This window comes from Microbacterium sp. MYb45 (assembly GCF_002979655.1).
Classification (GTDB): domain Bacteria; phylum Actinomycetota; class Actinomycetes; order Actinomycetales; family Microbacteriaceae; genus Microbacterium.
The window spans coordinates 1-57671 of the sequence record NZ_PCPG01000013.1; the positions used below are offsets into that span (position 1 = coordinate 1).

The following is a 57671-nucleotide window of genomic DNA, read 5'->3' on the forward strand; positions in this document are numbered from 1 at the left end:
AGGACGGGGGCGAGGCGGTGGGTGTCGGTCACGATGAGAGCTCCTGGAACAGTTGACGCGAATAGGGATGGCGGGGGAGGTCGTAGAACACGTCGGTCGGCGCGTGCTCGACGATCTCGCCGGCGCGCATCACCGCCACGTGATGGGAGATGTACCGCACGGCAGCGAGGTCGTGCGAGATGAACAGCGCAGCGAAGCCGTGCTCGGCCTGCAGGTCCTGGATGAGGTTGAGGATCTGTGCCTGCACCGAGACGTCGAGCGCGCTGACCGCTTCGTCGAACACGATGAACGCCGGATGGGTCACGAGTGCCCGCGCGACGCTCACGCGCTGCAGCTGACCGCCGGACAGCTGGTGCGGTCGGCGGGCGGCGAAGGATGCGGGGAGTCCGACCCGGTCGAGCATGGCGAGGGCGCGTTGCTCGACCTCGGCGCTGCGACGCTCATGCACGAGGACGGGTTCGAGGACCGAGGAGAGCACCGTGGATCGGGGATCCAGCGCCCAGCGCGGATGCTGGAGGACGGCCTGCATCCGGCCGGCGCGGGACCGCAGGCTGCGCGCGAGCGGTGCGCCCTGGAAGCGCACGCTCCCGGAGTCGGGGCGTTGCAGGCCGAGCACCACGGTGCCCGTGGTCGTCTTCCCGGAGCCCGATTCGCCGACGAGGCCGAGGGTCTCTCCCGGCCCCACCGAGAAGGAGACGTGCGACATGGCCCTGACCTCACGGCGCCCTGCTCCGAAGCCGGAGGTGAAGGCGACGTTGACATCGTCGAGCTCGATGACGGGCGCGGGTGCGGGTACGGCGTCGGCGGCGCTCATGCGGAGACCTCTTCCTCGGGCAGCAGGCGCGCCCGGCGGTCGGCGTCGACGAGCTCGGCCGTACGGATGCACAGGCTGTGCCGTGGTGACACCGGTTCGGGGCGGATCACGTCGCACGCGTCGATGCGGTGTGCGCAGCGCGCGGCGAAGGCGCAGCCCTCGGACTCGCCGTGCAACACGGGCGGGGAGCCGGGGATGCTCGACAGGCGCTCGCCGCGTCGGGCCCGGGAAGGATCGGTGGCGGCCAGGGCGCGGGCGTAGGGGTGGACGGGGCTGCCGAGCACCGCCGCTGCGGGTCCGCGTTCCACCACGCGACCCGCATACATCACGGCCACCTCGTCACACCAGCGGGCGACGGCGGGGAGGTCGTGGCTCAGCCAGAGGATCGTCGTCCCCTGCTCTCGCGCCTGCGTGAACAGCAGCCGGATCACCTCCTCGCGCACCTGGCTGTCGAGGGCGGCGGTGGGCTCGTCGGCGATCAGCAGCTTCGGTCGACGGCACATGGCCATCGCGATCGCCACGCGCTGCGCCATCCCGCCGGAGATCTGGTGGGGGAAGAGCCGCGCCACTCGGGCGGGATCCGTGATGCGCATCGATTCCAGCAGCTCGATCTGGCGCGGCAGGGAGCCGTCGTCGCCGACGGATCGGAGCACGAGCTTCAGCTGCGCGCCGATCCGCATCGTCGGGTCGAGCGAGCCGATCGGGTCCTGTGCGATGTAGGCCAGGGTGTCGCGGCGATAGGTGCGCAGCGCCTCGTGCCCGAGTCCGAGCACATCGATCCCGTCGACCTCGAGTTCACCACGCACGATGTGCGCCGATCGGGGCTGCAGCCGGCCGATGACCGCGGCCAGGGTGGACTTGCCCGATCCGGACTCGCCGACGATCGCGACGGAGCTGCCGGCGGCGACGTCGAGATCGACGCCGTCGAGGGCGCGGACGGTCGTGGCTCCGGTGAACTCCAGAGCCAGGTCACTGATGCGTACAGCGGTCATCGGAGGGACCTCGTCTCTCGCGGTTCGAATCGGTCGCGGAGGCCGTCGCCGATGATGTTGATGCACAGGATGGAGACGACCAGCACGACGCCGGGGATGATGACGAGCTGCGGAGCCTGGGTCATGTAGAGCATGCCCTGCTGGATGAGCAGGCCGAGGGAGGCCTCCGGCACCTGCACGCCGAATCCGAGGAAGCTCAGCCCGCCCTCGACGAGGATCGCGACGGAGAGGGCGTAGCTCGCCTGCACCGCGATCGTGCCGGAGATGTTCGGCAGGAGTCGGCGGGCGAAGATCACCGGTGTGCGAACGCCGCTGATGCGCGCCGACACGATGAAATCCCGCTCGGCGACCGCGCGCGTCGCGATGCGGACCACCCGGGTCATGAGGGGGATCGTGATGACGACGATGCTGATGATCGCCGCCGGTCGTCCAGGGCCGAGGAGCGCCGAGACGAGGATGGCGAGCACGAGCGCGGGGAAGGCGTAGAGGACGTCGGCGACGCGCATGACCGCTTCGTTGACCGCTCCGCCGTAGTAGCCCGCGAGCATTCCGAGGAGGGTGCTCACCACCGCGGAGCAGAGCACCGCGACGATGGAGACCACGAGCGTCGTCGCGGTGCCCTGGAACAGCCGCGGTAGCAGGGAGCGGCCGAGGTTGTCGGTGCCGAGCGGGGCGAGGGCGGACGGGCCCTCGAGGCGGCCGGCCACGGTGGCATCCGTGGAGCCGGTCAGTCCGGTGAGCACCGCGAACACGGTGACGACGACGATGACGCCCAGCACGATGACGGCGGTGCGCAGGACCGCGTCGCTGCGGCGCCACGCGCCCCTGGACGCTTCTCCGGCGGCGCGGATGCGGTGCGTGGCCGTGGGGGCGATGGTCATCGGCGGCTCCCTCCGGTGAGGCGCAGGCGGGGATCCAGCGCGTTGGCGATGAGGTCGACGAGCAGGCTCGCGACGATGAAGACGATGGCGGCGAGCAGCACCGCGCTCTGCACGATCGCGTAGTCGCGTCTGCCGAGGGCGGTCTGCAGGTACGAGCCCATGCCCGGGATGTCGAACACGAACTCGACGATGACCGTTCCGCCGAGCAGGACGGCGACGAGCGCGCCCACGATCGTGAGGATCGGCGCTGCCGCGTTGCGCAGCACGTGGTGGCGGACGATGAAACTTGGCGTCTCGCCGCGTGCCACCGCCGCCTGCACGTGCGGTTCGACGAGAACGTTCATGACCGCATCCCGGGTGTTCCGTGCGACCACGGCCACGCAGCCCACGGCGAGCACGGTCACCGGGAGCACGAGCGCGCCGAAGAATCGCGCGGGGTCGACGGCGAACGGGGCGAACCGCCCGACCGAGACCCCGAGTCCCAGTGTCGACACGGCGAAGACGACGAGTCCGGCGAGCAGGAACTCCGGAATGCTGATGCCGAGTGCGCTGACGATGCGGCCGATCGCTCCGGCCGATCCCTCGGAGCGGAGCGCGGCGAAGAAGCCGAGGGGGATCCCCACGAGCAGAGTCACCACGATCGTCAGCAGCGCGATCGTCGCGGTGACGGGCAGGCGAGCGCCGAACTCCTCCGACACCGAGACATTCGACACGAACGAGTAGCCGAGGTCACCGGTGAAGACGCCGAAGAGCCACCGGAAGTACTGTGCGACCACCGGATCATCGAGCCCGGATGCGGCCACCGCCTGGGCCCGCTGCGCCTCGGTGGCGAGCGGACCCAGGACGAGGTCGATGTAGTCTCCCGGCATCAGACGGACCGACGCGAAGATCAGCACCGAGACGACGACCAGCGTCAGCAGTGCGGCGCCGATGCGCCGGAGGGACCACAGAGCGACGGCCATGTCAGTTGGCGCGGAACTCGGTGATGTAGCGGAGGAAGTCGCCGTAGCCCTCGTCGCTGCTGAGCGTCGGGGAGAGCGACTCGGTGTTCCACCCGATCGTGGAGGGGCGCAGGACCAGTGGAACCATCTCGCTCTGCTCGTCGGCGAGTGCGCACAGGTCCTGGAAGACGGCAGCGCGGTCCTCGCCCGGCGCGGTGGTGTACCCGTCGGAGATGAGGGTGTCGAGCTCGTCGCTCCCCTTCATGAAGACCGCCGAGAATCCGGCGACCTCGGGGTTCCACCAGGTCGTCACCATCGCCGGGTCCGCGTAGCCGGCGAACCAGCTGAGCGCGAGGTCGAAGTCGGCCGGGCTGCCGTACACCTGGTCGGAGTACGTGGCGTAGTCGACCTGCTGGATCTCGACCTTCACGCCGATCTCCGCGAGGTTCTGCTGCATCACCTGCGCGATCTGCGCGAGCACCGGCTCATCCGTGTACACGACGAGATCGAGTTCGAGTCCGCCGACCCCGTCGATCACGGCCTTCGCCGCGGCGACGTCGCGCTCTGCCGACGGCAGGTCCGCCGCCGTGCAGGAATCCGGCAGGCCGGCGGGGGTGACCCCGGTCGCCGCCGTCGCTCCGCCGAAGGCGAGCTCGTTGATCGCGTCACGGTCGATGGCGGTGTTGATCGCGAAGCGCACCTTCTGATCCTGCAGCGCCTCGTCTCCGGTCAGGGAGTTGATCATCAGGTAGTGGAAGTCGGTGTTCCGCTGCCCGACCACCGTGACGTCTGCGGCATTCGCGAGGAGCTCGGCGGAGTCGATGGAGTTCAGCACGGCGAAGTCGGCCGATCCGTCGCGGAGGGCTGCGGCACGGGTCGCCTCGTCGCCGACGATGTCGATCGTGAGGGTCGAGAAGCCCAGCGCATCGGCATCCGGGTGGTGGGTGTTCGGCTCGAACGTCCACTCCTCGTCCTGACGGTGCGCGGTCACGACGAGCGGCCCCGTTCCGACCATCTCGGTCGTGATGTCGATCTCGCCGGCCTCGATCTCGGCCATGGGCAGGATCGCGGCCGGAGTGTTGGCGAGTGCCGCGAGGAACGGGGCGTACGGGCTGGAGAGGGTGACCGTGACCTCGAGGTCTCCGGTCTCCTCGATCGAGGCGATCGGGCCGAGCTGGCCCGTCCACGTGGTCGGGGTGTCGACCAGGCGCTGCAGGCTTCCGACGACGTCCGCCGCGGTCATCGGACGGCCGTTCGAGAACACGGCGTCGTCGGCCAGTGTGAAGACGTACTCCGTGTCGCTCGGGGTCTCCCACGAGGTGGCGAGTTTCGGGGCGACGTCGAGGTTCTCGTCGATCGTGGTGAGCGTCTCGTATGAGAGACCTTCGAGCATCCAGGACCGCGCCGTGGCGGCCCCTTGCGGGTCGAGGCCGCTGGCTTCGGCGGTGTCGTAGTCGACCTGGACCACGAGGTCGCCGCCGGCGTCGAACCCCTCGTCGGCGACGGCGAGGAAGCCGGGCGCCACCTCGTCCTGGGTCGGTTCGGCGTCGGGGGATGCGCCGGCGGCGCATCCGGTGAGGGTGAGGATCGCGACGGTGGCGGCGGCCACTCCCGCTCGAGCTGCTGTGTGCATGTCGGTGTTTCCCTTCGGGATGTCGGACGACGCCGGGTCAGGCGTCGTGCGACGACGGGCGGACAGAGAGGTGATGCAGATGGTGCTCGGGTGGTGCATCGCCGACGCCGGCGTGATCGCAGGCGCATGCGCGGGGGGAGACCGGGACGTCGAGGGTCGGGTTCCGGTCGAAGAAGTCGTGGGGCTTCAGCGTGAACCCGCAGGAGTCGACCGGCATGATCGGCCAGTCCTCCGTGCGCGGGAAGTGGGTGAGGCCGAACGTGTGCCAGAGCACCAGGTCGGCGCCGTCGAGGGAGGCGTCGTCGGCGACGAAGGCGGGGAGGCCCTGCTCCGGCGCGGACTGGTTGACGACATCGCCGGCGGGGTAGCGCTCGTCCGGGTCGTAGGCCGTGACCCAGAGGTCGGCGGTCGCGAAGCGCGCACGCGAGGCGATGACCGACTCGGGCTGCGCGAGGAGCACGGGCTTGCTCTCGGGCGTCAGGACGTAGGAGGTGGGGCGGCCGAGTCGGTTGGTCGCCGTCGCGCTGCTCACCCGCCACGTCCGGTCGACCCGCGCGTCGGCTCGTCGTCGGCCGTCGAGCTCGCTGCGCAGACGCGTCTTCGTGAAGCCGATCGCGCTGCCGTGGAGGTTGTCGTCGTCGACGGGGAGGGCGCGCACGTCGACCTCGTCGATCACGGCGGGACCGTCGTCGACCGCCATGTCGAGTCGGGCGCAGAACAGGTGCTGGTGGTACGGGGCGGCGAGGCCGGGGGCGAGCTCGCTCGCGAACCTGCTGGTGCGCTCGTCGTAGGCGGCCGTGAACACCAGCCCGGTGGCCTTCGCCTCGAACTCGATCTTGCCGTCGAGGTAGAGGTACCAGTAGAAGCCGTAGTCGTAATTGCCCACCGTGACGAAGAACGAGATCACGAGTCGGCGCTGACGGCGGACGTCGCTCGATCCGGTGAACTGCTCGGTGTGCTTCCAGAGCACCCCGGCGTCCTCCTCGTGGATGCAGATCACGTTCGGCAGGACCTTCACGTCGCCGCGGGCATCGGCGATCGGGACGTCGAGGTAGGTGATGTCGCCCACGCAGTCGCAGCCGAGCTCCAGCGAGTTCGCGAGCCGGCCGAGCAGGTACTCGCCGGTGTCGAAGTAGTTCTGCCAGAATCGCACCGGCCCGGGGTCGCCGTATGGCACGAGCATCTCGGCGATCGACGCGCGGTGCACGATCGGCCGGACGCGTCCATCGTCTTCGAAGCCGATGCCGTGGAGGATCAGTCCCTCGCGCATGTCGTAGCCGATGCGCAGCGACCACTTCTCCCAGGAGATCACGTCCCCGTCGAAGGAGAAGCTCGGGCCCTCGGGTTGCGTGATGACGATGGGCTTCTGGGTGGTCCGCTCCGGACCGAAGGTGCCGGGCACGTGGTAGTCGCCGGTCTCCTGGGGGATGGGCATGACCCCCACATCGATGACGTCGACGACGGTGCGGCTCGCGACGTCCACATAGGCGACCAGTCCGTCGATGGGGTGTGCCCAAGGCATGGTCTGCGGGGTGGGCTGATGATGACCGAGCACGCGCGCGAGTCGCCGACCGCTCTCTCCTTCGATCGGGAAGCGGCCGGCCGAGAGCCCGGCCAACGCGACGGTGCTCGGGTCGTCGATGCCGCGGGCGGCGAGGGCGGTGGCCCAGCGCTCGTCGGCGCCGATCAGCTCGCGGATGATCGCGTGCTCCTCCTGGAGCAGCGGCACCTGGCCGTCGCGCTCCGGGTCGATGTCGACGTCCGCCGCGAGCTCGCCGGTGCCGATGTCGACCGAGATCGCGCGGGCGCGCCCGGTGTCGGTGTCGAGGAGCTGCACCCGGGCCCGGCGGGGGACGTGTCCTCCGGCCGCGACCTCGGCCCGGTTCGGCTCGTCGAGTCCGACGTACGCGATCCGGTGCGCCTCGTCCAGCGCGCCGTGGGCCCGCAGCGTCTCGGCGACGCGCTGCAGCTCGCCCGCCGAGAGCGTCGCGTACGGCGCACCGGACTCGTCGCCGAGTGAGCGCGAGCGCGAGGTGTGGTCGGACGGGGAACAGCTGCAGTTCATGGAGTCTCCATCGGATGTCGGTTCGGGAACGCCTGTGTGCCGGAACGTTCCGGCAAAAGTATGCGATGAACGTGTTACAGCGCAAGACCCGAACTGTTTCGAGTGGATTACGGCTCGCTGCGTGTGGTTAGACTCGGCCGCATGCAAGAGCCACGGCGCGCCCGATTGATCGACGTCGCACGGCGCGCAGGGGTCGGCAAGACCACCGCGTCCGATGCGCTGAGCGGCGGCGGTCGTGTCTCTCCGGCCACGCGCGAGGCGGTCCTGGCGGCGGCGGCCGAACTCGGCTATTCCGTGAACACGGCTGCCCGGCACCTCCGCGGCGGCAGCATCGGCACGATCGGGATCGTGCTTCCCGAGGTCGTCTCCCGCTCGTCGTACTACATGGCGTTCACGTTCGGCATCGTCACGAGCGCGGCCGCCCACGACATCGACGTGACCATCGTCAGCCCCTCCGTGTCGTCCGGACGATCGCGACCGATCCGCGCCGACGGGCTCATCATCGGAGACCCGCTGTCAGGGGATCCCGGTCTGCCCTCGCTCATGGGATCGGGGATCCCGGTGGTCACGCAGGAGCATCTGCCCGAAGACGTCGCGGGTACGCCGGCCGGCGTGGTCTGGTCCTCCCACGAAGCCGGGATGCTGCGGCTGTTCGATGAGATCGACGTCACCGGCGCGCGGCATCCCGCCCTGCTCGTCGCCCCGGATGCGACGGACTGGTCGCGTCAGCTCGTCTCGGGATATCGCGCGGGTTGTGCGGCGCGCGGCCTCGAACCGGTCATCGCTCCCGTGTCGTTCGAGGCGTCATGGCCCGCGGTACGTGCGGCTACCGAGCGCGTACTGCAGACGCACCCCGAGACCGACGTGATCATCTGCGGTCCGGACTCGAGTGCGATCGAGGTCGCTGCCGTCCTCGGCCGACAGGGGCGCACGATCGGCGAGGACATCACGGTCGTCTCCTGCGTGGACCACCCCTCGCTGCCGTTCCTGACCCCCTCGATCACCTCGATCGACCTTCGTCCGCGCGACTCGGGCGTCGCCTGTGCGGAGCTGCTCATCGATCTGCTCGAGGGGCGGGCCGAGCCCGGAACGGACGTGGAGTTCCCGATCGCGGTCGTCGCGCGGGACTCCACCGCGCATCCGCTGCGGGTGCGCGCATGACCGCGCCCCTCGACGGCATCGTCGTCGCAGACTTCTCCCGCGTGCTCGCCGGCCCGCTGGCGACCATGACGCTGGCCGACCTGGGTGCACGGGTGATCAAGGTCGAGCGACCGGAGACCGGTGATGACACGCGTGCGTGGGGACCCCCGTATGCCGAATCCGGCATGACCACGTACTTCGAGTCGGCGAACCGGGGCAAGGAGTCGGTCACGCTCGACCTCACCGACCCGGCCGATCGGGACAGAGCGCTCGAGCTCATCGCGCGTAGCGACGTGGTGATCGAGAACTTCCGGCCGGGGCTGTTCTCCCGGCTCGGCTTCGACTGGGAGAACCTCTCCGCAGCCCACCCCGGACTCATCTCCGTGTCGGTCAGCGGGTTCGGTCTCGGCGCGGGTGCGGAGCTCCCCGGCTACGACTTCGTGGCACAGGCGGTCGGCGGGCTCATGCACATCACGGGCGAGCCGGACGGCCAGGCGATGAAGGCCGGCGTCGCCCTCGTCGATGTGCTCACCGGCAAGGACGCGGTGATCGGCATCCTCGCCGCGCTGCGCCGCCGCGAGTTGACCGGACGCGGTTCGAGGGTCGAGGTGAACCTGCTCTCCAGCCTGCAGGCCGCGCTCGTCAACCAGGTGTCCGCCCATCTCGGAGCCGGCACGGAGCCGGGCAGGCTCGGGAACAGGCACCCGTCGATCGCCCCGTACGAGTCGCTGCGGTGCGCGGATGCGCCGATCGCGGTCGCGTGCGGGAACGACGCCCAGTTCGCGAAGATGGTCGCGGAACTCGGACGTCGGGAACTCGCCGCCGATGAGCGCTTCCGCCGTAACCCCGACCGGGTCGCGAACCGCGACGCACTGGTGGGCGAGCTGGAGGCGGCGCTGATCGGCGACACCGCGGCGGCCTGGGCGGAGCGTCTGAACCGCATCGGCGTCGCGGCCGGAGTGGTGAACAGCGTGGGGGAGGGCATCGCTCTCGCCGAACGCCTGGGCCTCGACCCCGTCCGCGACAGCGTGGGGGATGACGGTCGGCGGTCGCGCCAGATTCGATCCCCGCTCACGTGGATCCCCGAGGTTCCGGTGACGGTGGCCGCCCCGCCCCGTCTCGGGGAGCACGACGAACGCGTGCGCGCCTGGCTCGACGAACCCGCCTAGACCGCGTGATCCCGCAGAGCGAGCCAGAGTTCGGCGGCGACGTCCGGGTCGTCCAGCGAGACGTCGAGGAGCCGCTCGGCCGCCGTGATGCGCGGCCGCACGGTGTTGCGGTGCACGCCGAGCTCACGCGCGGTCCGCTCGGCCTGCTGACGGTTTCGCAGATACGAGATCACGGTGCGCTGCAGGATCGGATCCGTGTCGGCGAGCGTGGCAGCCCAGCGGGTGGCCCTCGATTCGGACTCGATCACCAGCGCGGCCCCCGGCGCGCTCCGGTGCAGGGCGAGCGCTCGGGCGGCGGCGGCCGGAACATCCTCGAGCGCGACGGGAGCGCTGAGCACGCCGGTGCTCGCCCGGATCTCGGCGTCGGGGTCCACATCGGCGGGCACGAGACCGACCTGCACACCCGCTTGCTCGACCGCGAATCCCGTCATGGCCTCGACACCGACGAGCACGCGGAACTCGAGCGGCAGCGTGAGATCGGCGACCGCGGCCAGAGCCCGCGCGGCCGTGGCATCACCGCGGAGCGCGAGCGCCGTGAACCACCCTCCGGCGTCCGGCGTCGTATTCGCCCGCACGGTGAGGAGTCGCAGGAGAGCGGTGGCCGTGAGCGCGAGCTGGCGGTCGGCGTTCGCCAGCGGCCTGCCGGCTCCGAGCGCCAGTGCACCGCGGGTGCGCTCGCCATCGGTGACGGCGTGGGCCATCACGACCGAACCCTGTGACACGAACGACGCGGCCTCGACGCCGGAGCGCAGGAGCGATCTCTCGACATCCGCCCGCACCGTCGGCAGCAGTCCCGCCAACGACGCAGGATGCAGCGTCCCGCCCGATGCTCCGGGATCGAAGGGCAGCCACGCCACCCACCCGCCGATCGCCTGGGCCATCTGGCGGACGATGCCGGCGATCGGATCGGCGGCCGTCGCGGCCTGCACCAACCGCGTGTGCGCGTGGGCGGTGCGCAGCGCCTCATCGTGACCGCTGCGTCCGGTGATCGACCAGAACGCCCGGGACACATCGAGGAACGGTGCGCCGTCCGGCACCGCGAACACCGGGATCCCCAGCCGGCGGCAGCGTTCGACGAGGACCGCGGGCGCATCGTCCCAGCCCTCGCCGAGCCCGATCCCGATCGCCCCGATGCCCTGCGCCTCGAGTCTGTCGACGTAGGTGTCGACCGGCCTGCCGTGCAGCGGGATACCGGTGGTGAGCAGCAGCTCGCCGCCCTCCAGGTAGCGGCCGGGGTCGTCGAGCTCCGACACGTGCACGCCGGTGATGGTCCGCGCCGCATCGAACGGAGCGAGCGGACGCAGAGCGGTGCCGGCCGTGCGTACGAGTTCGCCGAGGGAGACCATGCATCCAGTGTGCGTGATGCACAGCGCTTCCGACAAGACTGGGCGAAGTGTTCACCCGCGGTAGTCCTGCACCTTCTAGCGTCGTCCGCATGACGACAGTTCCACTCCTGCGCACCGAGATCCCCGGACCGCGGTCGCGCGAGCTCCACGCCCAGCGCGAAGCCGCGGTCGCCGCCGGCTTCGGCATCACCCTCCCGGTCTTCATCGCGCGAGCCGGCACCTCGACACTCGAGGACGTCGACGGGAACACTCTGATCGATCTGGCGTCCGGCATCGCCGTGACCAGCGTGGGGGCGGCGAATCCGCAGGTGCGGGCCAACGTCGCCGCGCAGCTCGAGCTCTTCACCCACACCTGCTTCATGGTGACCGAGTACGAGGGCTTCGTGCGCGTCGCCGAGTGGCTCAACGAGCACACCCCCGGCGACTTCGAGAAGCGCACGGCACTTTTCAGCACCGGCGCCGAGGCAGTGGAGAACGCCGTGAAGATCGCGCGCGCCCACACCGGTCGCCCCGCCGTGCTCGTGATCGACGAGGCCTACCACGGGCGCTCGCTCCTCACGATGGCGATGACGGCCAAAGAGCACCCGTACAAGACCTCGTTCGGCCCGTTCCCCGATGCCGTGGTGCGCGCACCCAACGCGAACCCGCTGCGCGGAGAGGGGGCCGAGTCCGCGCTCGCCGAGGTCGAACGCCTCATCGTCGAGCACGGCCGCGAGTACTTCGCCGCCCTGGTCGTCGAACCGATCCAGGGCGAGGGCGGCTTCGTCGTCCCCGCCCCGGGTTTCCTCCGGGGGCTCCGCCGTATCGCGGACGAGTACGGGATCGTCCTCGTCGTCGACGAGATCCAGTCCGGTCTCGGCCGCACCGGCCGACTGTTCGCGAGCGAGCATGAAGGCGTGGCCGGAGACATCACGCTGACCGCCAAGGCACTCGGCGGCGGGTTGCCGCTGAGCGCGGTGACCGGTCGCTCGGACATCATGGATGCCGCGCACCCCGGCGGGCTCGGCGGCACCTATGCGGGCAACCCCTTGGCTTGCGCAGCCGCCCTCGCGGTGTTCGACGTGCTGGACGAGCCGGGCCTCCTGACGCGGGTCGTCGGCATCGAGCAGACCATCCGCCGGCACCTCGAACCGCTGCTCACCGAGATCGATGCCGTCGCCGAGGTCCGCGGACGCGGCGCCATGATGGCCGTCGAGTTCGCCGACCCGGGCACCCTCGCCCCGCGGTCGGACCTCGCGCAGCGGATCGCGGCGGCCTGCCATGCGGCGGGCGTCCTGGCGCTCACGTGCGGCACCCACGGCAACGTCATCCGACTGCTGCCGCCCCTCGTGATCGAAGAGCCTGTCCTGAACGCGGGCCTCGAGATCCTCGTCGCGTCCATCCGTTCCGTCGCCGCCGAGGAGGCCGCCGCATGAGCACCGTTCCCGATCTGCTCGACTTCGACGAGCTGCTGAGCGACGAGGAGCGGGCGACCCGCGACCGCGTGCGGGCCTTCGTCGACGAGAGAGTGCGTCCGCACATCGCCGACTGGTACGACCGAGCCGTCTTCCCGACGGAGCTCGTCCCGGAGCTCGCCGAGCTCGGAGTGCTGGGCATGCACCTGGACGGATACGGCTGTGGCGGTCGCAGCGCCGTCGAATACGGGCTCGCGGCCCTGGAGCTCGAGGCGGGGGACTCGGGGCTCCGCACCTTCGTCTCGGTGCAGGGCTCCCTCGCCATGAGCGCGATCCACAAGCACGGCAGCGAGGCGCAGAAGCAGGAGTGGCTGCCCCGGATGGCGCGGGGCGAGGTCATCGGCTGCTTCGGCCTCACCGAACCGAACTCCGGCTCGGACCCGTCGAGCATGACGACGTTCGCACGACGCGACGGCGACGGCTGGGTGCTCAACGGCGCCAAGCGCTGGATCGGTCTCGCCTCGATCGCGCAGATCGCGATCATCTGGGCGCAGACCGACGAGGGGGTGCGCGGGTTCCTCGTCCCGACGGACTCTGACGGGTTCGTGGCGACCCCCATCGCCCCGAAGCTGTCGATGCGGGCCTCGATCCAGTGCGACATCACGCTGACCGATGTGCGGCTTCCCGCCGACGCCCAGCTGCCCGAGGCCAGAGGGCTGCGCGCCCCCTTCTCGTGCCTGAACGAGGCGCGCTACGGGATCGGCTGGGGCGTGATCGGCGCCGCCCGCGACAGCTACGCCACGGCGCTGTCGTATTCGCAGACGCGCATCCAGTTCGGGCAGCCGATCGGGGCGTTCCAGCTCACCCAGCAGAAGCTCGTCGACATGGCCGTCGAGATCGAGAAGGCGCAGCTCGTCGCGTTGCGGCTCGGTCGTCTGAAGGATGCCGGCAGGCTGCAACCGCACCAGATCTCCGTCGCCAAGCTCAGCAACACGCGTGCGGCGATCGCGATCGCCCGCGAGGCGAGGACGATCCTCGGCGGCAACGGGATCTCGGGCGACTACTCGCCGCTGCGCCACGCGGCGAACCTCGAATCGGTGCGCACGTACGAGGGCACCGACGAGGTCCACACGCTCGTCCTCGGCGCCCACATCACCGGCTTCTCCGCCTTCCGCAGCACCGCCCCCGAGGGAGCATGATGACCACCACATTCGAGATCCGGCACTTCATCGACGGCGCATGGGTGGAGGGCTCGGGTGACCAGCTCATCGACGTGAATCCGAGCCGCCCAGGCGACGTCGTCGGCGAGGGCCCGGGCGCGTCCGATGCGGATGTCGACCGCGCCTACGCGGCCGCTCGGGCCGCGTTCGACGGGTGGCGCCGCACCCCCGCGCGCTCGCGCGCCGCCATCCTGCTGCGGGCGGCCGACATCATCGAGGCCCACCGTGACGAGTGGGGACGTCAGCTCGCGCGCGAGGAGGGCAAGACGCTCGTCGAGGCGATCGCCGAGACCGGTCACGCCGCCAACATCCTGCGTTTCCATGCGCAGGAGGTCGAACGGCAGAGCGGCGGCCTGTTCGAGTCGCCGAGCCCGGGGGAGCGCATCCTCGTGATCCGCCGTCCGGTCGGCGTGATCGGGGCGATCACCCCCTTCAATTTCCCAATCTCCATCCCCGCGTGGAAGCTCGCCCCGGCCCTCGTCTGGGGGAACACGGTGGTCTGGAAGCCTGCGACCTTCGTCCCCGTGCTGGCGATGCGCTTCGCCGAGGCGCTCGAGCAGGCCGGGCTCCCGCACGGCGTGCTGAACCTCGTGAACGGCACCGCCGCCGTCGGGGAGGCGATCGTGGCGCACCCGGAGGTGGATGCCGTGACGTTCACCGGGTCCACGAAGGTCGGGCGCAGCATCGCGGCGCAGCTCGCGGCCCGCGGCATTCCCTTCCAGGGAGAGCTCGGCGGCAAGAACGCGGCTCTGGTCCTGGAAGACGCCGACCTCGACGTGGCGGTGGAGCAGGTGGCGCTCGGAGCGTTCCGTGCGGCCGGTCAGAAGTGCACGGCGACCTCGCGTGTGATCGTGCACGAGGCCGTGGCCGATGAGTTCCTGCGGCGACTCGCGATCCGTACCGCGCAGATGGTCGTGGGCGACGCGCAGGACGAGAAGGTGGAGGTGGGGCCGGTGGTGGATGCCGGCGCCCGGGACCGCGTGGCTGCCGCCCTCGTCCGCGCCCGTTCCTCCGCGAAGGCGGTCGTCGCCCCTGAGCCGTATTCCGACGGCGCGCTCGCCGAGGGGTACTTCCTCCCGCCGTCCATCTTCGAGCTCGACGAGGAGGACCCGGGTGAGCTGTGGACCGAAGAGCTGTTCGGTCCGGTGGTCGGGGTCCGACGGGTCTCGTCCACCGCTGACGGCATCGCGCTCGTGAACGACAGCGAGTACGGGCTCTCCACCGCCGTCTTCACGACGGGGCTGGCGGCCGCACTCACCGCGATCGAGGACATCCGTGTCGGGGTCGTCCACGTGAACTCGGCTTCGGCCGGCGCCGATCTGCACGTCCCCTTCGGTGGCAGCGGATCGAGCGCGCTCGGCCCCAAGGAGCAGGGCGCGGCGGCCAGAGAGTTCTTCACGGAGACGGCGACGGTCTACCTCCGCGGCTGAGCGCCGGCAGCCCCGCCGGGGCCCGCCACAGCGATGTCCGATTTCCGCCAGTCGAGGTCGGTGGTGCGTGGCAGGGTGGAGGCATGAGCTTCCCCGTGATCGACTTCGACGAGCGCTACCGTGCCATCAGCGCGCGCGACACCCGCTTCGACGGGCAGTTCGTGACGGCCGTGCGCTCGACCGGGATCTACTGCCGTCCGAGCTGCCCTGCACGCACGCCCAACCCGCAGAACGTGACGTTCTATCCGACGAGCGCGGCCGCACACGAGGCCGGGTACCGCGCCTGCAAGCGCTGCCTCCCCGAAGCCGCCCCCGGGTCTCCGGCATGGGACATCCGCGGTGACGTCGCGGCCAGGGCCATGCGCCTCATCTCCGACGGCGTCGTCGAGCGCGAGGGGGTGCCGGGGCTCGCCGCGCGTCTCGGGTATTCCAGCCGGCACCTCACCCGTCTGCTGACGACCGAACTCGGTGCCGGGCCCCTCGCCCTCGCCAGGGCGCATCGTGCGCACACGGCGCGGATGCTGCTCGTCGGCACGGACATGCCGATCTCCGACGTGGCCTTCTCGGCCGGCTTCGCCAGCATCCGCCAGTGCAATGACACGATCCGCGAGGTGTTCGGGCTCACCCCCGGTGAGCTCCGGGCGCGTCGACGCCTGCCGGCCTCCGCGGTTCCCGGTGCGATCGACCTCGTCCTGCCGTACCGCGGTCCGCTCGACGCGAGCGGCATCTTCACGTGGATGGCGGCACGCGCCGTACCCGGGGTCGAAGAGACCACGGCGTCGTCGTTCTCCCGGCATCTGCGGATGGCCGGCGGTCCCGCCTGGTTCGAGGTGAGTCAGGATGCGTCGGAACGCCTGCACCTGCGGGCTCGAGTCGCGCGCCTCGGCGATCTGGCCCCGCTGGTCGCGACCGTGCGGCGCATCTTCGACCTGGACGCCGACCCGCTGGCGATCGACGAGGCGCTCTCCACTCACCCCGAGCTCGCGCCGCTCGTCGCCCGCACGCCCGGTATCCGCGTCCCCGGTTCCGCGGACGCGCACGAGATGCTCATCCGCGCCATGGTCGGGCAGCAGATCACCGTGGTCGCCGCCCGCACGGCGCTCACCGCGCTCACGGAGGCACTGGGGGAGCGTACGCAACAGGGGCTGCTCTTCCCGACGATGACCGCTATCGCCGAACAGGGCGCCGAAGTGCTTCGGGGCCCTGCTGCGCGCATCCGCGCGATCACCGGTGCGGCCGCAGCCCTCGCCGACGGCTCGCTGACCCTGACGGTCGGCGATGACGGTGGCGAGCAGCGCGCGGCCCTCCTCGCCATGCCGGGCATCGGACCGTGGACGGCCGATTACGTGCGCATGCGGGTGCTCGGCGACCCCGACATCCTGCTCCCCGGCGACGTCGCGCTGCGTGCGGGAGCTGCGGCCTCCGGACTCCCGGGAGAGGCCCGGCCGCTCACGGCCTGGGCGGAACGCACCGCCCCCTGGCGCAGCTACCTGAGCGCGCATCTCTGGCGCGCCGCCCCGGTGCGACCGGCAGGGCCCCGGCGCGCGGCATCCACTGCCCGCGCTGCCACCACAGCTGACACGACATCGAAGGAGACCTCATGACCGCTCTCATCCAGACCATCGAGACCCCGGACGGGGCCTTCACGATCCTCGCCGACGAGCGCCAGCGGGTGCTGTCGTCGGGGTGGACCTCCGACGTCGAGGCGATCCTTGAGCGACTGTCTCCGGCGAACCGCCCCGAGGAGCTCCGCGAGGCGAAGACAGAAGCCGCCGACGCCGCACTGGCCTTCTACGCGGGCGACCTGTCGGCGATCGACGCGGTCACGGTGAAGCAGTCGGGCACCGTGCTGCAGCTTGCCGGATGGTCGGCGCTGCGGGCGATCGAACCCGGCGCCCCGCTCACCTACACCGGCTTCGCGGCGCGGCTCGGCAATCCGAACGCCGTGCGCGCGGCCGCCTCGATCTGTGCGCGGAACGCCCCGGCGCTGTTCGTGCCGTGCCACCGCGTGCTGCGCACCGACGGCAGCCTCGGCGGCTTCGCCTGGGGGCTGGACGTGAAGGAGAGCCTGCTCGCGCGCGAGGGCATCGCCGCCTGAACGCCCTCTCCTCGCCGCGCTGCCCACCCCCGGCGGCGCGGCGTCGGCGTGCCGGAAGGCGGGCTGATCACGGATTGCCGCGAAAGACGCCGAACAAATCGGGAATGCGTCTTGTGTTCAGCTGGTTCACAGCAATAGGCTGGTGGGCTGTCGCGCCGACCGGACGACACAGCCGAGCCCTGAGGAGGACACCATGACCACGATCGCCACCGCGCGGATCGCAGCTCTCGGCTCGACCCCGGCGCGCCCGCTCTCCTAGAGCCACTCCGCCCCTTCTGCACCGGATGCCGGACTCTGTGAGTCCGCTCTCGCATCCGTCCCCTTCCGCAACCGCATTCCATACGAAACTCGTCTGAGAGACATGTCTTCCTCGCCTTCCGCGCAGAATCCCCCGCCTTCGTCCACCCTTTCCACTCCGGCCGCACTGTGGCGGCTGAAGCCGTTCGTGAAGCCCGTCATCTGGCGGCTCGCCGGCGGTGCTGCCAGCGCGCTCATCGCGGCCATCATCGCCCTGATGATCCCGATCGTCCTCGAGCAGATCATCAGCGGACCGGTCCGCTCCGGTAACTTCACCGCGATCGTCTGGGGTGCCCTCGCCGTCTTCGCGCTGGGCCTCGGCGAGGCGCTGATGGTCTGGCTGCGTCGTCAGTTCGTGCTCAACCCCTCGACCGAGGTCGAGTACAAGATGCGCACCGAGCTGTATTCGCGCCTGCAGACGCTGCCGGTGTCCTTCCACGACAGGTGGGGCTCCGGTCAGCTGCTCAGCCGCATGATGCAGGACATCGGCCTCATCCGCCGCTGGCTGGCCTTCGGGCTCGTGCTGCTCGTCGTCAACGTGCTCACCATCATCATCGGATCGGTGCTGCTGTTCCGCTGGCACTGGCTGCTCGGCACGATCTTTCTGGTCACGGCGATCCCGCTGTGGATCCGCGGCTACCTCTTCGAGAAGCGCTACGGCGCGCTCACCCGCCGCAGCCAGGACCAGGCCGGCGACCTCGCGACCAGCGTCGAGGAGAGCGTGCACGGCATCCGCGTGCTGAAGGCTTTCGGCCGCGGCAAGCACGCGCTCAGCCGCTTCAGCCGCCAGGCCGAGACGCTGCGCGAGACCGAGATGAGCAAGGCCGGTGCGATCGCGTCGATCTGGTTCTGGCTCGACATGATGCCGCAGATCGCGTTCGGCCTCAGCCTGATGTCGGGCATCTGGCTGATCTCGCAGGGGCAGATCGACGAGGCACAGCTGTTCGCGTTCTTCGCGATGGCCGTGGTGCTCCGCTGGCCCATCGAGTCGATCGGCTTCCTGTTCTCGTTCATGCTCGACGCCCGCACGGCGACCGACCGCGTGTTCGACATCTTCTCCGAGACCAACACCATCACGGACCCGGAGAACCCCGTGCACATCGAGAACCCGCGCGGCGAGCTCGCGTTCGTGGACGCCCACTTCCGGTATCAGGACGCCGGTGCGCACGAGCGCGATCTGCTCGACGGCATCGATCTGGTCCTCCGCCCCGGCGAGACCATGGCGCTGGTCGGTCTCACCGGCAGCGGCAAGACCACGCTCACGACGCTGCCCACCCGCCTGTATGACGTGACGGGCGGCAAGGTCACGCTCGACGGCGTCTATGTGCGCGATCTTCCGCTGTCCGAACTGCGTCAGCACATCGCGATGGCGTTCGAAGACGCGACGCTGTTCTCGGCGACCGTGCGCGAGAACGTGCTGCTCGGCCGTGCCGACCTCGACGTGCACAGCGAAGAGGGGGAGCGCGTGCTCCGGGAAGCGCTCGACGTCGCGCAGGCGTCGTTCGTGGACTCGCTGCCCGACGGCGTCGAGACCGTGATCGGCGAGGAGGGGCTCAGCCTCTCCGGTGGGCAGCGTCAGCGGCTCGCCCTCGCCCGCGCGGTGGCGGCGGCGCCGAAGGTGCTCGTGCTCGACGACCCGCTCTCGGCGCTCGACGTCGACACCGAGGCGCTCGTCGAAGAGGCACTGCGGCATGTTCTCGCCGAGACGACGGCTCTGATCGTGGCGCACCGTCCCTCGACCGTCGCGCTCGCCGACCGCGTCGCGCTGCTCGAAGCCGGCCGCGTGACCGCGGTGGGCACCCACTCCGAGCTGCTGAAGACGAGTCGGCACTACCGCCACGTGATCTCCAGCCTGGAGGCCGAGGAGGCGGCGCGGACCGGGGCGATCCCGATCATCCGCGACGAACAGCTCGAGGTCGAAGACGAGGTCCGTGAGGGCCGCAGAGCCGAGGCCGCCGACGAAGACCCGATCACCGAGAAGGAGGTGCAGCGATGAGCTCCGCCATCACCGGAACCCAGGACGAGGATCGTTCCGAGTACACCCGCGAGGAGAGCAGGGAGATCCGTCGTCGGTCTCTCCGGCTGCTCGGATCGCTGGTGCGCCCGCTGAAGCCGCAGATCGTGCTGGCCGCCGCGGTACTGATCATCTCGACCGCTCTGCAGGTCGCCGGTCCCATCCTGATCAGCATCGGCCTCGACCGTGCGCTGCCTGCAGCCATCGACCAGGCCGACTGGATGCCGACCTTCATGATCGGCGGCATCTACTTGGCCGCCGGCATCCTGGCCGCCGTGATGATCGCCTGGTACGTCATCATCGCCGCCAAGCTGACGCAGGCCGTGCTGCTCGATCTGCGCAAGCGGATCTTCCTGCACACCCAGCGGCTGAGCCTGGAGTTCCACGAGTCGTACACGTCGGGTCGCATCATCTCGCGCCAGACGAGTGACCTCGATTCCATCAAGGAGCTCCTCGACGGAGGTCTGAACGAGCTCGTCTCGGGCGTGCTCTTCGGACTCTTCACCTTCATCGCCCTGTGCCTCTGGGACTGGCAGTCCGGCCTGATCCTCGCGATCGGCGGTGTGCCGCTGTTCTTCCTGATGAAGTGGTTCTACTCGCGTTCGCAGCTGGTCTATCGCGAGTCGCGTGTGATCAGCGCGAAGGTGATCGTCCAGTTCGTCGAGACGATGACCGGCATCCGCGCCGTGAAGGCGTTCCGCAAGGAGCCGCGCAACGACAAGGCATTCCAGGAGATCGCGGGAGAGTACCGCGATGTGAACCGCCGCTCGATGCTGCTGTTCGGCACGTTCGAGCCCGGTCTCATGGGCGTCGCCGCGCTGGTGCTCGGCATCGTCGTGCTGTGGGGCGGCATCCGCGTGTCCGAGGGCGCGCTCACCGTGGGTGTGCTGCTGTCGGCGGTCCTGTACGTGCGCAACTTCTTCGCTCCGATGCAGGAGATCGCGATGTTCCTGAACTCCTACCAGTCGGCCACGGCCGCGCTGGAGAAGGTGTCGGGCGTGCTCGAAGAGGTGCCGACCGTTCCGGATCCCGAGAAGCCGGTCGACCTGTGGGAATCCCGCGGCCACATCCGGTTCGACGAGGTGACCTTCGGCTACAACGGCGAGAAGACGATCCTCCCGAACTTCTCGCTCGACATCCCCGCCGGTGAGACGATCGCCCTGGTGGGCACGACCGGTGCGGGCAAGTCCACGCTGGCCAAGCTCATCTCGCGGTTCTATGACCCCTCCCAGGGACGGGTCACTCTCGACGACGTCGACCTGCGCTCGCTGCACCCGAAGGACCTCCGCCGCGCGATCGTCATGGTCACGCAGGAGGCCTACCTGTTCAGTGGCACCGTCGCCGACAACATCGCCCTCGGCAAGCCGGATGCGTCGCTCGACGAGATCAGGGCCGCCGCGCGTGCGGTGGGAGCGGACGAGTTCATCTCGTCGCTGCCCGACGGCTACGGCACCGACGTGAACAAGCGCGGTGGACGGGTCTCGGCCGGTCAGCGTCAGCTCATCTCGTTCGCCAGGGCGTTCCTCGCGGACCCCGCGGTGCTGATTCTCGACGAGGCCACGGCATCGCTCGACATCCCGTCGGAGCGGTTGATCCAGGATGCGCTGCAGACCCTGCTCAAGGACCGCACCGCGATCATCATCGCGCACCGCTTGTCGACGGTCGCGATCGCGGACCGGGTGCTGGTGATGGAGCACGGGCAGATCATCGAGGACGACACTCCGGCCGCGCTCATCGGCGGTACCGGCAAGTTCGCCCAGCTGCATGCGGCTTGGCAGGAGACACTGGTCTGATGATGCCGATCACCTCACCTCTGCGGGCGCGGGACCTCCCCGTGCTCGCAGGGGTGGGGATCGGCTTCGGGAGTGCGGCACGGGGGATCCGTCCGTCGCCGCGCCTGGGTAGCATCGAATCATGGACCCCTTGCTGCTCGCCGCCGAGTGGTGGTGGATCGCGCCGACCGCCGTCGCTGCGGGAACGGCCGGTGCGATCGGTCTGCGTCGCCGGAGCAGCACGATGAGCGGGCGTCGGCTCGAGGTCGATGCGGCGCGCCACGACCTCAGGACGGCGCAGCGGATCGCGTCCGAGCGACGCATCGCCCTGAAGATCGCCCGTGCCGATCTGGCTCGCGTGACCGCGGAGCGCGCAGCGCAACGCGCGACAGCGGAACAGGTGGCCGGAGCGCGGCGCATGCTCAAGGAACGGGAGCGCGACGCCAAGGCGGCCTCGGCCGACGTGCGTGCCCGTCAGGTGCGTCTGAACGCCGCACGCGCGGCGATACCGGCGTCCTCCGAGCCCGGCCCCGTGGAACGGCTGCATGCCACGCACGACGCCGTGACGGTCCGGTGGATGCGGTACGAGACCGACCCCGCGCTCCAGATCGCCTATCCCGCGATGACCGATGTCAAGCTCCCCGCCACGGCGGCGTACCTGCGGGCAGCCGGACACGCGGCCGAGATGCGGCGCGCGGTCTCCGGCAAGACCACACCCGCCGACTTCGCGGCCTACCGAGACGCGGTCGCCGAGCTCGAGCGCGCCTTCGAGGCCGCCGAGCACGCGGCGAGGGTCCAGGCCGGCGAGGCCCCGCCGAACGCGGCGTGGCAGGACGCGGCCCAGGACATGCTCAGCCGTTCCGCCGAGGCGATCGACCGTGCTGCCGGTGCGGCGGCATCCGCCATCGCCGCCTGGACCAACCGGAAGAAGCCCGGCAAGCCGGACGACCGCCCCTGACGGCCGCCCGGCGAAGCCCGGATGTGCGGTCAGGCCTCCACGGTCCGGGTGCGGATGAGTTCCCGGTACCAGAGGCCGGAGTCCTTCACGGTGCGTGCCAGGTCGTCGAAGTCGACCCGGACGATGCCGAAGCGCTTGGCGTAGCCGTACCCCCACTCGAAGTTGTCGAGCAGCGACCACACGAAATACCCGCGCAGGTCCACACCGCGCTCGATCGCCCGGTGTGCGGCGGTGAAGTGCCGGCGCAGGTAGTCGGTGCGCTCGACGTCATGCACCCCACCGTCCTCGGTCACCTCGTCTTCGAACGCGGCGCCGTTCTCGGTGACCATGAGCGCCTGCTCGGGGAACTGCTCGGAGAGTGACACCAGCAGCTCCTCCAGTCCCTCCGGAGCGATGTTCCAGCCCATGGCGGTGTAGGGACCGGGCTGCTCGACGAACTCGACCAGCTGGTCGCTGCCGGGCCAGGCCGTTCCGCCCGCGGCGCCCTTGTGGCCGTCGTTCTGCTGCTTCGGCGAGACGCCGTCCCAGAGGCGCACGGTCGCGGTCGAGTAGTAGTTCACACCGAGCACGTCAATCGGCTGGGCGATCGTGGCGAGGTCGCCCTCCTGCACGAAGTTCCAGTCGGTGACCGATGCGGTGTCCTCGAGGAGATCGGCCGGGTATTCGCCGCGCAACATCGGGCCGGTGAACGCGCGGTTGGCGAGGGCGTCGATCCTGCGCATCGCCTCCGCGGCCCCGTCGCCGTGCCCGCGGAGCACGTGGAAGTTCAGGGTGACCGAGTAGTCCGGGTCGCCGGTGGAGGTCGCGCGAAGCGCCTGCACCGCGCGACCGTGGGCGAGGTTCAGGTGGTGCACGGCAGACAGCGCCGATTCCGGTTCGTGCCGTCCGGGTGCGTGGCCGCCCTGGCCGTAGCCGAGGTAGGCCGAGCACCACGGCTCGTTCAGTGTCGTCCAGGTGTGCACGCGGTCGCCCAGGGCCGCACCCATGATCTCGGCATAGCGCTCGAAGGCGTCGGTGGTCGCCCGCGACGTCCAACCACCGGCATCCTCGAGATACTGCGGGAGGTCCCAGTGGTAGAGCGTCGCCACCGGCCGGATTCCGCGTTCGAGCAGCCCGTCGACCAGGCGCGAGTAGAAGTCGATCCCGGCCTGATTCACCGCGCCCGATGCGGTGGGGACGATGCGCGGCCAGGCGATCGAGAACCGGTAGGCCTCGAGCCCGAGGTCGGACATCAGATCGAGGTCCTCGTCCACACGGTGGTAGTGATCGCACGCGACGTCGCCGGTGTCGCCGTTCCAGACCCGACCCGGTGTCTTGCTGAAGGTGTCCCAGATCGAGGGGGTGCGCCCGTCCTCGGCCGCGGCTCCCTCGATCTGATAGGAGGCGGTGGCCGACCCGAACGTGAAGTCCTCGGGGAACACGAGTCCGGAGCCGCGGTAGTCGTCGCGGGGCGTGAGCAGGCTGGTCATGCGGTGATCTCCTCGAGGTCGACGGTGTAGTCCTCGGCGCGTCCATCCGGGTCCGTGACGGTGACCGTGGCGCTGCCGGCGCCGCCGGGGAAGACCCGGAGCCGCAGTCCGTCATGGTAGTCGTAGTCCGGGCGGTCGACCCGGGCGCCCCAGGGGAGCGCCGTGCCCGGCCGTACGTACAGCGGCAGCGAGTCGAACCCGTGCTTCTCGCGCCGCCAGCCGCCGCCCGTGACGGTCTCGCCCGTCAGCAACGAGGTCCATTCGCCGGCGGGGAGGTAGAACTCGACCTCTCCGTCTTCGGTGAACACCGGGGCGACGAGCAGGTCGGACCCCAGCATGTACTGCCGGTCGAGGTAGGCGGTCGCCGGATCCTCGGGGAACTCCAGCACCATCGGCCGCATCAGCGGCACCCCCGTCGCCGCGGCATCCAGCCCCTGCTGGTACAGGTACGGCATCAGGCGCATCTTGAGGTGCGTGAACTGCCGCGTCACCTCCACGGCCTCCTCGTCGAACGCCCACGGCACCCGGTACGAGCTCGAGCCGTGGAAGCGCGAGTGCGACCCCAGCAGCCCGAATGCCGTCCAGCGCTTGAAGACACCGGCATCCGGCATGCCTTCGAACCCGCCGATGTCGTGGCTCCAGAACGCGAACCCCGAGAGCGCGAGCGACAGGCCTCCGCGCAGCGTCTCGGCCATCGACGTGTAGGTCGAGGTGGAGTCGCCGCCCCAGTGCACCGGCATGGTCTGGCCGCCGGCGCTCGCGGACCGGGCGAACAGCACGGCGTCGCCCTCGCCGCGTGTCTCGGTGAGAACGTCGAACACCGCGCGGTTGTACAGGTCGGTGTAGAGGTTGTGCATGCGCTCGGGGTCTGCGCCGTCGGCCCACACCACATCCGTGGGGATGCGCTCGCCGAAGTCGGTCTTGAAGCAGTCGACGCCCTGCGCGACGAGGCCCCGCAGCTTCGACTGGTACCAGGCGGTGGCGTCGGGGTTCGTGAAGTCGACGAGCCCCATACCGGCCTGCCAGAGGTCCCACTGCCACACCGAGCCGTCGGCGCGCTTCACCAGGAATCCCTGATCGGCGGCTTCCTGGAACAGGGGGGAGCGCTGGGCGATGTAGGGGTTGATCCACACGCAGACCCGCAGATCCTTGTCGTGCAGGCGTCCGAGCATCCCCTCGGGGTCGGGGAAGACCCGCGGATCCCACTCGAAGTCGCACCACTGGAACTCGCGCATCCAGAAGCAGTCGAAGTGGAAGACCGACACCGGCAGCTCGCGCGCGGACATCTCGTCGATGAAGGAGTTCACGGTCTGCTCGTCGTAGTCGGTCGTGAAGCTGGTCGACAGCCACAGCCCGTAGGACCAGGCGGGGACGACGGGCGGGCGACCGGTGAGAGCCGTGTAGCGACCGAGCACGTCCTTCGGAGTCGGACCCGCGATCACGAAGTACTCGAGCACCTCGCCGGACACCGAGAACTGCACGCGCTCCACGGATTCCGAGCCGATCTCGTAGGAGACGTGGCCCGGGTCGTTCACGAGCACGCCGTAGCCGCGGTCCGAGAGGTGGAACGGGACGTTCTTGTAGGCCTGCTCGCTGGAGGTGCCGCCGTCCGCGTTCCAGATCTCCACGGTCTGGCCGTTCTTGACCAGCGGTCCGAAGCGCTCGCCGAGTCCGTAGACGTGCTCTCCGACGCCGAGGTCGAGCTGCTCGTGGACGTAGGCGGATGCGCGGGGAGCTGCGCCGCCCTGCCGTCCGTTGCCGACGATCCCGCGATCGACCTGGGCATCGTCCGCCAGCCGCACGTAGCCCTGCGCCTTGTGGCCGCTGCCGGTCACCCGGCGTCCGTCGACCTCGAACGAGAGGTCCCACGGCTCGCCGGGGGTGATGCGCGCGACCAGGGATCCGGCGTCCAGCACACCGCCGTGGTCGCCGACGGAGATCGAGGCCGTTCCCGTTCCCGCGCCGGGCAGTGAGAAGCCTCCCTGCCGACGTCCGCCGGCGTGATGCGCGATGCGTACGCGGATGACGCCCTCCGCGGGGGAGGAGAGGGTGGTGGTGAGCACGGGGCGGTTGAGGGTGTCGCCGCGTTTCGCGATGACCATCGTGGGTGCGGTGATGACGATGCCGGTCCCGTCCGGCGTCTCGTCGGTCTCGGCGATGTCGTACGCCTCCTGCGCATAGAGCGCGGTGACCCCGGGACGCAGCTGCCAGAACCCGTCGGTGAACTTCATTACTTGACTGCTCCTGCGGTGATGCCCCGGGTGAGGGTGCGTTGGAAGATGAGGAAGAAGATGAGCGTCGGGATGATGCCCAGCAGCGCCGAGGCGCTCGTGGTGGTGACGTCCATCAGGCGGTCGCCCTGGAGCACGCTGATGGCGACGGGAACCGTCTGATTCGCATTCGAGGCGAGGAACGTCAGCGGGATGAGGAACTCGTTCCACGTCCAGATGAAGAAGAAGATCAGCAGGACCGAGAGCGTGGGACGGCTGATCGGGAAGATCACTCGCCACAGGATCTGCCAGCGGCTCGCACCGTCGAGCGACGCGGCCTCCAGCACCTCCTTGGGGAACGTGCCGTAGACGGACGAGAGCAGGTAGGTGCCGAACGCCGCTTGGATGACGGTGAAGACGATGATGACCGACCACACGTTGTCGTACAGTCCGACGGACTTGAACATGTAGTACAGCGGGTAGAGCAGAGCCTCCTGCGGCAGCAGGTTGGCCATCAGGAACAGCAGCACGATCCACGAGCGACCGCGCACGCGCCCGATGCCGATCGCGAAGGCGTTGAGCATCGAGATGACGACCGCGAGCACCGACACGATCCCGGCGATGAAGATCGAGTTCCAGACCTTCTCCGGGAAGTTCACCCGCTCCCAGAAGGTGATGATGCCGCCGAAGTCGAGCGACTCGGGGAGGGCGAGGGGGCCGGAGGTGGCGTAGTCGACGGGCGACTTGAACGAGTTCACGAGCACCAGATAGGACGGCGCGATGACGAGCAGTGCGCCGACGATGACGAGTGCCAGCAGCAGCCAGTCGATCGGTCGCTTCTTGGTCATGCCGCCGCGCGGGCGCGTCTTGGCGGGCTTCCCGGTGACGATGGCGGTGGTGGCGTGCATCACAGACCCGCCCTTTCCTTGCGCTCGAGGGAGTTCTGGACGCGGATGAAGATGATCGACACGATCACCACGACGATGGTCAACACCGTCGCGATCGTGGCGCCGTAGCCGACGTTCCGCTTCGTGAAGAACTCCTGGTAGGCGTAGTACGCGGGCACCAGGGTGGCACCGGCAGGGCCGCCGCGGGTGATGATGTAGACCGGACCGAACACCTTGAGTGCGGCGATCGTGCAGGTCAGGGTGACGACGAAGATCTCGGGGCGGATGATGCTCATCGTGATCGCCGAGAACCGCTGGAACCAGTTCGCGCCATCGAGCTCCGCGGCCTCGTACAGCTCGGGGTCGACGCGCTGGAGCGCGGCCATGAAGACCACGACGGGGTAGCCGAGCTGCACCCACACCATGACCACCATGAGCACGATGAGCGCCGACGGCATCTGACCGAGCCAGTCGTAGGCGGGCAGGCCGAACCACCCGAGCATCTGGTTGAGGGCGCCGTCGCTGCCGGGGCGTACGATCCAGCCGATCACGATGCCGGCGACGGCGATCGGGAGGATCTGCGGGAGGTAGTACGTGGCCCGGAGGAAGCTGCCGACCTTGCCGCCGAACTTGCGTCCGACGACGTCGAACAGGAGCGCGGCGACGATCAGGCCGACGATCGTGGGTACCACGACCATCGCGATGATCATCCACACCGAGTTCGTGAACGAGGTCCAGAAGTCGTCGTCGGTGAGGATCTCCTGCCAGTTCTCGAGCCCGATGAACTCCGGTGTGCGCACCCCCTTCCACTTGGTGAACGTCAGGTACACGTTCCAGATGAGCGGGACGATCACGACGACGAGCAGGAGCACGAAGCCGGGGAGCAGGTAGATCCAGTAGGCCCCGGTCCCACCGCGGCGCTGCGGGATCGACGGCTGTTCGGGCGGCAGCTTCGTGCGGCCCTCGCGGCGGGTGGCGAGTGACATGTTCATCTCCAGGAGGTGCGGGGGCGGCGTCCGTGCGGATGCCGCCCCCGCGGGTCGATCAACGGAAGTCGGCGGTGCCTTCGTCGTACTGCTCGCCGAGGTTCTTGTTCGTGGTCTCGACGTCCTGCACGCCGGTGACGAGGCCCTGCAGCTCCTGCACGATCACGTCGTAGAAGCCGGGCGCGGGCCAGTCCGGGTAGAACGAGAGGCCGTCGGCGTCGAGGACCCCGTTGAACGTCTCGATGAGGGCCGCGCTCTTCTCGTCGGTGATGTCGGCGGTGTCCGCCGCGACGGGGAGACCGCCGTTGTTGCCGATGATCGCCTGGATCTCCGGGCGCATCGTGATGTCGATGAACTCGTAGGCGAGGTCTTTGTTGGACGCGTTCTCGGGAACGACCCAGAGGTTGCCCGAGGAGCCGAGCGAGAGGTCCGCTCCGGGGAACGCGGCCATCGACCAGTCGAAGCCGGTGGCCTCGGCGACGAAGCGACCGAACCACCACGAGCCCGAGACGAAGATCGGCGACGAGCCGTTGATGAACGAGACGCCGGCGTCTTCGGCCTTGACCGACGAGACATCGGAGGCGATGTAGCCCTTGTCGACGTACTCCTTCAGGGTCTCCGTCGCCGACGTGACCTCGGGACCCTGCCAGTCGACGGGCTCCTTGTAGAGCTGGTAGTCATCGACGAAGCCGCGGTCGGCCTCGAGCAGCGCGAGCTGATACCAGAGTTGTCCCAGCGGGTACTCGGCGCCGGCTTCCGCGAGCGGCGTGACGCCCTGGGCGACGAAGGCGTCGAGCACGTCGACGAACTCCTCGTACGTGGTGGGAATCTCCAGCCCTGCTGCGGCGAAGGCATCCTCGTTGTAGTAGACGCCGACGAACTCGCCGTAGTTCGGAACGCCGAACCAGGTGTCACCGCCCATCACGCCGTCTTCCGAGTACTTGGCGGTGGTCTGCAGCGACGGCGCCAGCTTCTCGTCCCATCCGTACTCCTCGACCGCGTCGGAGATGTCGGCGATCAGGCCGGTGGAGGCGAGGAAGCCTGCCGTCGCGTTGCCCTTGTTGAACTCCATGAGGTCGGGCGCGGCGTCGGTGTCGAGCACCTGGCTCGCCGTCTTCTGGATCTGCTCGAAGGACTTCTCCTCGAACTCGACCTTCGCTCCGGTCTCCTTCTCGAAGATCTTGATGGACTCGGCCCAGGCCTTGCCCATCGCACTGTCGGCGCCCTCGTAGTGCCAGAGCTTGAGGGTCTGACCGTCGCCGCCCTCGTCGCCTGAACCGGCTGTACAGCCGCTCAGCGCGATGCCGGTCGTCGTGAGCGCGGCCACCAGGGCCAGCGCCTTCGTCCTGCGGGTGCTGCGTGCCATCGTCGGCACTCCTTTCTCAATGGCCCCATGGGCCGGACACTTCACTGGGTCGGATTGTTCAGTTGTGGGCACGGCATCGTCGAAGCGTTTCGATCGCGAACATGCCGGCGAGAGGGTGAGGAGGGTGGTCAGTCCTGGGCGGGGGAGACGGAGCCGACCGAGCGGTACTCGGGCGGGATGAGGTGGATCTCCGCGGGCGCGAGCGGGTCGTCCAGACGGCGGATGGCCAAGTCGACCGCGATTACGCAGGATCGCTGCGGCACCAGCGGGATCGTGTCGACGGGCACCGGCAGTGCCGAGGTGTCGAAAGATGCGGCAGCGGAGACCACCGAGACGTCGTCGCCGACCCGCAGTCCGTGTTCGGCGAGCACGGACAGCAGCACCTGGTGCACGTCGTCGACGGCGTGCACGATGAACGCGCGGTCTCCGCGGGCGAGCGCGGCCTCCGCGGACGCGCGCACGGTGACCGCATCCGTCACCGCCGCACCCGAGGGGGACCAGTCGAGAGTGACGCCACGGGCGGCGGCCTGCTCCTGCGCGCCCCGGAGCAGGCGTCGGGGGAAGTTCGACTTGCGGTACGAGACCTCGGTCTGCCCGAGCAGGGCGATGCGTCGGTGGCCCGCGTCGGCGAGACGGTCGACGGCCAGCTGGCCGGCCGCCTCGAAGTCGAGGTCGACGCAGGTCAGGCCGTCGCGGTCGTCGGGCAGGCCGATGAAGATCGTGGGCGTGCCGACCGAGCGGGCGATGGGGACGCGCTCGTCATCGGGGGCGACGTCGAGCACCAGGATCGCGTCGACGAGGTTGCTCGCCGCCACGCGGTTCATCCCCTCGGACGCCTGCTCGTCAGTGAGGAGGAGGATGTCGAAGCCCTGTCGCCGGGCGGCGACCGCGGTCGCGAGCACGAAGGCCATGTGGGTGGGCGCGTGCGTGTCGGCGCGCAGCGGCTCGGTCAGGGCGAAGATGTGGGTGCGCCGACCGGCCAGCATGCGCGCGCCGGCATCGGGCTCGTAGCCGAGGGCCTCCACGGCATCCTCGATGCGCATCCGGGTCTTCTCCGAGACCGGGCGCTTGCCGCTGAGAGCGTAGGAGACCGTGCTGATCGACACACCGGCGGCGCGTGCCACCTCATGGATCGTCGTCATCGGGACTCCATTGTCATCGTGCGGGAAGCAATCGTCGAAGCGCTTCGCTCACGCTTCTCCAGCGATGATAGACACGACCCGTCGCCCTGCGCAAGCCTTTTGTGGTCATGCGCAACAAATACGCTTCCGCAACCGTGGGAGCGATCCCGCGGTCTAGGGCGACGAGGTCTCGATGGGGGAGGGGATTCGAGACCCCGCCGCCGGCCTAGGACGTGACGCGGATCTCGGCGATGACCTCGCCGTACGCGGTCTCGCCGACAGGCGTGAAGCCGACGCGGTGGAAGAAGGTCTCGGGCCCGCCCTCGCCGGCCTCGTAGATGACGTTGACGTGGTCGACGTCGCGCGCCTTGGCCTCTTCGACCAGCGCCTCGACGGCGAAGCGGCCGACGCCGCGACCCTGATCGTCGGCGTCGACGTTGATGCGCCACAGCACGGAGCGGAAATGCTCCTCCGGTGCTTCGGGATCGAAGTTCGCGCTGACGAAGCCGACGACCTCGTTGCGGTCGAGGATCACCCGCTGCCAGGAGGTCTGCGGGTTGATGACTGTGGCTGCGATCCCGTACGAGACGGGAGCGAGGAACTGCTCCTGTCCGGGCTTGAGCGACAGGTTGTTCACGGCGACGATCGTCGCAGCGGAGAGTTCGACCATGCGCAGTTCGGACATGGACCCAGGCTAACCCCTCGGGCCGGAACCGACACGTCTCGGTCGAACATTTCGTCCAGAACTGGCCGATCGTCACCACTCGCCGGACGTCGGTGAGAGGCCGGGGCAACGGGCCCGAAGCCACTCAGGTATCTTGGTATCGAGACAAATAGACCACAAGAGCGGAGAACCTCCCGGTGACCGACGAAGCCATCATCTACACCCACACAGACGAGGCGCCGGCACTGGCCACCGCCTCGTTCCTGCCGATCATCCAGGCCTACACGGGTCAGGCGGGCATCGACTTCGAGACCCGCGACATCTCGCTGGCAGGCCGCATCCTGGCCGCCTTCCCGCAGAAGCTCACGCCGGAGCAGCAGGTGGGCGACGCGCTCGCCGAGCTGGGCGGCCTGGCCACGCTCCCCGAGGCGAACATCATCAAGCTGCCGAACATCTCGGCATCGATCCCCCAGCTCAAGGGCGCCATCGCGGAACTGCAGAAGCAGGGCTACGACATCCCCGACTTCCCGGACGAGCCGTCGTCGCTCGAAGAGAAGGACGTGCGCGCGCGCTACGACCGCATCAAGGGCTCCGCCGTGAACCCGGTGCTGCGCGAGGGCAACAGCGACCGCCGTGCGCCTCTCGCCGTGAAGAACTACGCGAAGAAGCACCCGCACCGCAACAAGCCGTTCGCCGCGGGATCGAAGACGCGCGTCGCCACCCTGGGGCACGACGACTTCAAGCACAACGAGCGCTCCTGGGTCGCTGCCCACGACGACGTGCTGAGCTTCCGGCACACGGCCGAAGACGGAACGGTCACCGTGCTGAAGGAGGGCCTCAAGGTCTTGCCGCGCGAGATCATCGACGCGACCTTCCTCTCCGCCAAGGAGCTGGATGCCTTCCTCGCCGAGACGCTGAAGACAGCCGCGGCCGACGACGTGCTGTACTCGGTGCACCTCAAGGCGACCATGATGAAGGTCAGCGACCCCATCATCTTCGGGCACGTCGTGAAGGCGTTCTTCGCCGACGTGTTCGCGCAGTACGGCGACAAGCTCGCCGCGGCAGGACTCAGCGCGAACGACGGGCTCGGCTCGATCCTCGCGGGGCTCGCGAACGTGGCGGGTGGCGACGAGATCGCCGCCGCCTTCGACAAGGCGATCGCCGAGGGGCCGCGCCTGTCGTACGTGAACTCGGACAAGGGCACGACGAACCTGCACGTGCCGAGCGACGTGATCGTCGACGCATCGATGCCCGCGCTCGTCCGCAACGGTGGAAAGCTCTGGGGCAAGGACGGGGAAGAGGCTGACACCCTCGCGGTGATCCCCGACTCCTCGTACGCGAGCGTCTACCAGGCCGTGATCGACGACGTGATCGCGAACGGTCCGCTCGACCCGGCGACGATCGGCACGGTTCCCAACGTGGGGCTCATGGCGCAGGCCGCCGAGGAGTACGGCAGCCACGACAAGACGTTCGAGATCGCCGCAGACGGCATCGTCCAGGTGCTCGACAGCGAGGGCACGGTGCTCATCGAGCACACGGTCGGCAAGGGCGACATCTGGCGCGCGACGCAGACCAAGCACATCCCTGTCATGGACTGGGTCAAGCTCGCGGTCACCCGTGCACGCGCGACCGGCGACCCCGCCGTTTTCTGGCTCGACGCGAACCGCTCGCACGACGCCCAGATCATCGCCAAGGTGCACCAGGGCCTCGCGACGCTCGACACCAAGGGCCTCACGATCACGATCCTCGCGCCCGAGGAGGCGACGCGCTACACGCTCGCCCGCATGCGTCACGGGCTCGACACGATCTCGGTCACCGGCAACGTGCTGCGCGACTACCTCACCGATCTGTTCCCGATCCTCGAGGTCGGCACGAGCGCCAAGATGCTCTCGATCGTGCCGCTGCTCGCGGGCGGCGGTCTCTTCGAGACCGGCGCCGGGGGCTCCGCACCGAAGCACGTGCAGCAGCTGGTCGAGGAGAACTACCTGCGGTGGGACTCCCTCGGCGAGTTCTTCGCGCTGGCCGCATCGCTCGAGCACTTCGCCGACCGCACGGGCAACGAGAAGGCCCGCGTGCTGGCCGAGACGCTGGACGCCGCGACCGGCACCTTCCTCGAGGAGGACCGCTCCCCGGGCCGCGCGCTGGGCACCATCGACAACCGCGGCAGCCACTTCTACCTGGGCCTGTACTGGGCTCAGGAGCTGGCGAAGCAGTCGAAGGACGCCGAGCTCGCAGCGGCGTTCGCCCCCATCGCCGCGACGCTCGCCGAGAACGAGGAGAAGATCGTCTCCGAGCTCAACGCGGTGCAGGGCAAGCCGGTGGAGATCGGCGGCTACTACCGTCCCGACGAGGATCTCGTCGCCGCGGTCATGCGTCCGTCCGCCACGCTGAACGGCATCGTCGACGCACTGCGCTGACACACGAGAAGGGGGTGGATGCTTCGGCATCCACCCCCTTCTTCATGTCCGCGGGAGAGCGGTTCAGTAGTAGACCGAGACCTCGAGGCCGACCGGCGACCAGTCGTAGACGTACTTGGCGAGATCGATCGGGAGGTTCACGCAGCCGTGGCTCATCCGCTGGCCGAAGTTGTTGTGCCAGTAGGTGCCGTGGAAGCCGATGTTCGGCGCGAACCAGGTGATCCAGGGGACGTCTTCGGTGCAGTAGGGCGCGCCCTCGTAGCAGCCCATGTCCTGGATGGCCGTGTGCGCGAACACCTTGAAGTTGCCGGCCGGGGTCAGCGTGCCGGGCAACCCGGTCGACACCGCCCAGGACTGCACGACCTCGTTGTTCTGGAACAGGTAGGCGCGCTGCGAGCTCAGGTTGATCTCGATGCGGCGGAACAGGTTGACCGTCTCGAAAGCGGTCTCGCCCACGGTGAGCTTGTAGACCCCGTCGCCGGCGGCGAGCTGCTGAGCGAACTGCTCGGCGATGCCCGACGTGTCGCCGACGGCGCGGCCCACGACGCCCTCCTGCTCGGCCCGCAACACGGTGCCGGCGGAGTCGACGATGTTCGTGGCGTTGACCGGCGCCCGGTCGACGAGACCCGGAAGCGTGTCGACGGTGGCCTGGATGGCCTGGGCGTCGGCTTCGATGCGCAGCTGGCCGTCTTCGTCGACCACGGTCAGCCAGGTGGCTGCGACCGCGGGCTTGACCGGCACGGTGCGTTCGTCGCCGACGTAGAAGCCGATCGTCCCGAGCATCGTGTTCAGCTCGGTGGCGGTGGCGGTGGCGTCGTCGTCGGAGACGGCAGGCAGGGCCTCAGCAGGACCGCCGGGGTATTCGAGAGACGTCTTCCCCGCGGCCACCGCATCGGTGAAGGCGGCGGTGAGATCGCCGAGGTCGATTCCGGTGCCGGGCTCCGAGGCCGTGACGATGTACTTACCGCCGGCGGGGTCGAATGCGACACCGGCATCCACCGGGTCTTGGAAGCTCGACGGCACGGCGCTGCGCAGCGCCGCGGAGGCCATCTCCGCATCGAGGGCGATGTCGGCGGGAACCGGATCGCCCATCCACATGCCGAGGTTCCACAGCGGTCGGGCGGCGAAGGCGGCATCGGCGAGAGCGGTCGCATCGAGGGACGCGCCGAGGTCGGCGCCGGTCAGGACCGCGTCATCTCCGTCGCCGGTGAGCGTGACCTCGGTCTCGGCGAGATGCGTGCTGATCGCTTCGGCCGCGGCGCCCGGTGTCATCCATCCGACCGGGATTCCGGCGACGGTGGTTCCCGGTGCGATGAGTACCAGCGAGGCTGCTCCCGCGCCCAGGGCGACGACGCCGAGTCCGAGCCCGATCCAGAGGCCGAGGCGGCGCTTCTTGGGGGCCGGTTCGACGGGGGCCCACGCCAACGGCTGTTCGCCGGTGGTGGGCGGGACGGCGTCGGTGGCCGAGTCCCGCGGCGTGAGTACGGCGGTGGGCGTGGCGTCGTCGCCGTGCGCCTCGGCTGCTGCGCCCGGCGCAGAAATCAGATCGGTCACGAACTTCACCCCCCGGATCTCAAACGTGTCCTGAGGTCCAATGGTACGGGATGGGAGGTAACGGGGAGGCAACGGTCCGTGATATCGTCCCTCCCCGCGCCAGGTCAGTCGACGATGGCGATGCCGTCGATCTCGACGAGCATCTCCTCGCGGGGGAGACCGGTGAAGACGGTGGTGCGCGACGGGAGGACTCCGCTGGGGGTGTTCGCGGTCACGAAGGCGCCGTAGGCATCGTTCATGATCGGGAAGTCCTCGCGCTTGGTGAGGTACACGCGCAGCATGACGACGTCGTCGAACGTCGCGCCCGATGCCTCGACGATCGCCTTGACGTTCTCGAGGGTGCGAGTGGTCTGCGCGGCCACGTCGCCGGGGAAGAGGTACTCGTTCGTCTGCGGGTCGACCGGGCCCTGGCCGGACACCTGGACGAACGGGCCCTTGCGGATCCCCTGCGAGAAGGTGTGCGCGGGAGCGGGGGCGGCATCGGTGGAAACTCGGATCTTCGCGGTCATGCCGTCCAGCCTAGTAGCCTTGTTAGATGCCTCTACAAATTCCGGATCCCGTTCTCGGCGCCTGGACGAAGGGCTTCCCGGCGCATGCTGCGGGACTCCGACTCTCGGAGGTCGCGGGCGCCGATCTGCGCCTCTCCGACCTGGTCACTCCGGTGCTCACGGTGCATGAGGGCGCACTCGCGCACAACGAGGGGACCGTCTTCGCATGGGCGCGGGAGCAGGGGGTGCTGCTCGCGCCCCACGGCAAGACCACGATGGCGCCGGCCCTCTGGCAGCGGCTCCTCGATGCGGGCGCGTGGGGCATCTCGGTCGCGACACCGTGGCAGGCCGAGGTCGCCGTCGACGCCGGTGTCCCGACGGTGCTGATCGCCAATGGCGTCACGGATGCCGCGGCGGTGCGCCGCCTGAGCGCACTGCTCGCCGCCGATGACGGGCTGCGGGTGCTGTGCTGGGCGGATTCCCTCGCCGGCGTCGCGATCCTGGCGGACGGGATGCGCGGTGCTGAGCGGCCGCTCGACGTGCTCGTCGAGCTCGGCGGCGCGCAGGGCCGCACCGGCGCCCGCAGCGTGGAGGAGGGCGAGCGGATCGCGCAGGCGATCTCGGAGGCTCCCGGGCTGCGACTCGCCGGTGTCGCCGGGTACGAAGGTCCGTTCGGGCCGGATCGCAGCGACGCTTCCGTCGCGGCCGTCGACGCGTATCTCCGGACGATCGTCGAGCTGCACACGCGCCTGGTGTACCCCGCGGACATCCGCCCTGTGCTCAGTGCGGGCGGCAGCTCGTTCCCCGATCGGGCTGCCACGGTACTCGCGCCCCAGGGCGCGGAGGCCGACGTCGTCCTGCGGTCGGGTGCCTTCCAGATCCACGACGACGGGTTCTACTCCCGCATGTCGCCGTTCGGCCCGTTGACCGGAACCGCGCCACTTCGTTCGGCGATGCACGCCTGGTCGCGTGTCGTCTCGCAGCCGGAAGAGGGCCTCGCCCTGTTGGATGCGGGCCGTCGCGACGTGCCGTTCGATCTCGATCTGCCGGTCCCGCAGTCGGTCGACGGTGAGATCACGGCGCTCAACGATCAGCATGCGTTCCTGCGGCTCGCGGACGGCGCTTCGGCGGGGGTCGGCGACGTGGTGCGTCTGGGCCTCTCGCACCCGTGCACGGCGTTCGACAAGTGGCGGGTGGTCGCCGTGATCGACGATCCCGACGCGGATGACCCGCGCGTGATCGGGGCGGTCGCGACATGCTTCTGAGTGCGGAGAAGGCGGCGGCCGACCTGGTGCGGGTCTACCGCGGAGCGACAGTCGTCGACGGGACGGGGGCGGCGCGCTACGTGGCCGACGTCGCCGTCGAGGGTGCCCGGGTGGCCGCGGTGCTGACGAGCGAGGCGGCGGAGAGCCTCGAGCTTCCGGATGGCGCGACGGAGATCGATGCGGCCGGCCTGGTGCTGGCCCCGGGATTCATCGACATGCACGCGCACAGCGACCTCGCCGTGCTGAGCGGCGCTGCCCACGAAGCGAAGATCCGGCAGGGGGTCACCACCGAAGTGCTCGGTCAGGACGGCCTCGGCTACGCCCCGTTGGACGACCGCGCGGCCGCCGTCATCCCCGGCCAGATCGCCGGGTGGAACGGGATGCCGGCCGAGGTGCCGTGGCGGACCGTGGACGACCTGCTCGCCGCGATCGATGCCGCGACGGTGGCGAACGCGGCGGTCCTCGTGCCGCAGGGGAACCTGAGGATGATGGTCGTCGGGCACGAGAACCGTCCGGCCACAGCCGCCGAGATCGCTGCGATGGCCGATCTGCTCGGCGCGGCGTTGGATTCCGGTGCGTTCGGGATGTCGAGCGGCCTCACCTATACGCCGGGGATGTACGCCGACACGGCGGAGCTCGAGGCACTGTGCCGCGTGGTCGCGGAGCGTGGTGGCTACTGGGCGCCGCACACCCGCAGCTACGGCGGGGGAGCGCTCGACGCCTACCGGGAGGCGCTCGATATCGGCCGTCGCACCGGGTGTCCCGTCCACCTCACCCACGCCACAATGAACTTCACCCCGAACCGGGGGCGGGCAGCGGAGCTTCTCACCCTGATCGACGAGGCCATCGCGGATGGCGTCGACGTGACCCTGGACACCTATCCCTATCTGCCGGGAGCCACCACGCTCGCTGCCCTGCTGCCGAGCAGGCTCGCCGCGACGGGCGACCTGTTGCGTGCCGTCGCCGAGCTCGACGCGGCCGGTCGGGAGGCGGTCCGCGTGGAGCTCGAGGAGGTCGGCTGTGACGGCTTCCACGGCGAGAGGGCCGACTGGACGCAGATCCAGATCTCCGGCACGGCCCATCCTGACCTGGTCGACCTGGTCGGTCGGACGGTCGCCGAGATCGCCGAGACCACGGGGCGTCGAGCCGTCGATGTCGTGCTCGACACGATCATCGCCGATGCCGGGGCCACCGGCATCCTGATGCACATCGGCGATGAGGAGAACGTCCGCGCGATCATGCGCCACCCGCAGCACACCGGCGGAAGCGACGGCATCCTGATCGGTGCGCGGCCGCACCCCCGTGGCCGGGGCACGTTCCCGCGCTATTTCGGACACTACGTGCGCGAGCTCGGCATCCTCACGCTGGAGGAGGCGGTTCAGCACCTGGCGGGTACACCGGCCAGACGGCTGGGCCTCGACCGCGACGATGCTCCGCGCGGTGTGATCCGCTCCGGCGCGACCGCCGACCTGGTGCTCTTCGATCCCGAGACCATCGCCGCCGGCGCGACCTTCGACGAGCCGTTCACCCCACCGCTCGGCATCGTCGAGGTGCTGGTCGGCGGAGTGCCCGTGGTCTCCGACGGCGAGCCCACCGGTGCCACGCCGGGGCGGGCGCTGCGGATGCCGCCGGTGGCCCATCGAGCCACGGTGCCGCGCATCGACGCACGCATCGACCCGCTGGCAACAGGTTTCGCTTGGTCGGACGAGACACCCGTGCTCGCCACCGCGGAGCTCGCCACCGTTGCGGGCCGGCTGGGTGGAGTCGGTCGCGACGACGGACGGCCGGGCATCCGCCTCGTGGTCGATGAGACGCTCGGCGCCGATGCCGCAGCGGCGGGTCGCATCGCACCGGAGGCGTTCCGCGTGAGTGTGAGCGCCTCGGGCATCGAGGTCCGGGGTGCGAGTCCTGCCGGCGTGTACCGGGGTGCCACGGTGCTGCGGCAGCTCCGTGACCCGGACGGAGCGACGACGCCGATTCCGGCCGGAGTCTGGGAGGGAGCGCCCGCCTATGCGTGGCGAGGCGCGATGCTCGACGTCGCACGTCACTTCCGGACCGTGGAAGAGGTCCGTCGTCTCATCGACCAGCTCGCGGATCACCATCTCAACGTCCTGCACCTGCATCTCTCGGATGACCAGGGCTGGCGGTTCGAGGTGCCGGGCTTCCCCCGCCTCACCGAGATCGGTGCCCGTCGCGCAGCGACGCAGCGCGGCCACGGTCCGCTCGCGACTGTCGAGCCCGGCGTCCATGAGGGCTTCTACACGACCGCCGAGTTGCGTGATCTCGTGAGGTACGCCGCCGAACGCTTCGTCACGCTCGTCCCGGAGGTCGAACTCCCCGGTCACGTGCAGGCCGCGCTCGCCGCCTATCCCGAGCTCGGGAACACCGACGTCGGCGACCCGGTCGAGTCGCCGTGGGAGCGGTTCGGCGTGAACCCGCGCACGCTCGCGCCCACCGAGGCCTCGCTGGCCTTCGGGCGCGCGGCCATCGACGCGCTGTGCGACGTGTTCGACTCGGAGTGGATCGGCATCGGCGGTGACGAGGTCCCGGTGACCGAGTGGGCGCAGAGCGCCGCGGCCGCCGCGCGTATGCAGGAGCTCGGACTCGCCACCGCGCACGACGTGCAGCCGTGGTTCACGGCCCATTTCGTCGCTCACGTACGCGCCAGAGGTCGCACGGCGCTGGCGTGGGACGAGGTGCTCGAGGGTGACGTGCCCGACGGCGTCCGGATTCTCGCATGGCGTGGCCCGGTCGCGATGCGCGCGGCTCTCTCGCGGGGCATCGAGGTCGTGGCCTGCCCCGACCTCGAGGCGTACCTCGACTACCCGCAGTCCGAATCCGCGGAGGAGCCCATCAGGGTCGGCCCGCCACTGACGATCGAGCGGGCGTACACCCTGCGCGTCGAGGACGGAGCCGTCGGCGGTCAGGCCAACGTCTGGAGCGAGCATCTGCCCACCCGTGATCGGGTCGACTTCGCGATGTTCCCTCGTCTGTCGGCGATCGCCGAGCGGCTTTGGGAGGGTGGTGACCCGGCACCGTTTGCGGACTTCGGTCGACGTCTGCCGACGCAGCTGCGCCGTCTCCGCGCGGCGGGGGTGCGGTATCGTCCACTGGACGGACCTGCACCCGATCAGCGTCGCCCCGGAGTGCCCGGCAAACCACTCACGGTCGAGGCACGCGAGCGCATCGTCGCCGGTCTGGTGACGCGGCTTCTCGAGCGTTCGAAGGACACCTCCGCCGAGCTTCGAAAGTAATGTAACGTTTCGGTAACCCTCCTCGCGCGACCGCGGGGAGAGGTTGCACAAATTTTGTTCGTAAGGTCTACTAACAAACATGTCCGTTTCGGATGAACAGCGTCCCGCGCCGCCGGTAGAGTACCTCGGCGCGAACACGCATGCCTTCGGCCCGGGGCGCCACCTGCGCTCGCGCGCGAAAGTGCTTCCCGAGCATGCACGCGGCCACAACCGTGCACTCGTGCTGCAGACGCTGTATCACGCCGGTGCGATGAGTCGTGCGGATCTCTCGCGAGAGACCGGGCTGACCCGAGTCACGATCTCCGACCTGGTCGCCGAATTCATCGCCGACGGCATCGTCATCGAGATGGGCGTCCGCGAGGCCGTAGGTCCGGGCAAGCCGCCCATCCTGATCGACATCGACCGTGTCGGCCACCAGATCCTCGGCCTCGATCTCTCGGGTCCCAGCGCTTTCACCGGCGCGGTGCTGAGCCTCGACGGCGACGTGCTCGAACGGCGTGAGGTGCCGCGGCCGGACTCGCCCGACGGCGAAGCGGCGTACGCGGCCCTGCACGAGCTCGCCAAGACTCTGGTCGCCGCTTCCACGCAGCCGCTGCTCGGCGTCGGCATCGGAACTCCCGGTGTCGTGCGGCCCGATGGACTCGTCCTCAGCTCGCCGAACCTCGGCTGGACGAACTTCCCGCTCGAGGCGAAGCTCGGCATCGACCTGGATCTGCCCGTCCTCGCCAGGAACGACGCCAACGCGGCGGTGCTCGCCGAATACACGTTCGGGGACGCGAAGGCCGACTTCATGCTGATCAAGATCGGCAAGGGCGTCGGTGCCGGGCTCATCACCGGCAGCCAGCCGCTGCTGGGCAGCCGCTTCGCGGCGGGGGAGATCGGGCACGTCGTCGTCGGCACCGACGGCGGTCCCCGATGCGCCTGCGGCAAGGACGGCTGTCTCGAAGCGTGGCTGAGCGTCAGCCGCCTGCGTGCGGCGCTGGAGTCCGAACCCGACGCTCGCGACGAGATCCTGCGCGACGCCGGAACGCGGATGGCGATCGCCGTCGCTCCGATCGTCGCTGCTCTCGATCTCTCCGAGGTCGTGCTCTCCGGCCCCGCAGATCTGCTCGACGGCATCCTGATCGATGCCGCGATCGAGACGCTGCACGCCCGCACGCTCGAGGGCGTGTTCGAGGACGTAGTCGTGCGCCGGACCCACCAGGAGGACATCGTCCTGCGCGGCGCCGCCGTCATGGTGCTCTCCGGCCAGTTGGGCGTGTCGTGACGCTCCCCTTCGCCACCGCGGAGACCGCGGGGAGCAGCATCCGATGAGTGATGCGCGTGCTGCCGACCCCGCCGGTCGGCGGATTCGAGTGGGCCTGGACGTCGGCGGTACCAAGATCGACGCCGTGGCTGTAGACCCTTCCGGGGAGATCATCGGCCGACTCCGCCGGGTCACCGGCTGGGGAGACGATGCCGTCGTCGAGAGCATCGTGACGGCTGTCAGCGGGCTCGCCGATGACGTCGGATTGTCGCTGTCGGACATCGGCTCCGTCGGAATCGGCATCCCCGGGCTGGTCGACGCCGACGCCGGCCGCGTCGATCATGCGGTCAACCTCGGCGTGGAATCCCTCGATCTCGCCGACCGTGCCGAACAGGCGCTCGGCATGCCGTTCCGTGTGGAGAACGATGTGAAGGCGGCCGCACTCGGTGCGGCGGCCCTGAGCGGGGTTACCGGGTCGATGGCATATCTCAACCTCGGCACCGGCGTCGCCGCCGGCATCGTGATCGACGGCCGCATCTGGCGCGGGGCCCGTGGCACAGCCGGGGAAGTGGGGCACCTCTCGGTCGATCCGAAGGGACGCCTGTGCGGATGCGGTCAGCACGGCTGCGTCGAGACGTTCTGCGGCGGCGGAGCGCTCGCCAAGGCCTGGGGTCGCCCGGGCGCGCTGCCGATCAGAGACATCTTCGACGCCGCGGACGCCGGCGATCCGCTCGCTCTCGCGCTCCGAGAGGACCTGTTCCACGGCGCTGCCGCCGCCGTTCGTGTGCTCGTGCTCTCGGCCGACGTCGAGACCGTCGTCATCGGAGGAGGACTCACGGCTCTCGGCGACCGCCTGGAGGCCGGCGTGCGTGCGGCGCTGCATGCCGGCGCCGACGCGTCGCCGTTCATGCGGTCCCTCCGCCTGGATGAGAGAATCGAACTGCTTCCGGCCGGGTCTCCCGCTGCCGCTTTCGGCGCCGCACTGGTCGGCGCATCCATCACCGAGAAGGAGATCGTCCCGCATGGCTGAGGTCGTCATCGTCGAGAATGCCGAGGCCGCAGGCGCCTTGGTCGCCACCGAGATCGTCGAGCTGATCGAACGCCGGGCGGATGCGGTGCTGGGGCTGGCGACCGGATCCACTCCGCTTCCCGTGTACCAGGCGCTGCGCACGCAGCTCGCGGGTCGCGACGTCTCGCAGGTGCGCGGCTTCGCGCTCGATGAGTACGTCGGCATCGACCCGTCGCACCCGGAGAGCTACCGCTCCGTGATCACGCGCGAGGTCGTCGAACCACTCGGTCTCGACCCGCAGCGCATCCACGTTCCCAACGGCGCTCTCGCGACGATCCAGCACGCCGGCGACGACTACGAGGTCGCCATCGATGCGGCCGGTGGGGTCGACCTGCAGATCCTCGGGATCGGTACCGACGGACACATCGGCTTCAACGAGCCGGGGTCGTCCTTCGCGTCGCGCACCCGGGTGAAGACGCTCACGGAGCAGACCCGCGAGGACAACGCGCGCTTCTTCGACTCCATCGACGACGTGCCGATGCACTGCATCACGCAGGGGCTCGGCACCATCCTGAAGGCGCGGCACCTGGTGCTGCTCGCTTTCGGCGAAGGCAAGGCCGAGGCCGTGGCCGGCGCCGTCGAGGGACCGCTCACCGCGCTCCTTCCGGGCTCCGCCATCCAGCTGCACCCGCATGCGACGATCGTCGTCGATGAGGCTGCGGCATCGCGTCTCGCTCTTGCCGACTACTACCGCTACACGTTCGCGAACAAGCCGGCCTGGCAGGGCATCTGACGCCTGCCCGGCGCGTTCAGCCCGCCAGCGCGGGCCAGGCGATGGGCAGCAGGTGCTCGACGCTCAGGGGCGCCAGGGGGAGTGTCGCGACGTCTGCCGGCGTGATCCAACGCAGTTCGGCGAGCTCCGCCTGGACCGTGACGGCTCCGGGGTCGACGGATGTCGCGAAGGCCGCAGCGACGACACGGTGCCCCGGTTCGTTCGCGGCCGCGGAGATGAAGGTCCCGAGCGGGTGAAGCTCACTCTCGTCGAGCGTGAGTCCCAACTCTTCCTGGAGCTCGCGGATCAGAGTCTGCACCGCGGATTCGCCCGGCTCGGGCTTGCCTCCCGGCTGCATGAACCGCGTGGTGCCCTGCTTGCGGACGACCAGCACCCGGCCTTCGGCATCGACGATCACGGCCGCGCTCACATGGATGTCAGGCATCGGGGCTGAACACCTTTCCCGGGTTGAGGATGCCGAGGGGATCGAACACCGCGGCGATCTGCCGTTGCAGCTGCCACTGGTCGTCACCGAGCTCTTCGGCGAGCCAGCGGCGCTTCAGCACGCCGATGCCGTGCTCTCCGGTCAGGGTCCCGCCGAGGCGGATCGCCGCGCGGAACAGCTCGTCCGCCGCGACCCACACCTCGGGCGGCACGTCCGGACCTTCGAAGAGGAAGTTGGGGTGCAGATTGCCGTCGCCGGCGTGCGCCACCGTCGGGATGGTGAGCGCGTGCTCGCGTTCGATGCGCGCGATCTCGTCGAACATGGCGGGCATCGCGCTGCGCGGCACGGAGACGTCCTCGATGAGCGTCGTGCCCAGCGACGCCATCGCCGCGTGCATCGATCGGCGGATCGCGAGCAGCTGTTCGCCCTCCGCGCGATCGTGCGAGACCACAGTGACCCCGCCGTGGGAACGGAGGATCTCCGCGATGGCGTCGGCCTCGGCACGGGCGGCGGGTCCGTCGGTCTGGATGGTGAGCTGGGCCGCCCCCGGCGTCGGGGCGACGAGACCGAGGAGCGCGTGCACGGCGGTGAGGCTCGCGGCATCCATCAGCTCCATGATCGCCGGTTGCACCCCGGCGGCGGTGACAGCGGCAGAAGCGGAGGCTGCGGCGCGCACGCCGGGGAAGGTGGCGACGACCGTGCACGTCTCTCCGGGCACGAGCCTGCGCAGCTTGAGGGTCGCTCCCACCACGACACCCAGCGTGCCTTCGGAGCCGACGACCAGCGCGGTGAGGTCGAGGCCGGTGACGCCTTTGACGCTCCGGTGACCGAGGTGCAGAAGCCGTCCGTCCGCGAGCACGAGGTCGACGCCCAGCACGGCATCGCGGACGACGCCGTATTTTGCGCAGAGCAGTCCGCCGGCACCGGTGGCGATGTTGCCGCCCACCGTCGAGATGTCGCGGCTGGCCGGGTCGGGCGCCCACCACAGGCCGTGCCGCGCGAGCTCCGTGTTGAGGTCGGCGTTCAGGATGCCGGGTTCGACGACCGCGAGCAGATCGTCTGGTCGCACCTCGCGGATCGCGGTCATCCGCCGCAGGGACAGCACGATCTCGCCACTGCCGGCGTTGGCGGCACCGGCGAGTCCGGTGCCGGCACCGCGGACGACGACGGGGGTGCGCGTGGCCGTCGCGATGCGCATGGTCTGCTGGACGTGCTCGACCCGTTCCGCGTGGACTACGGCGATCGGGCGTCCGGCGGCGGCATGACCGGAGCGATCCGCTCTGGCCTGCTCGAGAACCGCCTCGTCGGTGTCGACGAGCGCGCCGAGCGACTCCTTCAGGAGTGTCAGGACACTCATGGCCGCGCGCTCGACGGCAGGGTCACGACAGGGCGCGCCGACCGCTGAGGACGCCCGCGACGACGGCCACCAGGGCGAACGCGGTGCCGATCAGCGCCTGGCCCATCGACCACCAGGCGATCGTGACGCCGACGTAGATCAGCAGCTCCACGGCGGCGCGGAGGAACGGGTGCACGCGCAGTACCGGGCGCGGAGACAGGAAGAGCGCCCAGACGAGGATCACGAGCACCGGCGCACCGATACCGAGGATGACGTTCCAGGGGAGGTCCCAGCTGGCGAAGCCCCACAGGGCGAGAGAGGCGACCGCAGCGACCAGGACGACGGTGCGGACGACGTCGAGAGCGGAGATGGTCGGGCGCTCGACGCCGGGGACGGGTGCGGGATCCGAGGACATGCACCCAGTCTATTCGGCGGCCGGAGCGTCCTCAGCCGGTGCGGCGGCGGCGGTGTCGGTGGCGGGCGCGTCGGCGGCGGGTGCGGAGTCGACCGGCTCCTCGGGAGCAGGTGCGACCGGTGCCGGTGCGGCCGGTGCGGGTGCAGCCTGTGCGGGTGCAGCCGGCGCGGGCTCGACGGGTGCCGGCGCGGGCTCGACGGGTGCGGGCTCGGCGGGAGCCGGCTGCGTCTCCGCGGCGGTGACGGCCGTCGTCGTGTCGTCGCCCTCGAGAGCCTGTTCCGCCTCCTGCAGGACGGCCTCGACGGCGGGGCCGGATTCGAGTGCCAGCAGAGTCGTGTCGGCGGACGGGCCGACCTTGTCGGCCAGGACGTAGCGGAACGTGACGACGGTCGTGTCGGCGTCCACGACCTGCCAGAAGCTCGGACGAAGATCGATCGTCCCGGTGCCCGCGTCGTCGAGGACGATGCTGTCGCCACCGCCGCCGCTGCCGTCGAGGAGCGCTTCGACCGTCGTTCCCGGTGCGCCGGTGACCGGCACGCTGTAGTGGATGGTGAAACCGCTGAACCAGATGGTCGCAGCGGACCAGGTGGGTGCCTCCGTCGGGACCGCAGGGTCCACAGGATCGACCGGGTCCACCGGATCCACGGGATCGACCGGGTCCACAGGATCGACCGGGTCCACGGGATCGACCGGGTCCACGGGATCGACCGGGTCCACGGGATCGACCGGGTCAACGGGATCCACGGGATCCACGGGAGTCGCGGGGGGAACCGGCGGAGCGATGACCGGGCCGGCGTCTTCCCGCGGCTGCGCCGGCGAGGAGTCTTCCTCAGGAGGAATGACCGGCGCCTCTTCCGGCACGGTCTCCGGCTCGTCGATGACGATCGGCTCGTCGAGGTTCAACGAGGCGTCGGGGCCGACCTGCGAAGTGATCGACGACGGGTCGGAGTCTCCGGCGCTGGGCTGCGATGTGGCCGGGTCCGCCCCGGCGAGTCCAGGAATGATGGTGGCCGCGGCGACGACTCCCGCGACGACCAGCGCAGCGGAGCCCGCGCCGACGAGGGCGCCGATCCCCGTCAACGCGCCACCGGTCGAGCCCGCTCCTGCGGTCGCACCGCCGCCGGCAGCGCCACCCGACCCGGTCCCGCCACCCGAGGAGGCGATGCCCGTCGCTGCCGGACCCGTCGGGTCTCCGGCGAACACCGCTCCGGGGATGCCGGACGGCATGGCAGCCAGAGCCACGATGGGAGTGCCGGCGCCCTGCAGTGTCGCAAGGTATCCGGCCGCGCCGGTGACGCCGAGCACGAGCGGGAGCAGCACGAGGGCGAGGCGCTTGGAGACGTCTTTGGCCTCGGCAGCGACGATCATGCATCGGGCGCACTCATCGAGGTGCAGCTCGAGGCGCTTGTGGTCACGAGTGCTGAGGTTGCCGCGCGAGTAGGCGCCGAGATGCTCGATCGTCCACTGGCATTCGGAGCCTTCGTCGGCGCTGCGCAGATGGGCCTGGATCCAGGCCTCGCGGAGACCTTCGCGAGCGCGGAACGCCAGCTGCGACACCGCGCCGGATTTCATGCCCAGCAGGTGTCCGACTTCCTGCGGCTTCATCTGCTCGATCTCGGTGTACCAGAGCACCTCCTGCCAACGGGAGGGAAGGCTGCGGAAAGCCTGCGCGGTGAGGCTCCGATCGAGCGCCTCGTTCGCGGCCTGGTCGGTGGTGTCGGGGTCGGCGACGGCGTCGAGCTCGTCGATCGCGGTCTCCCGGCGGGCGCGACCCCATCCTGCGGCAGTGTTGCGGATGCTCGTGAAGAGGTAGGCGCGAAAGGAGCCGTTGGGACCGCCGCCCTTGAGGATCGCCTGGTAGATGCGGGTGTACGCCTCCTGGACCAGGTCGTCCGGGTCGATCGAGGAGGTGACCGAGCGAGCGACCGCGAGGCCGGACGGATAGTGGCGACGCCAGAGTTCGCCGAACGCGCCTGTGTCGCCCGAGCGGGCTCGCAGGATCAGGTCGGCGTCGCCGATCGGTTCGTCGTGAGTCGTGTTCTCTTCGTGCACAATCATCCATCTGTCGCGGGCGCAGGTACGTCTCTACAGGGTGAGATGCGTGAGGGCGCCGCTCATCACGCGACTTCATCATTCTCTCGCGAATCTCCCAGCTAAGCCACCCTTCCCTGCGGATTCTGAACAGATATACGGGATCCCGCCAGGCCGACGGGGAGCCCACGGCCCGCGGGAGCACGGCGGCACGAACTTTTTTCCGAAGTCGCGTAATGAACCCGAGGGGTCGCCGTCTCATCCCATAGAGACAGCCGTACGAACTCCACCGGGGGGCGGAGTTCAGGTGCTGGTGTGAAGGACATGCACCGGTCGGGCGGGTCGGGATCCTCGGGGGAGGAGAGCCCGGCCCCCCAGCTCTGCACACGAGGAAGAGACCGCCGATCTGGGGACCGGCGGCCTCCCGCGTGGATCGGTCCTCGGACCGGGGTGGCTTTCCGAAGATTTTCGAGAAGTCGCGTAATGAATCGGTGGGGATGCCGTCTCATCCCATAGAGACAGCCGTACGAATTCCTCCGGGGGGCGGGATTCAGGCAGCGGTCGGTCGGGATCCTCGGGGGAGGAGAGCCCGGCCACCGGCTCTGAGAGGGGAACGGGGCCGTCGATCTGGGGACCGGCGGCCCCCCACCCGAACCTGAACGACCGGAGAGCGCAGGGTTGCGCGTCGCGCGATGCTCTGCTGCCTCTAGGCGTGCAGCCGTGGTCCTGACCACACTCGTGCGACGCGCAGCTCGGCATCCAGCAGTACGGCATCTCCGAGCATCCCGACCCGGAGCCCGCCGAGTTCGGTGGAGCGGCCGATCGCCCGCGCCGGCGTCTCGGTGAGGGCCCGCACGGCTTCAGCGACGTCCACGCCGGCGGCCACCGTGCGTCGCAGCGCGACATCCTGAGTGAGGGTCGACCCGGCGATCGAACCGGTGTCGTCGGTTCGGGCGACGCCGTTCTCGACCGTGACGCTCACCGCTCCGAGGTCGTAGTGGCCGTCGGCGCTTCCGGCCGCGGCCATGGCGTCGGTGATGAGAGCCACTCGGCCCGGGGCGGAATCGAACACGAGCTTGATGACGTGCGGGTCGAGGTGCACGTTGTCGGCGATCGCCTCCAGCACCACACGATGATCTGCGGCGGCCGCGAGTACCGGTCCGGGAGCGCGATGGTGGATGCCGGGCATGGCATTGAACGCGTGGGTGAGGATCGACGCGCCGGCCTCGAATGCGGCGACCGCCATCGCCGCGTCGGCATCGGTGTGTCCCACGGCTGCCGCGGATCCGGCGGCCACGATCTGCCGGATCGCGTCGAGTCCGCCCGGAAGCTCCGGCGCGATCGTCACCTGCCGGACCGTGCCGCGGCCCGCGTCGAGCAGACGCGCGACGTCGGCCGCAACCGGGTGGCGCAGAAGCGCGGGCTCGTGCGCGCCGTGGTGGCCCGGGTCGAGGAAGGGTCCTTCGAGGTGCGAACCGAGGATGTCCGCGTCGGTCTCGGTCAGGTCGGCGATCGCGGCGACGTTGCGCGCGAGCGCGTCGATCGACGCCGTCACGAGCGACACGACCGCCCGGGTGGTGCCGTGCGCGCGATGCAGACCGCGCCCGGTGCGGATCGCCTCCACCCCGTCGTCGAACGATGCACCGGCACCGCCGTGTCCATGGATGTCGATGAACCCCGGGGTGAACAGGGCGCCGGGTCCGGCATCCGCCGCGGCGTCGACGACCTCATCGGCGGGCGACCAGTCGGCGCCGGTGCCGCGAGCCGTGACGGCGCCGTTCTCGATGCGGACCCAGCCGTCTTCGGTGATCTCGCCGCGATCGACGATCCTGGCCGAATGGACGACCAGTGAACCGGTCGCGGAGGAGTGGGTGCTCAACGTTCGCTCCAGGGGATCTCGTCTGCGGGGTGGAAATCGACCCCCTCAGCCTTCCACAGCGGGGCGAGCGCTCCGACCCGCTCGCGGAAGGACTCCCACACCCGCTCGGGAGCGTGCTGCGGCGACCATGCCACCTCCGCCTGGGCGGCCACGCGGGGGAAGACCAGTTGCTCGACGTCGCCGAGTGTGCGCGTGGTCTCGGACCACAGCGGCGCTTCGACGCCGAGGATCGCGGCATCCGGCACGTCGAGGACCGCGGTCGGCTCCCACTCGTAGGCGGAGCGGACGTCGATGATCGCGGCCCAGGTGAGTCCCAGGGGGAAGTCCTCGGTGTACTTCATGTCGAGGTAGGTGACGTCGGCCGCGGACATGATCAGTGCGCCGCCGCGCTCGACGAAGTGCGCGGCCTCTTCCGCATGGGCGCCCTCCGGGGTCGTCTTGCCCCAGTACTGCCCGACCGTACCCTCGGCGATGTTCGCCGCCGATCCCATCTCATGCCAGGCGACCGGTGTCTTGCCCGCGTCGACCACGATCGCGGTGGCGCGCTCGGCGAACAGGTCGAAGTCCGCCTGGGGCGTGCCGAGCGACTCGTCGCCGCCGATGTGGATGTACGGACCGGGTGTCATCTCGGCCAGCTCACGGACGACGTCGCGCACGAAGTCGTACGTGCGCTCCTCGTGGATGCGCACGCTGGAGTGTCCGACGCCCCAGCCCAGGTAGCTCTCGCCGGCGACCGGCAGCGCCTGGCCGAGGCGTTCCGAATCCGCGATCAGGTTGTCGTTCATGACCGGCTCCTCGACGAGCTCCGGGTAGGCGACGCCGATCGCGTGCGTGTGACCGGGGAGGTCGATCTCGGGGATCACGATCATGTGCCGGGATGCGGCGTACGCGACGATCTCCCGGTAGTCGTCCTTCGTGTAGAAGCCGCCAGGGTCGCCGTTCGCCGACGTGCCGGCCGACAGCTCCGTGAGTCGCGGCCAGGAGTCGATGTGCACACGCCACCCCTGGTCGTCGCTGAGGTGGAGGTGCAGATGGTTGAGTTTGAGTGCGCTCGTGCTGTCGATGAACTTCTTGACGTCGTCGACGCCGAAGAAGTGCCGGGCCACGTCGAGCATCACGCCGCGCCGGGCGAAGCGGGGGGAGTCGGCGATGTCGGCGCCGAGGAGCGCCCAGCCGGAGTCGTCCTGCCGGAGCAGTTGCAGCAGTGTCTGCACGCCGTAGAAGAGGCCGGCCTCATCGGCGCCGACGACGACGGCCCGCTCACCGATCTCGAGCGTGTAGGCCTCCGGCGCCGACGAATTCGGGTCGACGAACAGCTCGATCTCGGCGGGGGCCCCGTCGGCGACGGAGAGGCGGATGCCGGTGCGGCGCTCCACCGCGTCGATCAGTTGGGCGGCGGCGGGGGAGGAGCCGAGCACGCGCGTCGTCGCGGTGACGGGCATCCGCCCTTCTCGTGCGGCGGCGGAGACGGGCACGGGCACGAGAGGAAGGGGATGAGGAAGGACCATGAACAAAACCTACCTGCCGCGGCCCCTCAACGGAACGGGGAATCGAATCGATTCTGTGGTGGGGTGGCCATGTCTCCGCGTTCGCCGCCTCGGGCATCCGCTATGCTCGTAACCGTCGCGACTGGCGTCTGGGTGGACTACCACCGGGGAGCGACTGACCACGGAATTCGACCGCGCGCCTGGGCCGATAGGAACACCCCTTTCGAATCCGTCGTCAAAGGAGCATGTCACCATGACCGACCGTTACTTCAACGCCCCGCTCGCCGAGGTCGACCCCGAGATCGCACAGGTCCTCGACCGTGAGCTGAAGCGTCAGCAGACCTTCCTCGAGATGATCGCCTCGGAGAACTTCGTTCCCGTCTCGATCCTGCAGTCGCAGGGTTCCGTGCTCACGAACAAGTACGCCGAGGGATACCCCGGCCGCCGCTACTACGGTGGCTGCGAAGAGGTCGACGTCGCGGAGTCCCTCGCGATCGAGCGGGCGAAGAGCCTTTTCGGCGCCGAGTTCGCGAACGTGCAGCCGCACTCCGGCGCGTCGGCGAACGCCGCGGTCCTGCACGCGATCGCCCGCCCCGGCGACACCCTGCTCGGTCTGTCGCTCGACCAGGGCGGCCACCTCACGCACGGCATGAAGATCAACTTCTCCGGCCGGCTCTACGACATCGTCGCGTACGGTGTCGACCCCGAGACCTCGACCATCGACATGGCGGAGGTCCGCCGCCTCGCGATCGAGCACAAGCCCAAGGTCATCATCGCCGGCTGGTCGGCCTACCCGCGCACCATGGACTTCGCGGCTTTCCGCGAGATCGCCGATGAGGTCGGCGCGCTGCTCTGGGTGGACATGGCGCACTTCGCCGGTCTGGTCGCCGCGGGTCTGCACCCGAACCCGGTTCCGCACGCCCACGTCGTCTCCTCGACCGTGCACAAGACCATCGGTGGCCCGCGCTCGGGCTTCATCCTCACGAACGACGCCGAGCTCGCCAAGAAGATCAACACCGCGGTCTTCCCGGGCCAGCAGGGCGGACCGTTGATGCACGTGATCGCCGCCAAGGCGACCGCGTTCAAGCTCGCCGGCACCCCGGAATTCAAGGAGCGCCAGGAGCGCGTGCTGCGCGGAGCGAAGCTCATCGCCGAGCGCCTTTCGCAGCAGGACGTGAAGGATGCCGGCATCGCGGTGCGCTCGGGCGGCACCGACGTGCACCTGGTGCTGGTCGACCTGCGCGACGCCGAGATCGACGGCAAGCAGGCGGAAGACCTGCTGCACGACATCCACATCACCGTGAACCGCAACGCCGTTCCGAACGACCCGCGTCCGCCGATGGTGACCTCGGGTCTGCGCGTCGGCACGCCGGCGCTCGCGACCCGCGGCTTCGGTGACGCCGAGTTCACCGAGGTCGCCGACATCATCGCCCTCGCGCTGCTCCCGGGTGCGGATGTGGAGTCGCTGCGCGCCCGCGTCGACGCCCTGGCCGCCGCGTTCCCCCTCTACCCGGACCTGCAGCAGTGACGGCGAAGATCCTCGACGGGAAGGCGGCTTCCGCCGCGATCCGTGCCGAACTCACGGAACGCGTCGCGGCGCTGAAGGAGCGGGGCGTCACCCCGGGCATCGCGACGGTGCTCGTGGGTGCAGACCCGGCATCGCAGCTGTACGTCGGCATGAAGCATCGGCAGTCCGAGGCGATCGGGATGAACTCGATCCAGCGCGAGCTGCCGGCGGATGCGACGCAGGCCGAGGTCGAGGCACTGATCGACGAGCTCAACGCCGACCCCGCGTGCCACGGCTACATCGTGCAGCTGCCGCTGCCGAAGCACCTCGACACCGACGCCATCCTCGAGCGGATCGATCCGGCGAAGGATGCCGACGGACTGCACCCGACCAACCTCGGCCGACTGGTGCTGAACGTCAACGGTCCGATCCACACGCCGCTGCCCTGCACGCCGCGCGGCGTGATCGAGCTGCTGCTGCGCAACGACTACGACCTCAAGGGCAAGCACGTGGTCGTGGTCGGGCGCGGCGTCACCATCGGCCGTTCCATCGGGCTGCTGCTCACTCGCCGCGACCTCAACGCGACGGTCACGCTGACGCACACCGGCACCGTCGACATGCCGCGGTACCTGCGTGAGGCGGACGTGATCGTGGCTGCGGCCGGCGTCAAGCACCTGATCCGCGCCGAGGACGTCAAGCCCGGTGCCGCCGTGCTCGACGTCGGCGTGACGCGCGAGACGCACCCGGAGACCGGCAAGAGCCTGGTCTTCGGTGACGTCGCCCCCGGCGTCGCGGATGTCGCTGGTTACATCTCGCCGAACCCCGGCGGTGTGGGGCCGATGACGGTCGCCCTGCTCATGACGAATGTCGTCGAGGCCGCCGAGCGGGTCGTGTAGCCGCCGGTCGCCGCAGATACGCACGATGTCGCAGGAATCCGTGAGATTCCTGCGACATCGTCGTTTGACTGCGAGGTGAGGCCGGTCAGCCGAGTTCGTCGAGCATCCGTCGCTGCTCGGGCGTGAGCCCGTCGTTGAGCTCGTCGCGGGCCGCGGTCGTCTCGGGGGACTCGGGTGCGGCCGTCGTGGAGGCCGTCGCGGGTGCGGACTTCGAGCGTCCGCCCGTCACCCGCGCCTGCACGGAGTCGTAGATCTCCGCGGCCTTGGCCCGCATCCGGTCGTCGATCTGGTCGTAGATCATCCAGCCGAACAGCAGGGCGAGCGGCGGCAGCACGAACGCCCAGAAACCCGAGGCGCGCACGCCGCTCAGCCACACCGTGAGCACCCAGACGATGAGCTCGACGAGGTAGACGAGCACGTACTGGACGATCTTCTCGCCGGTCTTGGTGCGCTCCGCGGCCGACTTCGCGGCGGACTTGCGGAAGGCACCGGCGATCAGCGGCTTCACGAAGAGTGCCGCAAGGGTCAGGATGACCGATGCCCACAGGGCATTGAACCCGACGGAGACGCCGGGCAGCAGCAGACCGATCAGGAGCAGCACCGCGACGTTGAACACGTAGAGCGCGGCGAACCGGACGATTCCGTTCTTCATGCGACCAGAATCCCACAGATCGCGGTGACGCGGATGCGGAGCGGCCGCCCCGCGCGGTCAGCCCTGTGGGTGCAGCGTGCTCTCGATGCCGCTGATGCGGGCCTGCTCGTCGAAGCGGAACGTCGCCGTGCCGGTGGTGTCCGACACGGACGCGCCCGAGAAGGCCTCGTCGGTCCAGGTCAGGGTCCAGCCGGCGAGTCGGGCGAGGTCCCAGACCGCGGTGCGGGCGTCGGGCAGGTCTGCTCCGGCGAGCACACGGGGGAGGGCGACGACCGCGTCGGCGACGGTGAGCGGTGCGAGCGGTGCGTCGAGCAGGAACACCGCGCGGGTGCCGTTGCCGACGGGCGCGGAGTAGTACGGGGAGCGTCCGGTCAGCTCGACGGCGACGCCGCCGATGGTGTGCGCCGCCTGCGCGATCCAGTCGTCGTCGCCCGCGCCCTCGGGGAACGGCACTTCCGAGTTCGTCAACTCCGCGATGCCGTGCTCGGCGCCGTATGCGTGCAGCTGAGCGGCGACGCCCTGCGGGTCCCCGTTGGGGTGCGCCCAGGCCCACAGCAGCGAACGGGGTCCTGGCGCGATCGTCGCGATCAGATGCGCGCGGGCGACGAGCTGCCTCGAGGGGTCGTCGTTCGCCGTGAAGGTGAGCGTGCCGGCGGCCATGTCCGCGTCCCAGCGGTGCTCACCGAGCGCGTCGGCGGCGGCGGAGAGGGCTTCCTGTCGGAGTGCGACGAAGAGGGCGGCACGGTCGGCGAGGGGCTGGAGCGCGGCGAAGGTCATGCCGACAGTCTCGCCGGAAATGCTATGAATCCGCTAGCTCGCACACCGTTCGTGTGAGCGGCTCAGTAGCTGGCGCGCGCCGCCCCGTCCGCGGCGATGAATCGCGCCGCCAGCGCCTCGGATGCGCGGGCCAGCAGGGCGACATCCGCACCCACGGCCACGAAGTCCGCGCCCGCGGCGAGGTAGGCATCAGCGGCGGCGGGGTCGAACGCGTTCACGCCGACGGCCTTGCCCGCGGCCTTGACCGCGGCGAACACCTTCTCGACGGAGGCCGTCACATCGGGATGCGTCTGCTGACCGAGGAGTCCCATCGATGCCGACAGGTCGGACGGTCCGACGAAGACGGCATCCACGCCGTCGATCGCGGCGATGTCGGCGGCGGCCTCGACCCCTGCAGCCGTCTCGATCTGCACGGTCAGCGAGACGTGCTGCGCGGACTCCTGCAGATACCGATCGACGCGGTTCCACCGGGCGCTGCGGGCCAGGGCGCTTCCCACTCCGCGTACGCCCTCCGGCGGGTAGCGGGTGGCGGCCACGGCGGCGCGGGCCTCATCGGCTGAGGAGACCATCGGGACGATAAGATTCTGCGCCCCGAGATCGAGGATCTGCTTGATCGCGACCGTGTCGTTCGACGGCACGCGCACGAGCGGGGCGATCGGATAGGCGGCGACGGCCTGCAGCTGCTGCAGCACGGAGTCGAGCGTGTTCGCCGAGTGCTCCATGTCGATCAGCAGCCAGTCGAGCCCGGACCCTGCAGCGACCTCCGCGAGAAGCGGGCTGCCGGAGCAGACCCACATGCCCACGAACGGGTGATCGGAGTCCGCGAGCTGTTCGCGGAAGGAGGGGTCTAGACGAAGCGGCATGCGATTGTTCCCATCGGTCCGTAATCGCACAGCACTTCATCGCCACGCGACACCCACATCGGGCGCGTGAACGATCCTGCCAGGATGATCTCGCCTGCTTCGAGACGCGCGCCGTGCTGATGGAACTTGTTCGCGAGCCAGGCCACGCCGGTGGCCGGATGGCCGAGCACTCCGGCGGCGACGCCGGTCTCCTCGATCTCGCCGTTGCGGGACAGGACGCCCGGTACCCAGCGCAGGTCGATCTCATCGGGGCGCTTGTGGACCGTGCCGAGCACCATCGCCCCGTACGCGGCGTTGTCGCTGATCGTGTCGACGATCGTCCGACCCTCCAGCTCGATGTGCGAGTTGAGCACCTCGAGGGCCGGCACGGCATAGTCGATCGCCGCGAGGGCGTCTTCGAGAGTGCAGTCGGGGCCTTCCAGTGGGCTCTTCAGCACGAAGGCCAGCTCGACCTCGATGCGCACGTTCGAGAAGTGGTCCACCGGGATCTCGGCGCCGGACTCGTAGACCGTGTCGTCGAACATCACGCCGTAGTCCGGCTCGGTGATGCCCGTCGCCTGCTGCATCGCCTTGGACGTCAGCCCGATCTTGCGTCCGACGAGCCGACGACCCGCCGCGAGGTTCTGGTCGCGCCAGACCCCCTGGATCGCATACGAGTCCTCGACCGTCGCCTCCGGGTACCGTGCGGTGATGCGCGGGATCACGCTGTGCGTGCGATCGGCTTCGGCGAGCTCCGCCGCGATCGCCGAGATGGTCTCGTCTGACAGCATCGGTGCCTCCTAGAGCTGGTGGCCGAGCTTGTACTCGCCCTGCTTGTACTCGGGCATGTCCTTGTCGTCCTCGGCGCGGGTGTACGAGAAGCCGTCGGCGCCGATGGTCACCGCCATCTCGCTGGAGTCGGTGCGGGCGACGACCGGCTGTGGGTTGCCGTCGAGGTCGAGCACGAGCGAGGCATCCGTGTACCAGGACGGGACGACGGGGTTCCCCCACCAGTCGCGGCGCTGGTTGTCGTGCACGTCCCAGGTGACGACCGGGTTGTCGGGGTCGCCCGTGTAGTAGTCCTGCGTGTACACCTCGACGCGGTGTCCGTCGGGGTCGCGCAGGTACAGGTAGAACGCGTTCGAGACGCCGTGGCGGCCGGGGCCGCGCTCGATCGCATCGGAGCGGCGGAGCGCGCCGAGCTTGTCGCAGATCGCGAGGATGTTGTGCTTCTCGTGCGTCGCGAAGCACACGTGGTGCATGCGGGGCCCGTCGCCGCCGGTCATGGCGGTGTCGTGCACGGTGGGCTTGCGGCGCATCCACGCGGCGTAGACGGTGCCCTCCTCGTCCTGGATGTCTTCCGTGACCCGGAATCCGAGGTCCTGCATGAAGCCGACCGCGCGCGGCACGTCGGGGGTGACCTGGTTGAAGTGGTCGAGACGCACCAATTCGCCCGGGATATGGAGGTCATAGCGCCACGACATCCGCTCGACGTGCTCGGTGGCGTAGAAGAACTCGTACGGGAAGCCGAGCGGATCGACCACGCGCACGGAGTCGCCGATGCCCTTGACGAAGCCGTTCTCGTTCCGACGCACGTCGCAGCCGAGCTCCGTGTAGAACTCGACGGCGCGGTCGAGGTCTTCGGGCGTGCGGACCCGGTAGGAGAAGGCGGCGACCGCGGCGATCGGTCCCTTGCGCAGCACGAGGTTGTGATGGATGAACTCCTCCGTCGAACGCAGGTAGAGCGCCTCGTCGTCTTCTGCTGTCACGTAGAGACCCAGCACGTCGACGTAGAACTGACGGGAGGCCGCGAGGTCGGTGACCACGAGCTCCATGTACGCGCAGCGGAGGATGTCCGGCGGCGTGCTCTTCGGTGTCGCCACGGGGTTCTCCGAGTGGATCGGCGCCTCCTGGGAGACGTAGAAGCCGGAGGAGGTCAGGGTCATGTCTTCGCGGTGTGTCATGTCAGCGTCCTTGCGTGATCGGGCAGACGGGTTTCAGTTCTTGCCGAAGGTCGGGTTGTGGGCACCGCCGAGCGTGATGTGCACGCTCTGCTGGTCGGTGTAGAAGTCGATCGAGCGGTACCCGCCCTCATGACCGAGGCCCGAGGCCTTCACACCGCCGAACGGAGTGCGCAGGTCGCGCACGTTGTTGCTGTTCAGCCACACCATGCCGGCCTCGACCGACTGCGCGAAGTTGTGTGCGCGCTTGAGGTCGTTGGTCCAGATGTAGGCGGCGAGCCCGTACTTGGTGTTGTTCGCGAGGGACAGCGCCTCCTCGTCGGAGTCGAACGGCGTGATCGCGACGACCGGGCCGAAGATCTCCTCCTGGAAGATCCGGGCGTCGGAGGAGACGTCGGCGAACACGGTCGGTGCGACGAAGTTGCCCTCGTCGAAGCCCTCGGGGCGACCGCCGCCGGCGACCAGACGTCCTTCCGTCTTGCCGATCTCGACGTAGCTCATCACCTTCTCGTAGTGCTCGGGGTGCACGAGCGCGCCGACCTCGGTGGCCGGATCGTGCGGGTAGCCGACC

At 69.6% G+C, this 57671-nt stretch carries 46 protein-coding genes and 1 riboswitch (1 of these 47 running past the window's edge); of the genes, 18 read left to right on the forward strand and 28 right to left on the reverse strand.

The window, feature by feature from the left end; genetic code table 11:
• Positions 1 to 28: 28 nt before the first annotated feature.
• The 6 genes from CQ034_RS15950 to CQ034_RS15975 are packed head-to-tail and all read right to left on the reverse strand — an operon-like array spanning position 29 to position 7326.
• Entirely contained in the window at positions 29 to 814 is a 786-nt protein-coding gene (locus CQ034_RS15950; RefSeq protein ID WP_105711827.1) for an ATP-binding cassette domain-containing protein, read from the reverse strand.
• On the reverse strand, positions 811 to 1806 hold the full coding sequence (locus CQ034_RS15955) for an ABC transporter ATP-binding protein (protein WP_105711828.1): 996 nt from the start codon (positions 1804 to 1806) through the stop codon (positions 811 to 813). The genes CQ034_RS15950 and CQ034_RS15955 overlap by 4 nt, the downstream gene beginning before the upstream one ends.
• Positions 1803 to 2687: an ABC transporter permease gene (locus CQ034_RS15960; RefSeq protein WP_105711829.1), complete on the reverse strand. Its 885-nt coding sequence runs from the start codon at positions 2685 to 2687 to the stop codon at positions 1803 to 1805. The genes CQ034_RS15955 and CQ034_RS15960 overlap by 4 nt, the downstream gene beginning before the upstream one ends.
• Entirely contained in the window at positions 2684 to 3649 is a 966-nt protein-coding gene (locus CQ034_RS15965) for an ABC transporter permease (RefSeq protein WP_105711830.1), read from the reverse strand. The genes CQ034_RS15960 and CQ034_RS15965 overlap by 4 nt, the downstream gene beginning before the upstream one ends.
• A 1-nt stretch (position 3650) precedes the next feature.
• Positions 3651 to 5261, reverse strand: a complete 1611-nt coding sequence (locus CQ034_RS15970) for an ABC transporter substrate-binding protein (RefSeq protein ID WP_146114863.1) — start codon at positions 5259 to 5261, stop codon at positions 3651 to 3653.
• 37 nt (positions 5262 to 5298) lie between these two features.
• Positions 5299 to 7326 (reverse strand): primary-amine oxidase, encoded by a 2028-nt coding sequence (locus CQ034_RS15975; protein ID WP_105711832.1) that lies wholly within the window; start codon positions 7324 to 7326, stop codon positions 5299 to 5301.
• Between the two features lie 141 nt (positions 7327 to 7467).
• On the opposite strand from CQ034_RS15975, the gene CQ034_RS15980 reads away from it, so the two are divergent.
• Both CQ034_RS15980 and CQ034_RS15985 read left to right on the forward strand, forming a co-directional pair.
• Positions 7468 to 8487 (forward strand): LacI family DNA-binding transcriptional regulator, encoded by a 1020-nt coding sequence (locus CQ034_RS15980; RefSeq protein ID WP_105711833.1) that lies wholly within the window; start codon positions 7468 to 7470, stop codon positions 8485 to 8487.
• Entirely contained in the window at positions 8484 to 9635 is a 1152-nt protein-coding gene (locus tag CQ034_RS15985; RefSeq protein ID WP_105711834.1) for a CaiB/BaiF CoA-transferase family protein, read from the forward strand. The genes CQ034_RS15980 and CQ034_RS15985 overlap by 4 nt, the downstream gene beginning before the upstream one ends.
• On the opposite strand, the gene CQ034_RS15990 is transcribed toward CQ034_RS15985, so the two are convergent.
• Positions 9632 to 10981: a PucR family transcriptional regulator gene (locus CQ034_RS15990; protein ID WP_105711835.1), complete on the reverse strand. Its 1350-nt coding sequence runs from the start codon at positions 10979 to 10981 to the stop codon at positions 9632 to 9634. The two genes, CQ034_RS15985 and CQ034_RS15990, sit on opposite strands and share 4 nt — an antisense overlap.
• 89 nt (positions 10982 to 11070) lie before the next feature.
• On the opposite strand from CQ034_RS15990, the gene gabT reads away from it, so the two are divergent.
• From gabT to CQ034_RS16030, 8 genes are all read left to right on the forward strand, one after another.
• Positions 11071 to 12396: a 4-aminobutyrate--2-oxoglutarate transaminase gene (gene gabT, locus CQ034_RS15995; protein ID WP_105711836.1), complete on the forward strand. Its 1326-nt coding sequence runs from the start codon at positions 11071 to 11073 to the stop codon at positions 12394 to 12396.
• Positions 12393 to 13574, forward strand: a complete 1182-nt coding sequence (locus CQ034_RS16000) for an acyl-CoA dehydrogenase family protein (protein WP_105711837.1) — start codon at positions 12393 to 12395, stop codon at positions 13572 to 13574. The genes gabT and CQ034_RS16000 overlap by 4 nt, the downstream gene beginning before the upstream one ends.
• Positions 13574 to 15025: an aldehyde dehydrogenase gene (locus CQ034_RS16005; protein WP_105711838.1), complete on the forward strand. Its 1452-nt coding sequence runs from the start codon at positions 13574 to 13576 to the stop codon at positions 15023 to 15025. Before CQ034_RS16000 ends, CQ034_RS16005 begins: the two co-directional genes overlap by 1 nt.
• A gap of 83 nt (positions 15026 to 15108) precedes the next feature.
• On the forward strand, positions 15109 to 16629 hold the full coding sequence (locus CQ034_RS16010; protein WP_105711839.1) for a DNA-3-methyladenine glycosylase 2 family protein: 1521 nt from the start codon (positions 15109 to 15111) through the stop codon (positions 16627 to 16629).
• On the forward strand, positions 16626 to 17123 hold the full coding sequence (locus tag CQ034_RS16015; protein ID WP_105711840.1) for a methylated-DNA--[protein]-cysteine S-methyltransferase: 498 nt from the start codon (positions 16626 to 16628) through the stop codon (positions 17121 to 17123). The genes CQ034_RS16010 and CQ034_RS16015 overlap by 4 nt, the downstream gene beginning before the upstream one ends.
• A gap of 361 nt (positions 17124 to 17484) precedes the next feature.
• Positions 17485 to 19416, forward strand: coding sequence for an ABC transporter ATP-binding protein (locus CQ034_RS16020; RefSeq protein WP_105711841.1), 1932 nt, complete (start codon positions 17485 to 17487; stop codon positions 19414 to 19416).
• Positions 19413 to 21227, forward strand: coding sequence for an ABC transporter ATP-binding protein (locus tag CQ034_RS16025; RefSeq protein ID WP_105711842.1), 1815 nt, complete (start codon positions 19413 to 19415; stop codon positions 21225 to 21227). The genes CQ034_RS16020 and CQ034_RS16025 overlap by 4 nt, the downstream gene beginning before the upstream one ends.
• 121 nt (positions 21228 to 21348) lie before the next feature.
• Positions 21349 to 22164 carry a hypothetical protein gene (locus CQ034_RS16030; RefSeq protein ID WP_036303542.1) on the forward strand — a complete coding sequence of 272 codons (816 nt, stop codon included), beginning with the start codon at positions 21349 to 21351 and terminating at the stop codon, positions 22162 to 22164.
• Positions 22165 to 22193: 29 nt separating this feature from the next.
• On the opposite strand, the gene CQ034_RS16035 is transcribed toward CQ034_RS16030, so the two are convergent.
• From CQ034_RS16035 to CQ034_RS16065, 7 genes are all read right to left on the reverse strand, one after another.
• Positions 22194 to 23633 (reverse strand): GH1 family beta-glucosidase, encoded by a 1440-nt coding sequence (locus CQ034_RS16035; RefSeq protein ID WP_105711843.1) that lies wholly within the window; start codon positions 23631 to 23633, stop codon positions 22194 to 22196.
• Positions 23630 to 25864, reverse strand: a complete 2235-nt coding sequence (gene yicI, locus CQ034_RS16040) for an alpha-xylosidase (RefSeq protein ID WP_105711844.1) — start codon at positions 25862 to 25864, stop codon at positions 23630 to 23632. The genes CQ034_RS16035 and yicI overlap by 4 nt, the downstream gene beginning before the upstream one ends.
• Positions 25864 to 26751, reverse strand: a complete 888-nt coding sequence (locus CQ034_RS16045; RefSeq protein WP_105711895.1) for a carbohydrate ABC transporter permease — start codon at positions 26749 to 26751, stop codon at positions 25864 to 25866. Before CQ034_RS16045 ends, yicI begins: the two co-directional genes overlap by 1 nt.
• A complete protein-coding gene (locus CQ034_RS16050) occupies positions 26751 to 27716 on the reverse strand; it encodes a carbohydrate ABC transporter permease (RefSeq protein ID WP_105711845.1) in 966 nt (321 codons plus the stop codon). Before CQ034_RS16050 ends, CQ034_RS16045 begins: the two co-directional genes overlap by 1 nt.
• A gap of 58 nt (positions 27717 to 27774) precedes the next feature.
• Positions 27775 to 29082, reverse strand: a complete 1308-nt coding sequence (locus CQ034_RS16055) for an ABC transporter substrate-binding protein (RefSeq protein ID WP_105711846.1) — start codon at positions 29080 to 29082, stop codon at positions 27775 to 27777.
• A 128-nt stretch (positions 29083 to 29210) separates the two neighbouring features.
• Entirely contained in the window at positions 29211 to 30224 is a 1014-nt protein-coding gene (locus tag CQ034_RS16060; RefSeq protein WP_105711847.1) for a LacI family DNA-binding transcriptional regulator, read from the reverse strand.
• A gap of 205 nt (positions 30225 to 30429) precedes the next feature.
• A complete protein-coding gene (locus tag CQ034_RS16065; RefSeq protein WP_029262312.1) occupies positions 30430 to 30888 on the reverse strand; it encodes a GNAT family N-acetyltransferase in 459 nt (152 codons plus the stop codon).
• A gap of 176 nt (positions 30889 to 31064) precedes the next feature.
• Here CQ034_RS16065 and CQ034_RS16070 point away from each other — a divergent pair, with 176 nt between their 5' ends.
• Positions 31065 to 33284, forward strand: coding sequence for an NADP-dependent isocitrate dehydrogenase (locus tag CQ034_RS16070; RefSeq protein ID WP_029262313.1), 2220 nt, complete (start codon positions 31065 to 31067; stop codon positions 33282 to 33284).
• Positions 33285 to 33347: 63 nt separating this feature from the next.
• Here CQ034_RS16070 and CQ034_RS16075 read toward each other — a convergent pair whose 3' ends face one another.
• Together CQ034_RS16075 and CQ034_RS16080 are read right to left on the reverse strand one after the other, a co-directional pair.
• The gene (locus tag CQ034_RS16075; RefSeq protein ID WP_258134243.1) at positions 33348 to 34838 is read right to left on the reverse strand and encodes a L,D-transpeptidase; all 1491 of its coding nucleotides are present in this window, start codon (positions 34836 to 34838) and stop codon (positions 33348 to 33350) included.
• A gap of 104 nt (positions 34839 to 34942) precedes the next feature.
• Positions 34943 to 35347 carry a RidA family protein gene (locus CQ034_RS16080; protein WP_105711849.1) on the reverse strand — a complete coding sequence of 135 codons (405 nt, stop codon included), beginning with the start codon at positions 35345 to 35347 and terminating at the stop codon, positions 34943 to 34945.
• 26 nt (positions 35348 to 35373) lie between these two features.
• Here CQ034_RS16080 and CQ034_RS16085 point away from each other — a divergent pair, with 26 nt between their 5' ends.
• The 5 genes from CQ034_RS16085 (at position 35374) to nagB (ending at position 42893) form a co-directional block, all read left to right on the forward strand.
• Entirely contained in the window at positions 35374 to 36591 is a 1218-nt protein-coding gene (locus CQ034_RS16085; RefSeq protein ID WP_105711850.1) for an alanine racemase, read from the forward strand.
• Positions 36582 to 39845: a family 20 glycosylhydrolase gene (locus CQ034_RS16090; protein WP_105711851.1), complete on the forward strand. Its 3264-nt coding sequence runs from the start codon at positions 36582 to 36584 to the stop codon at positions 39843 to 39845. The genes CQ034_RS16085 and CQ034_RS16090 overlap by 10 nt, the downstream gene beginning before the upstream one ends.
• Before the next feature lie 79 nt (positions 39846 to 39924).
• Positions 39925 to 41112: an ROK family transcriptional regulator gene (locus CQ034_RS16095; RefSeq protein ID WP_029262318.1), complete on the forward strand. Its 1188-nt coding sequence runs from the start codon at positions 39925 to 39927 to the stop codon at positions 41110 to 41112.
• A gap of 43 nt (positions 41113 to 41155) precedes the next feature.
• Positions 41156 to 42121, forward strand: a complete 966-nt coding sequence (locus CQ034_RS16100) for an ROK family protein (protein ID WP_181156353.1) — start codon at positions 41156 to 41158, stop codon at positions 42119 to 42121.
• The gene (gene nagB / locus CQ034_RS16105; RefSeq protein WP_105711852.1) at positions 42114 to 42893 is read left to right on the forward strand and encodes a glucosamine-6-phosphate deaminase; all 780 of its coding nucleotides are present in this window, start codon (positions 42114 to 42116) and stop codon (positions 42891 to 42893) included. Before CQ034_RS16100 ends, nagB begins: the two co-directional genes overlap by 8 nt.
• 16 nt (positions 42894 to 42909) lie before the next feature.
• Here the strand turns inward: nagB and CQ034_RS16110 are convergent, their stop codons facing one another.
• The 6 genes from CQ034_RS16110 to CQ034_RS16135 all read right to left on the reverse strand — a co-directional run bounded on the left by CQ034_RS16110 (position 42910) and on the right by CQ034_RS16135 (position 50486).
• A complete protein-coding gene (locus tag CQ034_RS16110; protein WP_105711853.1) occupies positions 42910 to 43317 on the reverse strand; it encodes an NUDIX domain-containing protein in 408 nt (135 codons plus the stop codon).
• Entirely contained in the window at positions 43310 to 44674 is a 1365-nt protein-coding gene (locus CQ034_RS16115; RefSeq protein WP_105711854.1) for an FAD-binding oxidoreductase, read from the reverse strand. The genes CQ034_RS16110 and CQ034_RS16115 overlap by 8 nt, the downstream gene beginning before the upstream one ends.
• Positions 44675 to 44696: 22 nt before the next feature.
• Entirely contained in the window at positions 44697 to 45068 is a 372-nt protein-coding gene (locus CQ034_RS16120) for a YrdB family protein (protein ID WP_029262323.1), read from the reverse strand.
• Between the two features lie 9 nt (positions 45069 to 45077).
• Positions 45078 to 47120, reverse strand: a complete 2043-nt coding sequence (locus CQ034_RS16125) for a sigma-70 family RNA polymerase sigma factor (protein WP_181156354.1) — start codon at positions 47118 to 47120, stop codon at positions 45078 to 45080.
• 685 nt (positions 47121 to 47805) lie between these two features.
• A complete protein-coding gene (locus CQ034_RS16130) occupies positions 47806 to 48978 on the reverse strand; it encodes an N-acetylglucosamine-6-phosphate deacetylase (protein ID WP_105711856.1) in 1173 nt (390 codons plus the stop codon).
• The gene (locus CQ034_RS16135) at positions 48975 to 50486 is read right to left on the reverse strand and encodes a family 20 glycosylhydrolase (protein WP_105711857.1); all 1512 of its coding nucleotides are present in this window, start codon (positions 50484 to 50486) and stop codon (positions 48975 to 48977) included. Before CQ034_RS16135 ends, CQ034_RS16130 begins: the two co-directional genes overlap by 4 nt.
• Before the next feature lie 107 nt (positions 50487 to 50593).
• Positions 50594 to 50678: riboswitch (ZMP/ZTP riboswitch) on the forward strand.
• Positions 50679 to 50718: 40 nt separating this feature from the next.
• Here CQ034_RS16135 and glyA point away from each other — a divergent pair.
• Positions 50719 to 51993: a serine hydroxymethyltransferase gene (gene glyA, locus CQ034_RS16140; protein WP_029262328.1), complete on the forward strand. Its 1275-nt coding sequence runs from the start codon at positions 50719 to 50721 to the stop codon at positions 51991 to 51993.
• The gene (locus CQ034_RS16145) at positions 51990 to 52868 is read left to right on the forward strand and encodes a bifunctional methylenetetrahydrofolate dehydrogenase/methenyltetrahydrofolate cyclohydrolase (protein ID WP_105711858.1); all 879 of its coding nucleotides are present in this window, start codon (positions 51990 to 51992) and stop codon (positions 52866 to 52868) included. The genes glyA and CQ034_RS16145 overlap by 4 nt, the downstream gene beginning before the upstream one ends.
• Before the next feature lie 85 nt (positions 52869 to 52953).
• On the opposite strand, the gene CQ034_RS16150 is transcribed toward CQ034_RS16145, so the two are convergent.
• From CQ034_RS16150 to hpaE, 6 genes are all read right to left on the reverse strand, one after another.
• The gene (locus CQ034_RS16150) at positions 52954 to 53520 is read right to left on the reverse strand and encodes a hypothetical protein (RefSeq protein WP_105711859.1); all 567 of its coding nucleotides are present in this window, start codon (positions 53518 to 53520) and stop codon (positions 52954 to 52956) included.
• Positions 53521 to 53577: 57 nt separating this feature from the next.
• Positions 53578 to 54297 (reverse strand): DUF6882 domain-containing protein, encoded by a 720-nt coding sequence (locus CQ034_RS16155; RefSeq protein ID WP_105711860.1) that lies wholly within the window; start codon positions 54295 to 54297, stop codon positions 53578 to 53580.
• A gap of 62 nt (positions 54298 to 54359) precedes the next feature.
• Complete coding sequence (locus CQ034_RS16160; RefSeq protein WP_105711861.1) at positions 54360 to 55160, reverse strand: HpcH/HpaI aldolase/citrate lyase family protein; 801 nt, start codon at positions 55158 to 55160, stop codon at positions 54360 to 54362.
• The gene (locus CQ034_RS16165; protein ID WP_105711862.1) at positions 55145 to 55930 is read right to left on the reverse strand and encodes a fumarylacetoacetate hydrolase family protein; all 786 of its coding nucleotides are present in this window, start codon (positions 55928 to 55930) and stop codon (positions 55145 to 55147) included. The genes CQ034_RS16160 and CQ034_RS16165 overlap by 16 nt, the downstream gene beginning before the upstream one ends.
• A gap of 9 nt (positions 55931 to 55939) precedes the next feature.
• Positions 55940 to 57103, reverse strand: coding sequence for a 3,4-dihydroxyphenylacetate 2,3-dioxygenase (hpaD, locus tag CQ034_RS16170; RefSeq protein WP_029262334.1), 1164 nt, complete (start codon positions 57101 to 57103; stop codon positions 55940 to 55942).
• A 33-nt stretch (positions 57104 to 57136) separates the two neighbouring features.
• Positions 57137 to 57671, reverse strand: the 3' portion of a protein-coding gene (gene hpaE, locus CQ034_RS16175; RefSeq protein ID WP_105711863.1) for a 5-carboxymethyl-2-hydroxymuconate semialdehyde dehydrogenase. It continues 962 nt past the right edge of the window; 535 of the gene's 1497 nt are visible here — the last part of the coding sequence; its start codon lies off the right edge, out of view — the gene reads right to left on this strand; it ends in the stop codon at positions 57137 to 57139.

Excerpts from the sequence above, each read along its gene's own strand:
- CQ034_RS15950 (WP_105711827.1), bottom strand. The coding sequence starts at position 814 with ATGAGCGCCGCCGACGCCGTACCCGCACCCGCGCCCGTCATCGAGCTC.
- CQ034_RS15955 (WP_105711828.1), bottom strand. The coding sequence starts at position 1,806 with ATGACCGCTGTACGCATCAGTGACCTGGCTCTGGAGTTCACCGGAGCC.
- CQ034_RS15960 (WP_105711829.1), bottom strand. The coding sequence starts at position 2,687 with ATGACCATCGCCCCCACGGCCACGCACCGCATCCGCGCCGCCGGAGAA.
- CQ034_RS15965 (WP_105711830.1), bottom strand. The coding sequence starts at position 3,649 with ATGGCCGTCGCTCTGTGGTCCCTCCGGCGCATCGGCGCCGCACTGCTG.
- CQ034_RS15970 (WP_146114863.1), bottom strand. The coding sequence starts at position 5,261 with ATGCACACAGCAGCTCGAGCGGGAGTGGCCGCCGCCACCGTCGCGATC.
- CQ034_RS15975 (WP_105711832.1), bottom strand. The coding sequence starts at position 7,326 with ATGAACTGCAGCTGTTCCCCGTCCGACCACACCTCGCGCTCGCGCTCA.
- CQ034_RS15980 (WP_105711833.1), top strand. The coding sequence starts at position 7,468 with ATGCAAGAGCCACGGCGCGCCCGATTGATCGACGTCGCACGGCGCGCA.
- CQ034_RS15985 (WP_105711834.1), top strand. The coding sequence starts at position 8,484 with ATGACCGCGCCCCTCGACGGCATCGTCGTCGCAGACTTCTCCCGCGTG.
- CQ034_RS15990 (WP_105711835.1), bottom strand. The coding sequence starts at position 10,981 with ATGGTCTCCCTCGGCGAACTCGTACGCACGGCCGGCACCGCTCTGCGT.
- gabT (WP_105711836.1), top strand. The coding sequence starts at position 11,071 with ATGACGACAGTTCCACTCCTGCGCACCGAGATCCCCGGACCGCGGTCG.
- CQ034_RS16000 (WP_105711837.1), top strand. The coding sequence starts at position 12,393 with ATGAGCACCGTTCCCGATCTGCTCGACTTCGACGAGCTGCTGAGCGAC.
- CQ034_RS16005 (WP_105711838.1), top strand. The coding sequence starts at position 13,574 with ATGACCACCACATTCGAGATCCGGCACTTCATCGACGGCGCATGGGTG.
- CQ034_RS16010 (WP_105711839.1), top strand. The coding sequence starts at position 15,109 with ATGAGCTTCCCCGTGATCGACTTCGACGAGCGCTACCGTGCCATCAGC.
- CQ034_RS16015 (WP_105711840.1), top strand. The coding sequence starts at position 16,626 with ATGACCGCTCTCATCCAGACCATCGAGACCCCGGACGGGGCCTTCACG.
- CQ034_RS16020 (WP_105711841.1), top strand. The coding sequence starts at position 17,485 with ATGTCTTCCTCGCCTTCCGCGCAGAATCCCCCGCCTTCGTCCACCCTT.
- CQ034_RS16025 (WP_105711842.1), top strand. The coding sequence starts at position 19,413 with ATGAGCTCCGCCATCACCGGAACCCAGGACGAGGATCGTTCCGAGTAC.
- CQ034_RS16030 (WP_036303542.1), top strand. The coding sequence starts at position 21,349 with ATGGACCCCTTGCTGCTCGCCGCCGAGTGGTGGTGGATCGCGCCGACC.
- CQ034_RS16035 (WP_105711843.1), bottom strand. The coding sequence starts at position 23,633 with ATGACCAGCCTGCTCACGCCCCGCGACGACTACCGCGGCTCCGGACTC.
- yicI (WP_105711844.1), bottom strand. The coding sequence starts at position 25,864 with ATGAAGTTCACCGACGGGTTCTGGCAGCTGCGTCCCGGGGTCACCGCG.
- CQ034_RS16045 (WP_105711895.1), bottom strand. The coding sequence starts at position 26,751 with ATGCACGCCACCACCGCCATCGTCACCGGGAAGCCCGCCAAGACGCGC.
- CQ034_RS16050 (WP_105711845.1), bottom strand. The coding sequence starts at position 27,716 with ATGTCACTCGCCACCCGCCGCGAGGGCCGCACGAAGCTGCCGCCCGAA.
- CQ034_RS16055 (WP_105711846.1), bottom strand. The coding sequence starts at position 29,082 with ATGGCACGCAGCACCCGCAGGACGAAGGCGCTGGCCCTGGTGGCCGCG.
- CQ034_RS16060 (WP_105711847.1), bottom strand. The coding sequence starts at position 30,224 with ATGACGACGATCCATGAGGTGGCACGCGCCGCCGGTGTGTCGATCAGC.
- CQ034_RS16065 (WP_029262312.1), bottom strand. The coding sequence starts at position 30,888 with ATGTCCGAACTGCGCATGGTCGAACTCTCCGCTGCGACGATCGTCGCC.
- CQ034_RS16080 (WP_105711849.1), bottom strand. The coding sequence starts at position 35,347 with ATGACCGCGAAGATCCGAGTTTCCACCGATGCCGCCCCCGCTCCCGCG.
- CQ034_RS16085 (WP_105711850.1), top strand. The coding sequence starts at position 35,374 with ATGCCTCTACAAATTCCGGATCCCGTTCTCGGCGCCTGGACGAAGGGC.
- CQ034_RS16090 (WP_105711851.1), top strand. The coding sequence starts at position 36,582 with ATGCTTCTGAGTGCGGAGAAGGCGGCGGCCGACCTGGTGCGGGTCTAC.
- CQ034_RS16095 (WP_029262318.1), top strand. The coding sequence starts at position 39,925 with ATGTCCGTTTCGGATGAACAGCGTCCCGCGCCGCCGGTAGAGTACCTC.
- CQ034_RS16100 (WP_181156353.1), top strand. The coding sequence starts at position 41,156 with ATGAGTGATGCGCGTGCTGCCGACCCCGCCGGTCGGCGGATTCGAGTG.
- nagB (WP_105711852.1), top strand. The coding sequence starts at position 42,114 with ATGGCTGAGGTCGTCATCGTCGAGAATGCCGAGGCCGCAGGCGCCTTG.
- CQ034_RS16110 (WP_105711853.1), bottom strand. The coding sequence starts at position 43,317 with ATGCCTGACATCCATGTGAGCGCGGCCGTGATCGTCGATGCCGAAGGC.
- CQ034_RS16115 (WP_105711854.1), bottom strand. The coding sequence starts at position 44,674 with ATGAGTGTCCTGACACTCCTGAAGGAGTCGCTCGGCGCGCTCGTCGAC.
- CQ034_RS16120 (WP_029262323.1), bottom strand. The coding sequence starts at position 45,068 with ATGTCCTCGGATCCCGCACCCGTCCCCGGCGTCGAGCGCCCGACCATC.
- CQ034_RS16135 (WP_105711857.1), bottom strand. The coding sequence starts at position 50,486 with ATGGTCCTTCCTCATCCCCTTCCTCTCGTGCCCGTGCCCGTCTCCGCC.
- glyA (WP_029262328.1), top strand. The coding sequence starts at position 50,719 with ATGACCGACCGTTACTTCAACGCCCCGCTCGCCGAGGTCGACCCCGAG.
- CQ034_RS16150 (WP_105711859.1), bottom strand. The coding sequence starts at position 53,520 with ATGAAGAACGGAATCGTCCGGTTCGCCGCGCTCTACGTGTTCAACGTC.
- CQ034_RS16155 (WP_105711860.1), bottom strand. The coding sequence starts at position 54,297 with ATGACCTTCGCCGCGCTCCAGCCCCTCGCCGACCGTGCCGCCCTCTTC.
- CQ034_RS16160 (WP_105711861.1), bottom strand. The coding sequence starts at position 55,160 with ATGCCGCTTCGTCTAGACCCCTCCTTCCGCGAACAGCTCGCGGACTCC.
- CQ034_RS16165 (WP_105711862.1), bottom strand. The coding sequence starts at position 55,930 with ATGCTGTCAGACGAGACCATCTCGGCGATCGCGGCGGAGCTCGCCGAA.
- hpaD (WP_029262334.1), bottom strand. The coding sequence starts at position 57,103 with ATGACACACCGCGAAGACATGACCCTGACCTCCTCCGGCTTCTACGTC.